Raw genomic sequence first — 44965 nt, 5'->3', positions numbered from 1 at the left:
TGACCCTGACCCTGGGTCTTGGAGCCGATCTTGAGCACTGCCTTGCCGGTCGGGTGGACCCGCAGCTCCGCCGAGTCGAACATCTTGATGCCGATGATGTCGTACTCACGGGAGTTGCCGGCGCCGACGGGCTCGGTGAAGCAGCTCGTCCCGAGTCCCAGAAGGCGTCCCGAGTTGCGGGCGGACTCCTTCTCACGCAGGAACGCGTGGTAACCGATCTGCTCCATTGCGATGTCGAGAGCGGCTTCGTAGTCACCCGAGTCCATGAGGAACCCGAACGCCGTCCGGTAGGGGAACTCGTCCGGTTGCACGAAGTTCAGCCTACGGAACTCGGTCTGGTCCATGCCCATGTCGTACGCCGCATTTTGGATGAACCTCTCCTGGAAGAAGAGGGCCTCCGTGATGCGGAACGAACACCGGTAGGCCACACCTCCGGGTGCCTTGTTGGTGTAGTGCCCCTGGGCGGTCATGTACGCCACCGGGATCTTGTAGGCGCCGGTCACGGAGTGGAACAGGCCGATCTTGAACTTGGTCGGCTGTGCGTCCGAGAAGAACGCCCCGTTGTCGGTGTCTGCGTGGTAGCGGGCCGCCAGGATGGTGCCGTCCGCCTTCAGGGCCAGCTCGCCGTGGATGTACATGTCCCGTGCGTAACCGGTTGAGATCAGGTTCCCGGTGTTGTCCTCGATCCACTTCACCGGGCGGCCGATGACGACGGACGCCAGGACGGCGCAGACGTAACCGGGGTAGACCGGCACCTTGTTACCGAAACCGCCGCCGAGGTCCGGAGAGATGACCCGGATCTTGTGCTCGGGGAGCTCGGCAACGATGGCGACCGCGGTACGGATGATGTGCGGTGCCTGGGTGGTCAGGTAGATCGTGAGCTTCTCGGTCTCGGGCTTGTAGTCCCCGATACAGCCGCAGCACTCGATCGGACAGGGGTTGGAGCGGGGGTAGAACAGGTCGAGTTTGGAGATCTTGTCGGCCTTTTCGAAGGCACGGTCGGTGCCTGCTTTGTCGCCCACGTTCCAGGTGTAGCAGATGTTGTCCTTCTGCCACTCCTTGTCGTCCCGGATCAGAGGTGCGCCCGGGGCAATGGCCTGCATTGGGTTGACGATCGCAGGAAGCGGAGCGTACTCGACGTCAATCAGCTCGCACGCGTCTTTGGCGATGTAGGGGTCGTCGGCGACGACGAAGGCCACTTCTTGGCCCTGGAATCTAACCTTGTCTGTGGCCAGCACTGCCTGGGTGTCGTAGGAGAGTGTCGGCATCCACGCCAGGTTGTGCTGGGCGGCGAAGTCACCGGTGATGACCAGGTGAACGCCGGGAACCATCCATGCTCTCGAGTAGTCGATCGAGATGAGTTTTGCGTGCGCCAGGGGGCTTCTGAGGAGCTCGCCGTGGAGCATTCCGGTCAACTTGAAGTCGTCGACGAAGTTGCCCTTGCCTACCAGCAACCTTCCGTCTTCGACGCGGCGCCGACTGGCGCCTAAACCACCAATTTCAATCTCGTCTACTGCCATACTGTCCCGCCTTTCCGGCCCTAGGTGGCCGATGGCTTGATAGGAATTTTCCTCGGATTCCGATAAGGGGACTTAGGGCTGCTGCGTGCGTCGCAGCCGGGATGAACACGCGAGTTGGTAGTGGGATTTTTAGGCTACGGCCCTGGCACTAATGCACCTCCTTCGTACACGCGAAGGGAACAGGTCCGATAGGGGCGGGGAGCCCCCGTTAGGCCCCTACGCGCAAAGTACGGGCAACCGGGGATTATATACAAAACGGGTTTATATGGTGGCAGCGATACCCGCCGGGGTCAGGGCGGGGTTTCTTCGAGGGGAGGAGCGACCTCGGCCAGCAGGTCGAGTGGCTCTCCAGGCTCCAAAACTCCGTGCTCGCCGGCGGTGAACCTGCGCCCTGCCAGGTTCCCGGCGCGAACCGGCCGGACGCCGGAGGCCTCCTCCAACGCCGAGATCGCCCGCCGGTGGCTGACCACCAGGATTGCCCCGGGATGTGAGCCGTTCTGCAACCGGCCGGCCTCCAGGACCTTCTGAATGGCGCCGGTCACCCGCTCCCGCAGGGCGGTCAGGGTCTCGCCGCCCGGGGTGCACTCCAGCCGGCCCTCGCTCCAGGCGGCCAGCAGCTTGGGCCACCGCTCCTCGATCTCCGGTCTGGTCAGGCCGCTCCACTCGCCGACGTCGACCTCCCGGAGGCCCTGCTCGACGGTTACCGCGGTCACGCCCAGCCTCTCGGCGATGATGCCTGCGGTGCGCCGGGCCCGGCTCAGATCCGATGAGACGACGCGGGAGATGGGAATGCCGGCCAGCGCCTCGGCGGCCTGGACCGCCTGCTCCTCTCCGCGGGGCGAGAGGTCGGGGTCGGCCTGGCCCTGCCATCGGCCCAGCGCGTTCCACTCGGACTCGCCGTGGCGGACGATGAGCAGCGACACGGGCGCGGACGCTTCAGGGTTTTGCTCCATGGAGGTTGATTATGCGGCCTGGCGGCCGGGTTCAGGCTTCCGGTGGTTCGGACTTTCGGGCGAGCTTGGCGGCGAGCTGGGCCCGCGAGGACACGCCCAGCTTCCGGTACACCCGGGTCAGGACCCCCTCGACGGACTTCGGCGCAAGAAACGCCTCGGCGGCAATCGCCCTGGTCGTCAGTCCGGCGGCAGCCAGCTCGGCGACGCGGGACTCGGTTGCAGTAAGGCCGGAGGACGCCCGCGGCCGCAACCCGACCCGCTGAAGCTCCTCCCTGGTGCGGTCGGCCCACGCCATGGCCCCCGCCTCCTCGAAGATCCGCAGCGCCTCCTCGAGGCTCTGCTTCGCAGCCGACTTCTCCCGGCTCCTGCGTTGAAGCCGGCCTTTCACGAGAAGGGTCCGGGCAAGCTCGATAGGCATCGGGACACGTTCGTGCGAGCGCAGCGCCTCGTTCGCCGCCTCCATCGCCTCGTTTGGCCGGCCCTCGGAAGCAAGCTTGAGCGCCCGGCACCGGGCGGCCGCTGCGAGCGCCCACGGGCGGTCGAGCGCCGCGCCGCGCTCGGCCAGCCAGTCGATCAGGGGCTCGGCCTCCTGCGCCCGGTCCAGTCCGATGAGGGCTTCGGCCTCGTCCGCGACGAACGCGAACACCCCGGGCTCCCCGACTCCGGAGCTCTCCAGCAGAGGAAGGTACGGTCCGAGCACCCGGTCGGCTGCGGCGTGGTCGCCCAGCGACAGCTCGAGAGCCCCCAGGCAGGTCATCATCCAGAACGTGCGCACCGGCGAGTGGCTCCCGAGGATGGCCGAAGCCTCCTCGATCTTCAAGCGGGCGTCCTCCGACCGGCCGGCCAGGCAGTCCACCATTGCGCCGCTCACCGCGGCGAAGGCCCGGCCGGCCGGCCACCCCGAATGTTCGGAAGCCACGCGGGAGGCCAGGGCGTAGTTCTCGGCGCTCTGGAGGTCCCCCGCCCACCAGACGGCCTTGGTGATGTAGATGCCCATCAGGCAGATGGAGGCGTGCTGGCCCCGGTCCACCAGCATCTGCAGCATGCGTGCGAACCCGGCACGCGCCTTTTCGACCTGCCCGCTCCACATCCACAACATCGGAGCTACGAACGTGGGCCCGACCCAGATCATCGTCGGGGCGTCGAAGTCCTCCATGGCCAGGGAGCGCTGGATCAGCTCCTCGTCGACGCCCTCTCCCACCAGGCAGTCGTTGAAGATTGCGACCCCCAGGGCCTGCCCGATGCGGGAGTCGACGCCGCAGCGTTCGGCGTGGGCCAGCCCGGCGTGGCTGTGCCGTTGGGAGGCAGCGAAGTCGATCAGCTGGAACCCGGTCATCGCCAGGTCCATCTCGATGTGCGCCAAGACCCAGGGATCTCCTTCGGCCTCGTTGAGGGCGCGCTTGAAGAGGTCGATGGCGTCGGGGGTCCGGCCGAACAGGTAGATGACCTCACCCAACAGGCACATGGCGTTGGCCCGCTGAATGCCGGGCGGCGCGTCGTTGACGACCTCCTCGAAAAGACTTTTGGCCCGGAGCAGGTTGGCACTCCGCAGGTGGTGGTAACCCGCCAGCGACAGCCTGCGGAGCCGGCCTGCTTCCGACCCGAGGCCGGTCAGCTGCGCGGCCTGCTCGGCGAGCTCGGCGGCGGTCCCGGGTGCTCCCCGCCTGGCGGCGGAAGCGGTCGCCGCCTCGAGCGCCGCGGCGACCTCCTCGTCGGGGCCGTCGGCCGCCAGGGCCAGGTGGCGGGCCTTCTGCTCCGGTTCCTCCACGATTTCGGCGAATCGTGCGTGAAGGTCCCTCCGCCTCTCCGGCGAGAGCTCCAGGTAGGCAGTGGCGCCGATCAGCGGGTGGGAGGGCCTCAACCGTCCCCGTTCGACCTCGAGGGTGCCTGCCTGCTGGGCGTCGGAAATGCCCCTGTCGGCGTCGGGCCCCAGAAGCACGCGCACGGTTTCGACGGTGGGGCTGGATGCCGCGGCAACCGCCAGCAGCGCCCGGGTCCCGGCATCCGAAAGGTCGGTCAGCCGGCCCCGAACCAGGTCCCGGAGGTTTTGGGTGAGCGGGAGAGGCGCTCCCGAGATGTAGCCGCCATCAATGGCGCCGGCTGCCCGGCCCACCTCCAGTGCGTAGAACGGGTTGCCGCCGGAGATCTCGTGGATACGGCCGACCAGCGGCCGGGTCAGCTCGATGTCGAGCCGCTCCGAGAGCATCTCCTCGATTGCCGGCGGGACCATGGGCCCGACCGTGATTCGCCGAACGGACTTCCCTTCAAGCGCGGCGTCCAGCGAGAGGGGGTCGTCGGTGGCCTCCTCGGTGCGCAGGGAGAGCAGGAGGCCGGCCCGGTCGCCGCGCAGACGGCGGGCGACGAACTGCAGGACCTGAACCGTGGGCGGGTCGAGCCACTGCAGGTCGTCGATCGCAAGCACCACCGGGCGCTCCTCGGTGAGGAGCCGCACGACGTTGAGCGCCGCCACCGCGACAGTGCGGTGGTCGACCGGGTTACCCCGATCGTCCTCAACGCTGAGAAGTGCAATCTCGAGAGCCCTGCGCTGCGGAGTGGGCAGAGAGGGAAGGAGGGCCGTCGCCGGCTCCAGCAGGTCGGTCAGGCCGGCAAAAGAGAACGTGGCCTCGGACTCCGAGGGCCGGGCGACCAGAACGCGGAACCCGGCGCTTTCGGCTGCAGCGCGCGCGGCCTGCCACAAAGTGGTCTTGCCGATGCCGGCTTCCCCCGCAATTACCAAAGCTGCCGCGCCCCGGCTCACCGCCGATATGAAGGAGTCGATGGTCTCGAGCTCGGCGTTCCTGCCAAATACTGTAGCCATACTCGAATACTAGAGATTTGACCCCAAGTATTTCGACAGATAGCGGGAAAGCCCTCTTATGTCGGGGGTGCTCCCCGGCGCACCCTGAACAGGTTGGAGAAGATCGTTGCAACCGAGAGCGCCGGGAATCCCCCGCGCCCGACTCCAGACGAACGCAGATCGGGCGTGGCCTGGCCTGCGCAATCCCTGAACTGCTCCTACTCGTTCGCCCTTCTCGGGCGGTTCGCCGCCCGATCCGCCGCCGGCGACTGGCCGCAGATGGAGGGCCGACGTCTGCAGCAGATCGTCGCCTACCTTTTGTTGTTCGGCGACAGGCCCCACCACCGGGACGTGCTGTCGGCGACTCTGTGGACCGAGAGCGACCCCAAACAGTCCCGCAAGAACCTTCGCCAGAGCATCTGGCAGCTGCAAAAGCTGCCGGAGAAAGCGGGGCGCTCGACCCCGCTTCTGCTGACTGAGAAGGACTGGATACAGATAGACCCGGCTGTGGTGTGGCTAGACGTCGCCCAGCTGGAAAGGTCGTACGACCGGGTTCGGACGGTGGCGCCGGAACAGATCGGCGAATCCGAGGCGCAGGTGCTGATGAACGCGGCCGACCTGTACCAGGGCGACCTTCTGGCCGGTTGGGACGAGGACTGGTGCGTTCGCGAGCGGGAGCGGCTGAGGGCTCTCTACGTCTCTCTGCTCGAGAAGCTGGTGGGTTGGTGCGAGGCAACCAATCGGTTGGAGGCGGGGCTGGCCTACGGCCACATCCTTCTGGAACACGACCGCGCCCACGAAAGAGCCCACCGGCGGGTGATGCGCCTGCACCACCTGTCCGGGAACCGGACCGGGGCTCTGCGCCAGTTCGAGAAGTGCCGGACCGCGCTCGACGAAGAGCTCGGGGTGGAGCCCGGACGCCTGACCCGCAGCCTCTACGAGGAGATCTGCAGCTCGGGCTGAGGCCCCGCTTTGCCGCCGTCTCCCGGCTTCAAAAAACCCGGCCAATTTGACCGATACTCCGGCGAAATGGGCTATCATTTTTCCACCAGAGAAAGGAGGTGGTCCGTATTAGCGAAAGTCTTTTCGGGACCCTGGAGGTGACCGGCCGCTAGGTCGGAGTGCTGGCTTCCACCAGCGAATTTCTCCCGGGCCACCCCCGAGGTACGGATGCCGGACTGGTCCCGCCGGTGCTGTAATCCAACTCGGGCTCCTATGTCCAGTACGAATCAGAAAGCGAAGGGCGCCTTGACCGGGCGCCCTTCGTTTTTTTCGGTTCGAGACCCTTGTAATCGCTCCGCCTCTTCGCAATGCTTTTGCCACCGATACCGGGGAGGCGCCATGTCGAATCGACGGTTGGGACTGGTAGTCGTCTTGTTGTTTACGGGGGTTCTGGTGGTCGCGCCGGCGCCGGCCGCGCTGGCCGCCTGTCACCGGTTCGACGTCGAGGTCTCCGAGGAGTCGGTCGACGAGGGCGACTCGGTGACCGTGACCGTCTCCCGCGACGGCGCCGTCGAGGACTCCAACGTCCGGGTCACCGCCGTGAACGGCACCGCCAGGGCCGGGTCGGACTTCACTGCCTTCGACCAGCAGGTCAACTTCACCGGCAGCAGCACCGAGCGGTCGTTCCCTCTCAGCATCGTCGGTGACGGCGCGGCCGAGCCCGCCGAGACGTTCTCGTTGAACCTCAGCCAGCCGGGGGGATGTTCGGTCAACACCGACTTTGACCTCGGCGGCCCTGTCACCGTCCGGATCAACGCCAGCGCAGGTTCGGCGGCCCCGCCCGCGCCTGCACCTGCTCCTCCCCCCGCACCGGCCCCCGCCCCGGCTCCGGCCCCCGCCCCGGCGCCGGCTCCCGCGAGCCCCACGCCGTCGGAGGAGCCGGAGCCGGAGGAAACCGAAACCGCGTCGCCCTCTCCGTCGCCGACAACCGACGACGATTCGGACGGCGGCGGAGGTGTTCCTCCCCAGCTCATCGTCGGCCTGCTGGCGCTCCTGGGAGCCGTTGGAGTGGGCGCTTACCTGCTCAACCAGCGGCGGAACCAGCCTCCCTCCATCTAGCCGGAGCCCTTGAACACCAAGTAGAACCTCGCGACACCGCGAAGACTTTCCATAGTTCGTTTACGGCCGCGCGGATTGTGCCGATAAAGAGCTAGGTCCAGCACGAGGGGCGGAACCTAAATTCGGAGGTTCCCCCATGACCACGTGGATGTCTTCCAGACGCGCCTGTCTGGCGCTGATGGGACTGATTCTGGGATCGACGCTGCCCCTGCTCTCACCGGCCGCCGCCCACGCCGACCCCGGACTGATCCCCAGCGTGGAGTCCCAGATCCTCGACCTGGCCAACGTCGAAAGGGCCGCCCGGGGGATCCGGCCGCTGCAGCACGACCCGCGCCTGGGTCAGGTCGCCCGGGAGTGGGCGTTCAAGCTTGCGAACGAGGGCCAGATCTACCACATGGACGTGCTCCCGGCCCGGGGGTTCGGCTACAAGGCGGGCGGCGAGAACATCGTGCTCGGCGTCCCCAAGATCACCCCCCTGTTCGCCCACATCGAGGTTATGAAGAGCGAGCTTCACCGCAAGAACCTGCTCGACCCCGCCTTCTCCCACGCTGCCGTAGGGATGTCGTGCGCCACCGTCAACGGGTTCGACCGCACCATAGCCGTCATCGAGTTCGGCGCCGACTCCCGCCCCGGCGACGCGGTCCCGCCGGCCGACCCCCGGGTAATACAGGGCGACATCAAGGCAGGGCCGGGCGTCACCTGCCAGGGTTTCGCCGCCCCCCCGGCCCCCGGCCCGGCCCCGGCGCCGCCTCCCGCTCCTGCGCCCGCGCCGGCCCCGGCACCGGCACCGGTCGTGAACAAGGTGGTCGCCCCCAAGCCCGACCCCGCGCCGGCCCCCGCTCCCGTTCCGGTGGTGGCGGCCCCGCCGGTCGCCCCGCCCCCGGTGGAGACCCCGCCGCCTGCGCCGGAACCGGTGGTGCGCACCGTCGAGCCGGAGGTGTACGAGACGACCGCCGCGGTCATCGAGACCAGGGCGGTAGCCGCGCCGCCGCCGGCCCCGGTCTTCGAACAGGCGGGAACGATGCTGATCGCCGGCTTTCTTGGGACGATGCTGCTGATCTCGCTGGCCGTCGGCATGGTGGCCGGAGGAAGGTGGCACAAACGCCAGGTTGCCCGAGCCGCCGTTCGGTGACGGGCGACTGGCGGTCCCAAGTGAGCTCGGTCGTGCCTCCGAGCGCCGTGCCGTTGAACCCCGGAACCGACCAGCACCTTCAGGATCAGGCCGTTTTCCGCGATCAGTCGGTTCGCTTCGCTGCCGTGGGGGTCGACCTCGTTCATGCCTTCACCGCAACCGCCGAGGACGGATCGGTCGGTTGGGCCGGGGGGGATTACAAGTACTATGGGCCTGCAGGGCCTGTAGCTCAGCGGTTAGAGCAGGGGACTCATCGAAATGGTGCCGTCACACGGAAACGTGGGACAAGGAACGGGATGAATTCAGGGGAACCTTCAGCGCCGTCAAAGGCGCCGGCAACCCTGAGCCAAGCCGGAAGTACACTTTCGGAAGGTGCAGAGACTACCTGAGGGATGGGTGAACGCCCGAGCTCCCTTAATGACAGGCAAGAGCGTCCCGCGCCCTAACGGACAGCCTCACGGATGAGACGAGGGTGATGAGATAGTCCACTTCCGCCGGTAACGGCGGGTTGAGTGAATCCCTTGGTCGCAGGTTCGAATCCTGCCGGGCCCACGAAATTTACGCCGGCCCCTGGGCCGGCGGCAGGATGCACCACAGCACCCGCGCGGCGGACGAGCCCGGGTTGGACCAGGACGAAACGGGCTCGTCCCGAACCACGATCGCGTCGCCTGCCTGCAGGACCTCCTTGGCTGCTCCGATCTGCAACTCCAGCACGCCCGACATGACAACGACGACCTCCTTTTGTTTGGTGGCAAACGGGGGGCGCCGCCCGGTCGAGCCGGCGGCGAACTCCAGGATGTGCACCGACATCCTGGAGACGTCCTCGAGCACGTCCTCCGCCCGGAGCCCGGTTGCCAGCTTCCGCGACCTGCGGGCCCTTCGGCGGGCCACGGTGTAGGGCAGCGCCGCGGGCCGCTCGTCGGGGCCGAGGACCGAGAATGCCGAGGCCATCGTCTCCTCGGACAGGCCCCTCAGCCCGGCCTCGGCCTGGGACAGGGCGCTCGGTGTGATGCCGACCCGGCGGGCCAGCTCGGCCTGGGAGAGGCCCCGGGCCAGCCGTTTCGCCTTGAGCATCTCGCCGGTGGGGGGCGGCGGTTCGGCGCCCTTGCCGAGGACGGAGATGCCCCGGTCGTTCAGCTCGAACTCCACGCCCCGGCCGACGGCGTCGATTCGCCCCGCCGCCTTTGCGACCTTCAGGTAGTGGTGGCCGTTTGACGGGCTGGTGTCCAGGACCACCTGCGTCGTGCGCTGAAGGCGGGCCAGGAACGACGCGTCGTGCGCCTCCTTCCTCAGGAACCAGTAAGCGACGGTCTGCAGCTCGTAGAGCCGCGGGCAGTGCTCGAGAAAAAGGGCCAGCGCATCCTCCGGCCCCCACAGGTCCTGAATAGCCGTCAGGTTGTCGAACAACCACGCCGTTCCCGGGCCGAACGTGCCCTCGGCGTTCTTCAGCGCCTCGACCACAGACGCCGGCTCCCCGGGGTCCTGGACGGTTACGATCCGGTGCCTGCCCTTGCGCGGCCGGCCGGCGCCGCCCGTGCGAGGAAAGCAGTCGAGAAGCAGCACGTCCCGGTCGAGCCAGGCGGACCGGTACCGCTCGAGCACCGCAGCCGCCGGTTCGGTGAACGTCAGGTAGACCAGTCCGGCGGAGGAGGGAGAGGTCACGAACGACCGAATGATCGCCTGCTCCACCGGTTGGAGGACCTGCCAGACGACGTTGTCGCCGATCTGAAGGCCGCCGATCAGGTCGTCGACCTCTTTGAGGCCCGTTGTGAGTTCCACGTCCGTCACTCCTGCTTAATGCCTTCGAGGGTAGCATTAAGCAGCGGCCGGAGCCGGATTAGGACGGGTGAGCCGGCTCCTCCGACGCAGGTTCCAGGACCCAGCCGTAGAACCCGGCCAGGCACACCACGACCCCGGCGCCAAAGCCGAACCACGACTTGAGTATCACGGCGTACGCCATCAGCGGCATCCCCACAGCCGCCACCAGCGGGAAGATCGAGGGCGACGGCATGTGGATCTTGGGAGTGTTCGCTTCCTCCGGCTCGGCCACCTCTTCGGCCCCGCCCACCGGAACCCGCACCGGCCGGCCCTTGCGGTCCTGTTTGTACTTGCGGTTCCAGAAGTCGTCCAGGCTGGTGACGAAGGGGACCTGCCGGAAGTTGTACTCGGGGGGAGGGGAGGGGATCGTCCACTCCAGGGTACGCCCGTCCCACGGGTCGCCGAGAGCGATCTCGCCGTGGCGCTTGCTCTTGACCCAGTTGACCATAAAAACCAGGGTGGAGGCGGCGATGGTGAAGGCCCCTACCGTCGCCAGCAGGTTCCACATCTCCCAGCCGAGCCCCTCCTGGTAGGTGTAGTACCGCCGGGGCATGCCCTTCAGGCCCAGGATGTGCATCGGGCCGAAGGTGGCGTTGAAGCCCAGCATCATCATCCAGAAGTGGATCTTGCCCAGCCGCTCGTCCAGCATCCGGCCGGTCACCTTCGGGAACCAGTAGTAAAGCCCGCCGAACAGGGCGAAGATCGAACCGCCGAACAGCACGTAGTGGAAGTGAGCGACGATGTAGTAGGTGTCCTGCTGCTGGGCGTCGTGCGGCACCACCGAGTGGGTGACCCCGGAAAGGCCCCCGATGGTGAACATGCCGATGAACCCGATACAAAAGAGCATCGGCGTCGTGAACCTCAGCCTGCCGCCGGCCATGGTGGCCATCCAGTTGAAGATCTTCACGCCGGTCGGGATGGCAATCGACATCGTGGAGACGGCGAAGGCGGCGTTGGCGGCCGGGCCGAGGCCGGTGGTGAACATGTGGTGGGCCCACACCCCCCAGCCCATGAGGCCGATGGCGATTCCCGAGAAGACCATGAAGCTGTATCCGAACAGTGGTTTGCGGGCGAAGACCGGGATGATCTCGGACACGATGCCCATCGCCGGCAGGATCATGATGTACACCTCGGGGTGTCCGAAGAGCCAGAAAAGGTGCTGCCACAGGATGGGGTCCCCTCCGGACGCGGGGTTGAAGAACAGCGCTCCGAAGGTCCGGTCGAAGGTCATCAGGAACAGGGCCACGGCGATGATCGGCATCGCAAACATCAGCAGGAAGTTGGTCACCAGGGTCATCCACACAAACATGGGCATTCGCATCAGCTTCATCCCCGGCGCCCGCATGTTGAGGATGGTGACAATCAGGTTGATCGACCCGACCAGCGACGCAACCCCGAGGATCTGCAGCCCGAGGGCGTAGAAGTCGAGCCTGTTCGGGCCGGGGAGGAACCCGTCGCCGGTTGTGAGCGGGGCATACCCGAACCAGCCGCCATCGGGCGCGCCCCCCAGGACCCAGCTCGAGTAGATAAACAGCCCGCCCGCCAGGTAGACCCAGTAGCTGAGCGCATTCAACCGGGGGAATGCCACATCCCGGGCGCCGATCATGAGCGGGATCAGGTAGTTCATGAAGGCGCTACCGAGGGGCATGACCACCAGGAAGATCATCGTCAGCCCGTGGGTCGTGAACAGCTGGTTGTAGGTGTCCGCATCGACAACCGTGTTCTCCGGCCGGGCGAGCTGGGTCCGGATGAGCAGCGCCTCCAGGCCGCCGAGGATGAAGAACGTAAAAGAGGTGTACCCGTAGAGGAGCCCGATGCGTTTGTGGTCGACCGTGGTGATCCAACTCCATATTCCGGTCTTGGCGGTCGGCCGGCGCAGGAGTCGGGGAGGTGAGGTCACGGTCGTCAAGTTGCGGGCCCCTTTCTTGGTTTTTCACCACAAAACTGGCATCATGGTACCTAAGTCGTTAGAAAAGGCAAACCGGCTTGTAAATCGAGTAGCGTTTTGGAATACCTAATACCGGCGGGAGCCTGAGAATGCGAGTAAAGGAAGGGGCCGAGGCTCACAAGGCTCTTTCCGACCCCGCCCGCCTGCAACTGTTCACTCTGATCCTGGAGTCGGACCACCCGCTCGACATACCGGGAATGTCCGAGGCCGTCGGGCTGCACCAGAACACCGTCCGGTCTCACCTGCGCCGGCTGGAGCTGGTAGGGCTGGTGACGCCTGAGATCGAAGCCCGTACGACCAGGGGCCGCCCCAAGGTGCTGTTCAAGCCCGGCCCCGAGGCGGAGGACATGGGGCACGGCGCCCGCAACTACAAGCTGCTGGCCACCATGCTGGCCGGGTTCGTCAACGCCGGCCTGAATGACCCCGAGGCGGGCGCCGAGCTTGCCGGCCGGAGCTGGGGCGGCTACCTCTCGGCGCAGTTCCGGCCGCATCCCGGCGACCCGGTCGACCTCCAGGCAGCGGCAGAGATGATCATGGCCATGATGGACCGGCTCGGCTTCGAGCCGGAGGTGGCCGAAACGCCCGAGGGTGTCGACGTGCGGCTGCACAACTGCCCGTTCCGGGACATCGCAGCCAGGTACCCGGCCACCGTTTGCTCGCTTCACCTGGGGATCCTGCGGGGGGCGCTGGCCGACGTGAAGTCGGACGCCGAAGCTACCGTGCTGCTTCCGTTCGTCACCCCCACCCTGTGCATCGCCAAGCTCGCTGCGCCCCCGCCCTCGGCGAACTGACCCCAGGGTGAACAGCTGGGCCCTGTTCGGGCACATCGTCTCCGGGTTCGCCCTTTTCGCTGGCATGGTGCTGGCAGCGGCCGGCTGGCATCTGGCCCGGTCCCGGACCGCTCCTTCCGAGGTGGCCCTTCTGCTGAAGCTCTGCCGGATCGGCGCAATGGCGGTGGCGGCGGCCACGGTATCGGTTCTCGGGCTCGGGTTGTGGCTCGTGGACCTGCAGGGGCGCCGGCTCTCCGACACGTGGATCTCCTGGGCGATCGGCCTGCTGCTGGCGGCGATGGTCGCCGGCATCGTGGGTGGGCAGCGGCCGAAGAAGGCCCGCTTACTGGCTCAACGCCTCTCGGAGGAGGGCGGACCGGAGACGGAAGAGCTTCGCCGGCTGCTCGACGACCGGGCCTCGGCCGCCCTGAATTACCTTGCCGCCGGGTGCATCCTCGTCATCCTCTTCCTGATGGTGTTCAAGCCCCATTAGGATCTTTTTTCACGACGAAAAGGGCGTCGAACGTATTAGGCAAGATAAATAACCCATTCGCGGCTACACTCCGGGCCATCGAGACCGGGGCAACGAGGCTCCGGCAGAGTGGAGGTGCGTAAATGAGGACGGCGGCATTGGTGGCAGCCCTGACGGCAGTGTTTCTTATCGGGTGCGGGGGAGGCGGCAGCAGTGAAGAGTCCACCCCGGTAGGCGAGAGCGACAAATCCTCGGATGCTTCGGGCGCCGCTCTTTCGATAGTGGCCGAAAAGGGCGACACGAACGCCTTCGACAGGGACCGCCTGGAGGTTACCGCCGGCGAGCCGTTCTCTTTGGAGCTGCAGAACCCTGACGCCGAACCGCACAACCTGTCGGTGTACGCCTCCAAGGGGGGCGAGAGCCTTTACCAGGGCGCCTTTGTCGACCCGGGCAAGGACGCCACCTACGACGTGCCGGCGCTGCCCGCAGGGGACCTGTACTTCCAGTGCGACATCCACCCCGAGATGTCCGGGACCTTCGAGGTCTCGGCCTAGGCACCAGCCCGGGAGAGCTTCACGGACTCAGCCGCGAGTCGATGACGCCCCATCACCTAACCGCGCGGTTGTGGTTCGCCGGAGCCCTCCTGGGCTGCCTGCTTCCGCCTCAGCTTCGGCTGGGTTGGTGGCTCCCGGTTCACATGCTCCTGCTTGGGTCCGCGAGCCAGTTGATTGCCGGCGGCCAGATCAAGTTTTCGAGCACGCTGGCGATGGCTCCTCCCGCCGCCCGGTATCACCTTCTGGGCTCCTTGGGTCTGCTCAACCTCGGAGCCGCGCTTATCGCAGCGGGCCGGCTGTCGGGTGTCGTACTGCTGGTGGGGGTGGGGGCCGCAGCATTCCTGTCGGGGACGCTCTGGTCCGGCCTGGTTGCCGATGCGCAGTGGCGGAAGGGTTTGGGCACGCGGTTTCGTGAAACCCGGACCTACTACCGCTTGGCGGGAATCAGCATTCTGGTCGGCGGATCGGCGGGCGCCACGCTGGCGCTCGGAGTCCTCTCCGACACCGAAAGCCGGCTCTCCCACCGCCTGGTCCACATGGCGTTCAACCTGCTCGGCTGGGCCGCCATGACGATCGTCGGCACCGCGATCACGCTGCTGCCGGCGGTACTCAGGGTTCGAGCCTTGAGCGTTCGCCCGGCCTGGGCGCCGTGGGCCGGTTTCGCCGGTTTGTTGACCATCGCATCCGGCCTGACGCTGGACCTGCCGTTGCTTGCGGCGGCGGGCGCAGCGGGCTTTGGAGCCGGGCTGGTCCCCTTCGGGCGCATTGCATCTGCAGTTGCCCGCGCACCCAGGCGTTTTCCCGTGCCGGTGTCTGCGCTGCACCTGCTTGCGGCCGTCCTCTGGCTATTCGTCGTGACGGCGCTGCAGTTGGGGGCGCTCGGCTTCGGGCTTGAGGCTGCGACCCGCAATCTGTGGCTGGTCGGGCTGGCCGGGGGGACGGTGGTGCAGGCGATTCTCGGAGCGTGGGCGTTCCTGCTGCCGATGGAGAAGCCGGTTGGTGGGGAGTTGAGGAGGCTTCACCTGGTGGCGTTCGAGAAGGGAGCCCGTACGCAGGTCGCCGCCTACAACATCGGCCTGGTCCTGCTCCTGCTGGGTTTGTCGGCCCCGGTTCCCGCCCGCACCGAGGCCGTGGGGTTGCTGCTGGTCTGGTCCGCCGCCGCGTGGGCGTTGTTCAAGGCGTTCTCGTTCGTTTGGATTGCCCGGTGGCCGTCGGTGGCCGCTGTCTCACAGGTGTGGTGGAAACCGCGGCGCTGACTGCTTAACGAACCTCCGCGCAGTCCAGGTCCCGCATACACCTGTCGTACCGGCGGGCCTGAAGAGCGCCCAGCACCAGGATCACCGTGACGATCGCTATGGCGACGATGGCCACGATGTGGGCTACCCGCCGGCGCCGGGCCAGCAGGGCCGCGTAATCCTGGTCGTTCGGCTCTTCCATATCCGTCACCGGACCAGACTACATGAGCAAAGTGCTTAATGGTATACTCAAAACATTAAGCAAGGAGGATTCCTGTGATTCGAACGCTGACCGTTGGTAGTGATCCACGCGAGGAGTTGAAGGCGCGCCTGGCTCATCTTCAGGATGTAGAGCTTCCGAAGCTGCGCTCGGAGAGGGGTGAGCTGGGCCATCTGGGAACCGCCGCCCTGCGGGACTACGCCCGGCGGGAGGTCCAGGACGTTGCCCGCCTGCTGGCCGAGCTGCAGGGGGAACTGGAACTGGTCCCGGATGGGACGGTCCGCTTGAACGACTGCGTCGTCCTGCAGGAGCAGTCCGAAGGTGAGCCTGAGGAGTTCATAGTGCACGCCCCGGGACTGATCGTGAAGGCGCCCGGCTTTATCTCGGCCGAAACCGCCCTGGGGGCAGCCGTCCTCGGAAAACAGGCCGGGGACCTCGTGCAGGTGCGAACCCCTCGCGGCAGCAGGGATTTTGTCGTCCAGGGTGTCCGCCGGCGGTCCCGGTAGGTTCCGGGACCGCGACGGTCGTGTCCCTGCTTCTGGTAGCCGCCACCCTCATCTGGGCCCTGGTCCTCGTCCTGATTCCGGCCTGGCGCAGGGCACGGGAGAGCCGGAACGGCCGGAGGACGGTTGCCGGCTCCGGCCGGAGCATGCGAACACTTCGTTCCAACCACGAGGTTCGCCGGCATGGCGGGCGCTGGGTTCTGGTTCCCTACAAACCGCTGGGGCAGGGCCGGAGCCGTACCGCGCTGCGCAGGGGCAGCTTCTAGACTGAACAGATGAACAAGCGGCTGGACGCCCTGCTGCCCCTGACCCGGGACCATCACCACGCACTTTCCCAGGCCCGCCGGCTGAAGACCGCATCGGGATCTGAGGATCGGGCGACCCGGATCAGGGCGGCCGACGACTTCGTCAACTTCTACCTCGGACGGGCCTTGCACCACTTTCGGGAGGAGGAGGAGCTGTTCTTTCCTCCCGCAATCGAGCACGACCAGGCCCGTCCGCTGGTAGAACGGGCGGTGCTGGAGCACCTCAACATCCATCGCCTGGTGGGGCTGCTGAAGCGCGATCTGGTGAAGGCGGCCGTGACGCCGGAGTTGATGGCAGAGATCGCCGAAACGCTCCGGCTGCACGTCCGGTTCGAGGAGGACGAGCTGTTCCCGCTCATCGAGAAGCTCGTTCCGCTCGATCGCCTGGAAGAGGTCGCCGGCCACCGGCGTGAGGTCTGACCGCCAGGACCGTACTAAAAGGCTAGAGGTCCAGCTGGTCCGGCGGGCCGCCGGGCTCGGTCCATGCCGCCAGGATGGGGGCGGTGATCTGGACGACCTCCTCGGGCGTGATGCCCATGCCGTCCCCGGCCAGGTCCGCCATCACGTTGACGATCCGGACCAGCGACACCAGCAGGCAGGCCTGGAACTCCGGGTCGTGCAGGGACTCGGTGGCGCACTCGCTGATGACGTCGTTGAAGACCTCCCGTCCCAGCACGTTCTCCGGCTCGTCCGCCTTCAGGCTGGAGGTGACCAGCATCATGGCCAGCTGTGCCGCCCGGGGCATGCGTGGGTTGTCGGCGCTGATGTTGATGTCTATCGATTCCATGCTTCGAGGATAACCCCGCGCTACGACACAGCGGCCTCCGCCATGCTTCTCCGGGAGAATCGCCGTCCGTGTGGTGCGCCCCGAGCGGTATACGAACTTCCTCCCGCCGGGTGACGACTGCGGCTCCGGTCTTGCCCACCATGGGATGCGTCGGAAGTTGTCGAAAAGGAGGTTGAGATGTTGGCAGCAACGTTGGCGTTTGCAGAAGGCGCCGGTCACGCGGGCTGGTGGCCCGTCTTTCCGCTGTTCTGGATCCTGCTCTGGGGCGCAGTGATCTTGATGGTCTTTCGTTTCCGGGAACCGGGCCGCCGGCAGGGTCACTCGGCACAGGGTGTGCTGGCCGACAGGTACGCCAGGGGCGAGATCACCGTCGAGGAGTACCACGAGCGCCTGAAGGTCCTGAAGGAGCGCCGCAGGTAGCGGAGGAATTCTTTTCTCGAAATGTCGAACTCCGCCGGGCTGGTCCGACGTACGGGTGAAGGTTTAATTGACCCGGTTGGAACAGGAGGCTAGTCATGGGAAAGGTAACTGCTCAGCTGTCGATGTCGGTCGACGGGTACATCGCAGGTCCGAACATAACCCCCGAGAACCCGATGGGTGACGGCGGCGAGGAGCTTCACGAGTGGGTCTTCGGTTTGAAGTCCTGGCGGGAGCCCCAGGGCCTGGAGGGTGGTGACGAGGGGCCCGACGACGAGGTTTCGAAGGAAAACTTCGAGAACAAGGGGGCCGTGGTCATGGGCCGAACGATGTTCGACCTGGGGGAGATCCCGTGGGGCGAGAACCCGCCTTACCACAACCCGGTTTTTGTGGTCACCCACCGGCCCAAGGAGACGATTGTGAAGCAGGGCGGAACCAGCTACACCTTCGTCCCCGACTTCGAAACCGCCATGGACCGGGCGCGGGAGGCGGCCGGGGACAAGGACATATCGATCGCGGGCGGCGCCAACGTCGTCCAGCAGGCGATCGAGGCCGGCGTGCTCGACGAGATAGACGTCCACATCGCTCCCCGTTTCCTGGGCGGCGGCACCCGGCTGTTCGACAACCTGGACCCGCGAGGCAAGTTCGAGATCGTCCGGGTGATCGGCTCCCCGGAGATCACCCACGTCAAGTACCGGATCGGAGGCCGCGGGGCCGTGTAACGTCGGGGGATGATTCCAAAAGCGATCGCCACCCGTTACGTCGCCCCCCTGAGAGAGGGGGGCTCCCTGCCCGGCCTGGTGGAGGCCGACGACCTGGGGACCTACGTCATGAAGTTCCGCGGCGCCGGGCAGGGCACGAAGGCGCTGGTGGCCGAGGTCATCGTCGGAGAGCTGGCCCGGTACCTGGATCTGAAGGTTCCCGAGATGAAGGCCCTGGTTCTCAGCGCCGAGATCGGCCGGTACGAGGCCGACCAGGAGGTCCAGGACCTGCTCACCGCAAGCATCGGGCTGAACCTGGGCGTCGACTTTCTGCCCGGGTCGTTCGGGTTCGACGGGAGGGCATTCAAGCCGCCGCCCGAGGAGGCGGCCCGGATCATGTGGCTGGATGCCCTGACCGTCAACATCGACCGCTCCTGGCGCAACCCGAACCTGCTGATCTGGCACCGAAAGATGTGGTGTATCGACCACGGCGCCGCCCTCTACTTCCACCACAACTGGGAGGCGGCTTCGCCGGATCGTTTTGCCGTCCGGCCCTACGACTACGACGACCACATCCTGAAGGACGTCGCCCGCAAGGCGGGCCCGGGCGTGTACGCCGCCATCGCGAAGCAGATCACGGACCGGGTGCTTCGGGACGTGCTGGACCTAGTGCCCGACGAGTGGCTGGAGCCCGCTCCGGGCAGGGAGGAGCCGGCCGCCGTTCGGGAGCTGTACCTGGAGTTCCTGAAGGCTCGCCTGGCCTCGGCGCCCGAGTGGCTGCCCCGGTGAACGGCGGGCATATGACAAGCTTCGAGTACTTCGTGCTGCGCTGCGTCCCCCGGGTCGACCGCCAGGAGTTCCTGAACGTCGGGGTCGTCCTCTACGGCCAGGACTCCCGGTTCCTCCGGGCCGCCTGCGACGTGGACCCCGAACGGCTGAAGGCACTGGGCCCGGATGTCGACCCCGAAGACATCAACGCGCACCTCGAGACGATTGCGGCCATCTGCCGGGGCGACGAAGCCGGGGGGCCGGCCGCCCTGTTGAGCGAGCGCCAGCGATTCGACTGGCTGGCCGCGCCCCGGTCGACCGTCGTGCAGCCGGGCCCCGTTCACTCCGGCCTCACCTCCGACCCCGCCGCCGAGCTCGAGCACCTGCTGGACAGGCTCGTCCACTAACCTGCAGACTCCAGCCGTGCGCGACGAACGGTTCGTATCCGACAGATTTCCGCTCGCCTCCCGCTACCACCCGGATTGGGTTCTGGGCTCGGCCGGCGGGGGAGCTAACTCCCTCTGGCTGACCGAGTGGCTGTCGGGGGCAATGACCTTCACTCCCGGGATGCGGGTGCTCGACCTCGGATGCGGCCGGGCCGCCTCGTCGATATTCCTCCACCGGGAGTTCGGCGTGCAGGTGTGGGCCACCGACCTGTGGGTGAGTGCATCGGAGAACTACAAGCGCATAGCCGACGCCGGAGCGAACCTGGTTCACGCCATCCACGCCGACGCCCGCTCCCTGCCGTTCGCAGGGGAGTTCTTCGACGCCATCGTGTGCATCGACTCGTTTCCCTACTTCGGGACCGACGAGCTGTACCTCAACTACCTGGCGCACTTTGTGAAGCCCGGCGGGCAGATCGGCATCGCCGGAGCCGGCCTGGTGAAGGAGTTCGAGGGCGGAGTGCCGGAGCACCTAAAGGCGTTCTGGACCCAGGACTGCTGGTGCCTGCACTCGGCCGAGTGGTGGAGCACTCACTGGGGCAAGACGGGGATCGTCTCGGTCGAGACGGCGGACACGATGCCCGAGGGCTGGCAGGTGTGGCTCGACTGGCAGTTGACCGGGTCTCCCGAGAACATGCCGGAGATCCAGACGCTCGAAACCGATGCCGGTCGGTACCTGGGCTACGTTCGCTGCGTCGGCCGGCGCAACGGTATGGCGAAGCTGGAGGACTACTGCTGGCCGGACAGCCTGCGGGTGTCACCGGACGACTACAGCCGCCACCCCCTGCTCCGGGAGGACTAGAGCTTCGGCCCGCCGATCACGGCGGGGGTCCCCGGCGTCTCCTTCTTGCCGAAGGGAGCGATGTCGCCGAGAACTATCCCGCTCGGGTCGATAGAGAACTCCCGGATCTCCGGCTCGTGCCGGCTAGCCCGGGTCTTGGTCACCGACATGGCCCGCTTGATCAACCCGCGGTCGATGAAGTAGTTCAGCAGCACTACGTTGTCGGACAGGTGGGAGATCCCGAACTCGGAAAGGCGCTCCACCCCGAACAGGTCCGGGATCTCCATCGTCATCATCAGGCTGATGCCGGCCCGCGAGCACCGCTGGATCAGCGAGTAGAGGAACTCCCGGAACCTGACCTCGTCCGAGGTCGTCATCCGGAGGTCGGCCAGGCTGTCCACCAGTATCCGTTTGGCTCCCGTCCGCTCCGCCGCCGCCAGCAGGTCGTACACCCACTCGTCGATGTAGATGTCGACTGGGGACTTGTACATGACCTCAACCCCCGGCTCCTGCAGGGACCAGCCGAAGCCGTCGACGATCCGCTGAAGCTGGATCGGGTTCTCCTGCAGCGTCGCTACGATCCCCGGTTCCCCGAGGCGGGCTCCGTTGAAGATGAAGTGAAGGCCCATGAGCGTCTTTCCCGAGCCGGACGGGCCGGCGATAAGGGTCGATGCCCCCGGCCAGTAACCGTCGGCCAGCATCGTGTCCAGGGCGTCGATGCCGGAGGAGACCCGGGTTTTGTCCAGCACGTAATGGACTTCGGCGGGGTGGTCGGCCAGACGGGGGAACAGGTTGAGCCCGTTGCTGGATAGCCGGTAGGCGTGCCGGCCGGAGAGGAAGTCGCTCCCCCTGAGCTTGCGGACCTGGAGCAGCCGCATCTCCCGCTCGCCGGAGCGAACTGTGACCAGCCCGAGGATGGCGTCGGCCACCGCAAACTCGGGCCCGCTTGCGATCTCCGACTCCTCGTACTCGCCCACCCACAACGATGCGGTGGGGGAGACGCTCAGCCTCCCGGCGAACTCGTGGAGGAACCGGCGGAACTCGCCCGGGTCGGAGCTGAAGGCGTTCAGGGCCTTGAAGCTGTCGATGACGATCAGGCCGGGGCGACGCTCTCTCAGGACCGCCGAGACCCGCTCGCTCAGTCCCGCCAGCCCATCCTTGTTCAAAGTGTCTCCCAGGTCCTCGTAGAACACCGAGGTCCCGATAGCGCCTGCGTCGAAAAAGTCGAGCGTCTGGCCGAAGCGGAGGAGCTTCTCGAGCGGCTCGGAGACGGTTGAGAAGTAGACCGCCGGGCGGTCCGGCGTTCCGTTGCGGAAGACGTACTGCTGGGCCACTATCGTCTTGCCGCTTCCCGGAAGGCCGATGATCATGCTGATGGCGTTTGCCGGCAGGCCGCCGCCGAGAACCCGGTCGAGGGGTCCGTTGCCGCTGATGAGCCGTTCGGTCATCACATGGCTGCAGACTGGCCGGCCCACGCGGAGCCGGATCCGAGCAGCTCGTTGACCGTCGTCATGTATTTCACCGGGTCGAGCGGCTTGGGGAGAAAGGCATCGGCGCCGGCCGCCAGGGCCTGCTCGGCGGAGTCCAGTGACGACACCGCCAGGATCTTCGGGGCTTCCTTGCGGTCCTTCAGGTAGCCGCAGAGGTCCAGGCCCAGGCCGCCCGAAATCAGCAGTTCCACGACCACCAGCGACGGCAAGAGCTTGTTGAGAGCAGTGACGGCGGTGTCGTAATCGAAGGCGGCTGCGGTCTCGAAACCTTCGGCTTTCAAGAAGTACTCCTGGAACTCAGCAGCGAACGGGTCGTTCTCCGCCAGGAGGACCCGGGTTCGGCCGGTCCCGGCCGGAGCGGGCTGCTCGGAAACCTCCCCGACCTCGGAACGCTCCCGCAACAGGCGGTGGGCATCCGCCGCACTTGCACCCTCGTCCAGCCGGGCCTTTACGAACCTCAGCTGCTCGACCTGCTCACGGGTGAAAAGGCGGTGCCGGCTGGCCGTACGCTCCGGGATCACCAGGGCGTATCGGTCCTCCCAGGTGCGCAGTGTTGCGACCGGGACGCCGAGCATCTTGGCGACTGCGCTGATGCTGTAGATGGGCCCGGTTCCGTTCATAACTACCAGCGTACTTGCTCAGGACCCCTTCAGCCGGTAACTGCAACCTCTTCAATACCCCGCCAGAGGCCGATTAGGGTTTAGAGGCACTTCAAAACCTCTTCACAACCTATTCACAACTATGCTATAGTTCGTAGACGGAGCTGTATTTCGCAGATAGTGAAGAGGAACTGAAATGGCAATGAGCCTTTCCGATATCTCCGAATTCGACAACTCCCGATCGGCCACTCCCCGCCCCGAGTCCGCGCCCCCAACTCTTCACTTCGCACCAATTTGGACAGAGAGTGAGCCCGAGATGATCTTTTCCACCAGCGTGTTCAACGATGGTTCGCGGGCAGTCGTGGTGCTCGAAGGTGAGCTCGACATGGCTACCGTCGGTGAGTTCGAGCAGGCTCTCTCCGAGGTCGAGCAGTCGGCGAAAAGCATCGTGCTGGACCTCAAGAACCTGGCGTTCATCGACTGCAGCGGACTGCACAGCTTCATCGCCGCCCAGAAGCGGATCACCGCAGACGGCGGCCGGCTGGCGTTCACCAGGGGACCGCGCCACATCGAGCGGTTGTTCACCCTGACCCAGGCTTCTTCGTTCTTCGAGTTCCTCGAGGACGGCATCTCCGCCTAACCGCCTCAGACGTACCGCTAACTCCCCAACCACTGGCAAGATCTAAAGGTGGTTCAACGCGGGCAACCCTTCGGCCGGATCCAGCTCTTTGCCGCGTTGGCCTGCATCTCGATTCTCCTTTTCGCCTGCGGCTCGGAAACCCCGCCCGCAGCCGACCCGACCGCCGCTGTGTCTCCCGGCTCGAGCCCCGGAGTGATGCTTCCCCCCCAATTCCCTGAGCTCGCTGATGACTTCTACCGTTTGCCGGAGGGTGTCCCGGCCGCCGAGCCGGGCCGGTTGGTCAGGATGGAGCCGCTCGACGCGCCGGGCGGTGTGCAGGGCTGGCGGGTTCTCTACCACTCGACGTCGGTGGACGGCCGGGACATCGTGGTTTCGGGGCTGGTGTTTGCGCCGGCGGGACCGGCTACGGGACCCCGGCCGGTCGTGGCTTGGGGCCACGGCTCGGTGGGCCTGGGGGACAGCTGTGCGCCCTCCCGCTCACCCGGGGACCTGATCGGGTCGTCGACCCTTTCCGAGCTCCTGCGCCGCGGGTACGTCGTGGCGGCCACCGACTACGAGGGCCTGGGGACCCCGGGCGCCCATCCGTGGCTGGTCGGCCGGAGTGAGGGCAGGGGAGTGCTGGACAGCGTCCGGGCCGCCCGGCAGATCCCCGAGGCATCGGCCGGGAACCGCTTCCTGGCCTTCGGGGCCTCCCAGGGCGGCGGGGCGGTGCTGTTCGCCGGTGAGCTGGCGCCCGAGTACGCCGGGGAGCTGGAGCTGATGGGGGTGGTCGCCGCGGCGCCCGCCGCCGAGCTGGACCTGCTTGCTCTCCTGCCGGAGGGCAACCTGACGGCTGCGACCGGTTTCGTCGTCATGGGGGCCTTCGGATTCAAGGCGGCCTACCCGGAACTCGATCTCGACGCCATCCTCTACCCCGACATCGTCGCCCAGCGGGAGCGGGTCGAGCGGCTCTGCCAGGAGGAGATCGGCAGCCGTTTCCGCAGCGCCCGCCTGGACCGGGTATTGAAGGCCAACCCTGCGGAAGCCGATGGCTGGCGGGAGGCGATCACGGAGAACACGCCCGGGCGGAGCAGGACGCAGGCGCCGATTCTCCTGGTGCACGGCGAAGCGGACCAGGTGGTGCCGGTCGACGTGAGCCGCCTGCTGTTCGACCGCCTCTGCGGACTGGGCGGCGTCGCCGAGCTGCAGACCTACCGAGGCGCCGACCACATCGGCGTCATCCGGTCGGCCGGGTCCGATGTGCTTGCCTGGATCGACGCCCGGAACGCCGGGAGCGAGGTTGCCGGGCGTCCGGGGGCGAATTTGTGCTCCTGAGCCCCGAGGTCCTGCAGGGGATCGTCGAAGGGACCGTTGAGCTGGCCTTTCGCTGCTGGGAACGGCCGAGGGTCAAGGTCGGAACCCGGTTGAGGACCTTTGTGGGTCTGGTCGAGGTGCTGGCGGTCGACGTAGTAACCATCGACCAGATCACAGAGGAACAGGCGCGACTTGCAGGGTCCGGCTCCCGGGCAGAGCTGGTCGATGAGCTGTCCGGCTGGTCGGCGAAGGGCCCGGTACACCGTGTCCGGCTGCGCTTCGCCGGCCCGGACCCCCGGATCGAGCTGCGAAACCGGGGGGACCTGTCCCGGGAGGAGCTGGCCGGCCTCAAGGCTCGGCTGGAGCGGATGGACCGGTCGTCGACCGTAGGGCCGTGGACCCGGCCCGTCCTGGAGCTCATTCAGGACTCACCCGGCACCCGGGCCGCCGACCTCGCCGCACTGCTGACGCGGGAGACCCTGCCGTTCAAGCGGGACGTCCTAAAGCTCAAGGAGCTGGGTCTGACGGAGAGCCTGGAGGTCGGCTACCGGCTGTCGCCCCGCGGTGCGGCGTACCTCGCAGCGACGGAGTAGGTGCTTAATTCTCTGCTCTGCCGCTACCACCGCCGGCTGAAAACCTTCCACGGCCGACCAACCCGAGCCGGCCACCTTCGTCGGCATGAAAGAGTTCGACTCTGATGGGCGAGGGCTAGCTCTTAAACGGAGCGGCGAGCCGGGCGATATCGTCTTGCGGCCGTGGGCCGGCCGTCCAAAGGGTTGGTGGCTGAGGTTAGTACGGGTCCGGCGTGGGAGTGACGCAGGCCGAGGCGTCGCCGTCGGCGCAGTGGATCCGCAACTCCGCTTCGACCAGCCGGTCCCTCAGCTTGCAGGCGTCCTGGTTCCCCTGCTCGCAGGCGGCGGTCATCTTGGAGAAGTGCCCGTCCTCCAGGCGGCCCGGTTCCTGGGCCTTGTCGCAGGCGGCGTTGTCGCCGCCATGGCACGAGTTGAGGAGGGCGACGGTTTCTGCGGTGAGGCCCGGCTGCAGGAATGCGGTGATGTCCGCCGGAGTGGCGGCCGGGGAAGCAGTGGCGCCGGTGGTGGGAGATGCCTTTTCGGAGGCGCTTGCCGACGGCGACCCTTCGATGGCCGGGTCATCGCCGCTGCAGGCGGCCAGCAGCGCGATCGTCAGGACGGCTGGAACAAGCAGGCGGAGCTTGGCGCTGGTCATCGAACCTCCTCGGCGTAGGGTCTTTCGATCCTATGTCAGGCGGGGTAGACCTGGATCTCCGTGGCCTTGATAGAGACCCAAACCGGTCCGGCCGCCACCAGGTTCAACTCCTTCAGGGCCTGCACGGTCACCTCGGCCACCACCCGTACCGGTCCCGTGACGCTCACCCGTGCCCTTTCACCCTCGAGGTCGATGCCGGAAACCGTGCCCTCCCAGACGTTCCGGGGAGAGCCCTCGGGATGCGACCGGTGCAGCGCAACCGCCCGGGGGTGGATGGCGGCGTAGACATCCCCGAGGGGTGTCGACGGGGCCACCAGGCGGCCGCCTTCCTCCACCTCGACGTGATCGCCGAAACCCTTGCCGCGGATCAAGTTGAGGCCGACCAGCTCGGCGACGTAGGCCGAACGGGGGCGCAACGCCACCTCGGTCGACGTGCCGTCCTGGATCACCCGGCCGTTCTCCAGGACTATCAGCCTGTCTGCCAGAGCAGCAGCTTCGAGCGGGTTGTGGGTGACCAGCAACGCGGATCCCTCGAACGAGCCGAGGTGCCTGCTCAGCTCCCGCCGGACCTCCAGCTTGGTTCCGGCATCCAGGGCGGCCAGCGGCTCATCGAGAAGCAAAAGGCGGGGGTTGGGCGCCAGGGCGCGGGCGAGCGCTACGCGCTGCGCCTGCCCGCCCGACAGCGACCCCGGCTTCTCCTTGGTATAAGCGTCAAGCCCCATGGTGCCGAGCCACGTGGATGCCGCAGCACGGGCTGCTCCCTTCGTCACGCCCCGAGATCGCAGGCCGAACGCCACGTTCTCGACGACCGTCAGGTGCGGGAACAGCAGGTAGTCCTGAAAGACGAACCCCACCGAACGTTCAGCCGGCAGCAGCCGGGTGCCGGCGCCGGTGTCCTCCAGCACCTCGCCGTCGAGAACCACCCTGCCGGACCGCACGGGTAGAAGACCGGCCAGAACCCGGAGGAGCGTGGTCTTGCCCGACCCGTTGGGGCCCAGCACCGCCAGCACTTCGCCCGAACCGACCCGCAGGTCGACGTCGAGGTCCAGGCTTCCCAGCTGCAGCTCGAGCTTGGCTTCGAGGCTCACAGGTTCGGCATAAATCGGTCGCGGAGCAGGACGAGCACCGTCAGCGACACGGCCAGGAGCACCACGCTCAGCGTGATCGCCGCCTCCAGACGGGTCTCCAGCGCCAGGTAGACCGCCAGCGGGATGGTCTGGGTTCGCCCCGGAAGGTTCCCGGCGAAGGTGATCGTCGCGCCGAACTCGCCGAGCGCCCGGGCCCACGCCAGGGCGGCCCCGGCCCAAAGGCTCGGCCCTATCAAGGGGAGGGTCACCCGGCGAAACGTGACCCACGGTCCGGCGCCCAGCGTCGAAGCGGCGTCCTCGAACCGCCGGTTCATCGACCGGAGGCCGGCCTCCACGGTGATGACCAGAAACGGCATGGCGACGAATGTCTCGGCCAGGATCGCCCCAGCGGTAGTGAAGGGGAGCGTGATGCCGAAGGCCTGGTCCAGCCACCTCCCTGCGAAACCACGCCGTCCGAAGGCAAGCAGCAGGGCGACGCCTCCCACCACCGGCGGGACGATCATCGGCAGGGTCGTCAGCGCTCGCACCACCGACTTGCCCGGGAACTGCCACCGGGCCAGCGCCCAGGCCAGCGGAACCCCGAACACCACGGAGATCGCAGTGGCGGCCAGTGAGCAGACCAGGGATAGCCACAGGGCGCTCCGCACCGGCGGAGAGGCGAGCTCGGTCCCCAGCTCACTCCAGGGGGTGCGGAGCAACAGGCCGACCAGCGGCAGCAGGAAGAACAACACGGCCACGCCAACTGCCACCTTCGCCACGCCGGTGGACGCCCTCTCCAGCGACCCGGATAGGGTTCCCCGGCGTCGGCCCGGGAAGGGGGTGGGCTGCGGCTCCGGTTCCCTCAAGGCGCCCTAGGGTGCGATGAACCCGTGGTCGGTCAGGACTTTTCGCCCTTCGCCGGACAGGACCAGGTCGATGAACGCTTTGCCCACGGCAGCGTTCCGGGCACCCTTCACGAGGCCGATGGGGTACTCGGCGGTCACGTTGGACTCCTCGGGAATGTCGACGCCTTCGGCCTTGCCGCCGGCAGCCTCCACGTCGGTGGCGTAGACGATGCCCGCGTCGGCTTCCCCGAGCGTGACCGGTCCGACGACACCCTTAACGTCCACCGCCTCCGAGACCGGATTCACGGTGACGCCGGCCTTGGTCAGCGCCTCGCGGGCGTACCTGCCCACCGGCACCCCGGGCGCCGCAAGGACGACCTTGAGGTCCGGCCCGGCCAGGTCTGCAAGGGTCTCGATGCCCTTCGGGTTGCCGGGGCCGACGATGATCTGCAGTCTGTTTCGCACGAAAACTTCGGGCTTCCCGTCGATCAGGTTCCGGTCGGTGACCTTCTTCATGTTGGCCTGGTCCGCCGAGGCGAACACATCGGCGCCCCCCTGCTCTTCGATCTGGGTTGCCAGACCGCTCGAGGGCCCGAAGTTGAAAACGAGGCCGGCGGACGGGTTCTCGTCCCGGAAGAGGTCGCCGATTTCCTGGAACGACTCGGTGAGCGAAGCGGCCGCGAAGACGGTGGCGCTGCCGGAAAGTTGCTTCCCGGCCGCCGGGGAAGTGGGCTCCCGGTACCCCACCTCGGGCCTGCAGCCGGCGAGGATCAGCAGGGCAAGTGCTGCTATGAGACGGCTTTTCACGGTCAGGGCTCCCTCGGGAGTTCGATGACGACGTTCGTGGACTTGACGGCTGCGACCGCCAGCATGCCGGGCTCCAGCTCGAGCTCGTCGGCCGCTTCTCTGGTCATCAGCGAAACGAGCCGGTGCGGGCCTGCCTGGATTTCGACGTGCGCCGCAACGCCGTCCTTGAGGACCTTGGTGATGATGCCGGGAAAGTGGTTGCGGGCCGACTCGGCGTTGATGTTCTTCAACTCGCCCGACTTTGCGATGCTGCTGACGAAGGCGGCCAGGTCCGCTCCTTCGACGATTCTTTTCCCGCTCTCCGAGCGGGTGGTGACGAGGCGTCCGCTATCGGCCCAGCGCCGGACCGTGTCCACGCTCACCCCCAAAAGTTCTGCCACGCGGCCCATACGAAAGCTCGTCATGCGGGAATTATCTTCACCCCTTACGGCAAGTGCAAGTCTGTAGGCCAAAAAGCCTCGCATCTGCAGCGTTTCTACCGACTCGACCTGGCTTATACGGTTTCTCGGCCTTCCGTGTGGCGGGTATTGCCACCGCCGGTTGTCGAGTTCAAAATGGTCCGGTCCAACTTGCCGATCTTTGGTGGCGATATGGGTCTAGACAACCAGCCCGTGCCTTCGGACATGCAACGGATGATGGACGACCTTCGCAAGAAGGGCTGGAACTCGAAGAGGCTGGAAAAACTGGAAGGGCGCTGGGATCGGACGCTCGGATGGGGCGGCTGGGCCGCCCATGAGCAGGAGCGCCGGCACAGCGAGAACGGCGGCAGTCCACGGCCGTCCGTGCCCGACGAGGCCTGGGAGCCGCCGGAATGGGAAGGCGCCCGCTACCGCATAGACCCCCCGAACCCCGCCCCTGAAGCGGTCATCAACTGCGCCGAGCGGGTCCACCTCTGCAAAGCGGTCTGCTGCAAGCTCAACTTTGCCCTCACGCCGGGGGAGGTCCGGTCGGGCAAGGTCAAGTGGGATCGCAAGCTTCCCTACCTGATAGCCCACGGTGAGGACGGCTACTGCGCCCACCTGGACCAGGGGAAGGGCTGCAACATCTTCGAGGACCGCCCGGCTCTTTGCCGGCGGTTCGACTGCCGCACCGACGGCCGGGTGTGGAAGGACTTCGAAGGGATGGTCCCGAACACCGAGTGGATCGACGGCATTGTAGCCAGCTCGCAGCGGGTGGTCGTCAAGCCGAAGGCGCCCCTGCCGGTCGTCCAGGTCACCTCGAAGCGGGAGGAGATCAACTCCTAGGATTCGTGCCGCCGTCCGGGTTGTTTGAGGATCGCCCGGTTATCGGTAAATAGGAGGAGTGGTTAAGCTCTAGATAGATCCTCCGGGACGGGAATTTTCTCTGAACCCCGGATGTTGGAAGGATTAATTACCTCGTAGGCCACAAAACCGGGAGGACAATCTTTTGTTTAAGCGCTTCACGTTTCGCGTCGAACTCGAAGGCATGGAGGACCTGCGGGCTACGGTTGACTCTGCGGAGAGAGCCGGCTTCGTTCTGAGGCCGATCGAAGGCATGCAAGAGCCGATTTCCGCCATCGACGTAGATGGCAACGAGCTCAACATGGGCGACTTCGTCCTCGACTGGTGGAAGCGGGGCGGCGAAGAGGGCGGGCTGGTCATCAACCTGCGGGAGGACGTGCAGAACCACCTTTCCCGTGAAGAACAGCTGGAGCCCGACTACGTCGTGGTGCTAACCGACCACGGCGGCGACGTCATGTTCGACCTCAAGGACATCGCCAAGGACAAGTGCGAGTGGCTCCTCGAGAAGATCACCTGCGGCGACATCGACGCCGCCCAGGAGATCCTGGAGCTGGGCAAAGAGGCCGGAGGCAAGGTCGTCTCCAAGATGGGCCGCGACGGCCGCTACAACAAGGAGATCCTCTGGAAGCCCTTCCGGAGCCGCTACTACAACCCTCCGACCGAAGACGGCCTCTCGGTGAACCCGGCGGACGAGGAGTTCAAGCGGATCAAAAAGACCCGGCAGTCTTTCGAGGACCGGGTGGCCGAGCTGAAGGAGATCTACGGCGACGCCTACGTGAACGCGATTCCCGAGAAGTCCTTCCACACCGGCGGCACGGCCCAGAGGGCCAACCCGTTCTCAGCGAAGAACTACACGGTCTCCAAGCGGGTGGCCGAGCTGAAGGACGCGCTGACGCCCGAGCCTGAGACCGAGGACAAGGACGACATGGAGCCTGCGGGCAAGGAGTAGGCTGAGGGCAACGCTCTCAGGAGGCTCCATGAACCAGACGCTGACCGACGAGGTACGGCAGAAGTACGCCTGGACCGCCCGCGAGGTGATCCAAGCCGAGTTCTCCCAGCTGACCGTCCTCGGCGCATGTTGCGGCGGCGGGGAGGACGGCGCCTGCTGCAGCACCACCGACGCCGGGCACGTCCACGGCGCCGAGCCGGCAGCCGCCTTCGGTTCGTCGCTCTACCCGGCCGCCCAGACGCAAGCACTTCCGAGCCTGGCGGTCTCGGCCGGCTGCGGATGCGGCAACCCTACAGCGCTGACGGCGATTGCCGAGGGCCAGACGGTCCTCGACCTGGGTTCAGGCTCCGGCATCGACGCCTTCCTGGCGGCAGCTCTGGTCGGCCCCGAGGGCAGGGTCTACGGGTTGGATATCACCAACGAGATGATCGCCCTCGCCAACTCGGCGAAGCGTTCGGCCGGCCTGACCAACGTAGAGTTCCTGCCGGGCGATATGGAGAAGGTCCCCCTGGCCGACGGCTCGGTCGACGTCGTGATCTCCAACTGCTCCATCAACCTGTCGCAGGACAAGCAGGCGGTGTTCTCCGAGATCGCCCGCGTGCTCAGGCCCGGCGGACGGATCGGGATCTGCGACGTCCTGGCGTCCGACGCCCTTTCGCCCGGCGACCGGGCGGCCCGGGGCAGCTACGTCGACTGCATCGCCGGAGCCCTGAGCGTCGGGGAGTGCACCGAAGCGCTGGAGCGAGCCGGCTTCGAGGAGGTTCGCATCGACCTCACCCACCCGGTGGCCGACGAGATCTTCGCCGCATCCATCACCGGCCGGAGAGCCTGACCGGCCTGTGACGTCGCTCAAGGAACGGATCCGGGAGGATCTCACCGCGGCCATGCGGGCCAGGGACGAGACGGCCAAGGCGACGCTGCGCAGCGTGATCACCGCCATCAGCAAGGCCGAGGTGTCCGGCAAGCAGCAATCGACCCTCAACGACGACCAGGTGATCGGCGTCATCCGCTCCGAGCTGGGCAAACGCAAGGAGGCCGCCGAGATCTACGACAAAGCCGGCCGGGACGAGCTGGCCGCCCAGGAGCGGTCGGAGGCCGAGATCCTGTCGACTTACATGCCCGAGGAGATCGGCGACGAGGCGCTGGCGGCAATTGTGGCCGAGGAGGTCGCCAACGCCCGCAACGCGGGGATCGAGGGCCCTCGTGCGATGGGCGCAGTCATCAAGGCGGTCCGCGAACGGGTGGGGGCCGCGGCCGAAGGCTCCCGCATCTCGCAGGTGGTCAAGGCGGCTCTCGCCGGGTGAACCTTCGACACGTGCTCCAGGCCGAGCTGATCACCGCGATGAAGAACCAGGACAGGCCGGCGATCCTGGCCATCAGGTCGGTCCTTTCCGCCATTGCCAACAAGGAGGCCGTCCCGGCCCCGAAGACCAGCTCGATCGACGACCCGGTCAAGGGGTACGCAGACGTCCCCCGCCGGGAATTAACCCCGGCGGAGGTACGCCTGGTGGTGATGGACGAGGTCGACGAGCGGCGCAACTCCGCCGACTATCTCACCACTGCCGGCAAGCTCGACGAGGCCGCCGCCCTTCACAACCAGGTTCAGATCCTGGAGCGCTTCCTTTATCTGACCTAAGGCTCTAGGGCAGCAGAAGGCAGCTGTCGCCGAACTCGTGCCACAGGTAGCCTGCGGCGGCTGCGGCGTCGTACGCCCGGGTGACCAGGCCGCTCCCCGCTACCGCCTCCAGCAGCAACAGATGCGTCGCCGACGCGGCGTGCCAGCCGGTGATCAGCCCGTCGACCGTCCGCACCGGCCGTGATGCGTCCAGAACCAGGTCGGTCCAACCTTCGGCGGCGTTAACGAACCCCTGCTCGTCCGCTGCCGACTCGAGGGCTCGCGTGACCGTCGTGCCGACCGCCACCACCCGGCCCCCCTCCCGGTGCGTGTGGTTCGCCAGCGCCGCGGTCGCCGCGGGAACCCGGAACCGCTCCGGCGCGGGCGGCTCTGAGACCTCAGGAGAGGAGACTCCGGTGTGCAGGGTGATCGGAGCCAGCGAAACCCCCCGGGAGACCAGGCCGGCCAGCACGCGCCCGGAGAACGGCCGCCCGGCGCTGGGCATCTCGGCGCCGCCGGGCTCGGTGGCGAAGATGGTCTGGTAGTCGGACAGCGGCGGCCGCTCCTCCAGGTAGCCGTAGGCGATCGGACGGCCGAAGCGCTTCAGGTACCCGGCCACCGGCCGCCCCAGCTGCGGCCGGGCCAGCAGCAGGCGGCTCCGGCCCTCCACCCCCCGGTAGGCCGAGAGGATTGCGATCCGGCCGCCCCCGGGCAGTTCCACCACCTCGCCGGTGCCGCCGTCGAGGAACGGTCCGCTGTTGTCGGGCTTGCGAAGCTCCACTACCCAGCTGCCGTCGTCCATCTCCGCCGAGAAGTGGACGATCGTGGCCCGGCCGTACTCCCGGGTACCGTCGACGGCAGCCGGAAGTGTTGCCGAGTTGTTCACGACCAGCAGGTCGCCCGGCCGGAGAAACGAGCCGAGATCCCGGAAGCTCGCATGGGTGATCCCCTTTCGGCTCGCCACCAGCAGTCGCACGCCGTCCCGGTCGAGCCCTCGGGACTCCGGAGGTCCGGGCGCCGCCCGCCCCTCGGGGTAAGCCGGAGCGGCAGCGCTCACCCCGCCTCCATTCCGGCGCCGACCAGCAGGTCGGCCGACCGGTAGCGGCCGCTGGGCGGGGAGTCGGCCAGGAGCCGGAGCAGGGCGGGCACGACCGTCTCGGGCTCCGGCCGGTCGGAGATGTCCTCGCCGGGGAAGGCCTCCTGGTGCATAGCGGTCCGCATGTCGCCCGGGTCGAATGCGTAGACCCTGAAGCCGGGCTGCTCCGCTGCGAGCACGGCCGAGATCTGGTCGAGGGCAGCCTTTGACGCCCCGTACCCGCCCCAGCCTCCGTAGGCTTCGACCGCCGCGTCCGAGGTGATGTTCACGATCGCCGCACCCGGTGACAGGTGGGGGAGCAGTTCCTGGATCAGCGCCAGAGGCGCCAGGACGTTCGTCTGGAAGACCTGCTCCAGCGCGCCCAGCGGGTAGCGGGCGAGCTCCGGCAGGGGACTGGTGCCGAGGGTGCTGGCGTTGTTGACGAGCAGGTCGAGCCCGCCGGCCCTCGCCACCGCGCTGGCCAGCTCCCTTCGGTGCGCCGGGCCGGCCACGTCGCCTGCGACAGCCGTGACTCCCGGCCCGATCATCTCGGCGGCCGCCTCCAGTGCTCGGCCGTCCCTTGCATCGACGATCAGCTGCCAGCCCCGCCCGGCGAGAGCCTTGGCCAGCGCAAACCCGAAGCCGCGGGATGCGCCGGTAATGAGTGCTAAAGGCATCTTTCTCCTCCTGGTTCCGCTTTTGGTGCAGAATAGAAGTTGAAGTCAACTTTAAGTCAAGCAGGAGGTAAGCCGGTGGACGAGGAATGGCTGTCGGTGGGGCAGGTCGCGGGCCGGAGCGGCTTCGCCGCCTCGGCAATCCGCTACTACGAGGGTGAGGGGCTGGTCTCCGCCGAGCGGAACAGCGGGGGGCAGCGGCGGTTCCACCGCAGCGTCCTGCGCCGCCTGGCGTTCATCAGCGCAGCCCGGCACCTGGGCGTGAGCCTTGAGGAGGTACGGGGAGCCCTGGGCCAGCTGCCCCAGAACCGGACGCCCAATGCAGCCGACTGGAAGCGGATCTCACTGCTCTGGAGGGAGAAGCTCAACGGCGAGATCCGGGCCCTCGAGGCACTGAGGGACGGGCTCGACTCCTGTATCGGCTGCGGCTGCCTGTCGCTGGACCGCTGCAAGATCTCCAACCCGCACGATGCGGCGGCCTCCGGAGGCCCGGGCGCCGTATACCTGCCCAAGCAGTTGAGGGTGCCGGCTACTACTCGACCGTAAATCCCTGATCGTTCGGGAGCAGGTTGATCCAGGTGTTTCCGGCGGCCAGCTCAATCGGCTGGCCGGCGTCGTCCACCAGCGTCGTCTGGTCGCCCAGGGTAGGCCGGTTCCACCTGCCGTGGACCGACTGCCCGTTGCGCAGGACGATCGCCTCACCGGAGCCTGCAACCGCGATCTCGGGGGAGCTGCCGCCCCGGTTGACCGGCACCTTCATGACGACGATGTTGGTCCCGCCGAAGCGTGCGCCGCTGGCGGCGTTGTGCGGAGAGCCGCCCTGCGACCGAAGGTACTTGTTCGTTGCCGGGTCGTAGGTGTAGGTGACGCCGACTGCGCCCGAGTAGGCAAAGGAGACCTTGTTGCCCGGAGGCGGTGCAGGGGCTGCCGGCGCCGGCGGGGCCGCCGATGAGCCGGGGGAGGCCGCCTCGGTCGGGGCCGGCGGGGGAGGCGCCACCGGGGTCGGAACCAGCTTGGGGTTGAAGATCAGGCCGGTCTTCGGCGGGCCCGCCACGCCCTGGGCGGCCGGACGAGCACGGATCTTGTCGGTCGACGTGTACAGGTTGTGGGGCGCCGGGCGGCCGCCCTTGCGGGCGTAGGCCGGGCCGTTGGAGCCGTGCGCCAGGTTGATCACGCCGGCGGTACGGGCGACCTTGGCCAGGTTGTTCGGCGAGGCCCCGGAGTAGGCAAAGAGGACGGGAGCGTACTGGGTCATGATGTCCGGGTCGACGGCCCGGGCGCTGCGCACCGGGCCCAGGTCGGCGGCGTCGCCGCAGTGGTAGATGCCCATGAAGCGGGTCAGGCCGCCTTCGACGAGCTCCTCGTAAACGATGTCGGCAGTTTCGAGGCCGGTCTGGGGCCGGGCCCGCGGGTGGTTGTCGATCTTCACTGCCATAGCCGGTCGGTTGACGTCCACGCCGGCGGGAAGCTCGATGCCGCTGAGCGGGCAGCGAACCGGTTCGGGCGGGGGAGGGGGCGCCTCAGGGGACTCTTCGGCGGCCTCGGTGGCTTCGGGTTCGGGGTCGTCGTTGCTGCACGCGGTCGCAAAAAGGGCGAAGAGCAACAAGAGGGCAAGCAATCGTCTCGGCATAGGGCGGAACTCTACACTGCCTCGGTGCCGGTTGGTCAAAAGGGCGATCCTGCCTGGACGGTTTAGGGGGTGACCCGGTTGAGCTTCCGGACCGTGTAATCGGTCCATATCCCGTTGATCCAGTAGACGTCGGACTCGACGACCGCCCGGACCGCGTCCTCGCCTTCGATGTCGAAAACGATCAGCGAGGCGCTCATGTCCGCAAGCGCTCCGGCGACCAGCACCGCGCCGGCGTCGATCAGCTTGCCGACCCGCTCCAGGTGCTCCTCGCGGAACGGCGCCCGCTTGTCCGCAGCGCCCTCGACGTAGGTCGCCTCGACGACGTGGCTGGTGGTGATGTTCATGGCTGCAGTCTATTGAAGCTCGGGCAGGGTCTGCTTCTGGGTGAGGACCGGGGCGAACAGGTCGCCGTGCTTGTCGACCCGCTCCAGCGCGTCGGCGTAGGAGAACTTGAGGTCGTCCGGGTCTTTCGACTTCTCTGTCTCAACCACCTCGTCCCAGGTGAGCGGCGTGGAGACGGTCGGGGTCTCCTTGGCCCGAAGCGAGTAGACGCACACCGTGGTCTTGAAGTAGTCGTTCTGGCTCCAATCGATGAGCACCTTGCCCTTCCGCAGCTCCTTTTTCATGTCGGAGACCACCAGATTGGGCAGCTGCTGCTCCATGACCCCGGCGACTGCGTGGGCGAACGACTTGGACTCCTCGTACGTGTCCTTCGAGTTCAGGGGCAGGTAGATCTGCATGCCCTTAGAGCCGGAGGTCTTGGGGTACGCCTCCAGTCCCAGGTCGGCGAACATCGTGCGGAGGGCCAGGGCCACCGTGCAGCACTCGACGATGCTGGTCGACGGGCCGGGGTCCAGGTCGAAGGCGACTGCGTTCGGCCGGTCCAGGTTCTTACCCGACGAAAGCGAGGTGTGCAGCTCGAGGTCGGCCAGGTTGGCGATCCACACGAGGCTCGGAAGGTCGTCGATGCTGCAGAAGTCGATGGTCTTCTTCTGCCGTTCGCTGTGGATGGGGATGGTTTTCATCCACTTCGGCCGGAACTTGGGGCACTGCTTCTCGTAGAAGAACTCGCCCTCGACGCCGTTCGGGTAACGCTTGAGCGTCAGCGGCCGGTTCTTCAGGTGGGGGAGCAGGACCGGGGCGACCTTGGTGTAGTAGTCGATGACATCGCCCTTGGTGAACCCGGCCTGCGGGTAGAGCACCTTGTCGAGGTTGGAGAGCTTGAGCTCTTTGTCCTCCACCTGCACCACGGTTGCGGTTGCCATCGAAGCCTCCTGGTCCAGCGAGGTATGCCCTGGCGATGCTGCAACCAAACTACCGTGCCGCGGCGTAGCTCCCGTGGATCAGTGACAAGAACTCCTGCCGGGTCCGAGGGTCCTCCCGCATCTTGCCCAGCAGGGCCGAGGTCACGGTCATCGTCCCAGGTTTCTGGACGCCCCGCAGGGTCATGCACATGTGCTCGGCCTCCAGGACCACACCGACTCCCTTCGGAGCCAGCTGCTCCTGCAGGCAGTTGGCAATCTGGGTCGTGAGCGCCTCCTGGACCTGGAGCCGCCGGGCAAACATCTCGACCACCCGGGCCAGCTTGGACAGCCCGACGATCCGGTCGTCCGGTAGGTAGGCGACGTGGGCGACACCCTTGAACGGCAGCATGTGGTGCATACAGAGCGAGTTGAAGGTGATGTCCCGGGCGACGACCATCTCGTCGTAGCCCTCGTTCGGGAAGGTGGTCATTCGGAAGGGCTTTGGCTCGAGCATCTCGGCGAACGAGGCGGCCACCCGGCGGGGGGTGTCGGCCAGGCCGGGGTCGCCGGTGTCCTGTCCCAGGGCGACCAGCAGGTCCGCTACCGCCCGCTCGGCGGCGGACAGGTCGACTCCGGGCCCCAGGGGGCCCAGGTAACGGTGTCCGGCCTCTACAACCGCGCTGCTGATCAAGCTGACTTCTCCTTCCGTCGTCCGGCGACCCAGATGAGGTCCTCGCCGCGTTCCTCCAACCTTCCAAAGCAGATGACCCCCCGGCGCACCAGCGGAAGTACGTGCGAGTCGCACTCGGGGCACAACACGAGGCTCACGAAAGCCTCGCCCTCCTGCTGCCGCATGTGGTGCCGCGAGATCTGCAGAAACACGTGGTTCGGGCGGTCGCACCAACGACAGCGGATGGGAACCTCGGTTTCAACCAGCGCTACCAATGTCGCCTCCTCCGGCAACAACTGCGGGCACCTTCGCCCTGACTACGGACTGGAATCCGATGCGCTTGTGGGAACCGTCGCAAAACGGCTTGTCCTCGGAGGCCCCGCAGCGGCACAGTGCGATGTTCTTGCCCTTGACCTCAATGCGGTTGCCTTCGGCGTCGATCAGGGTCACCGGTCCCCGCACCAGAAGAGGTCCGTTGTCCGACGGCTGAATCGAGCAACGCTCCGTGCTTCCATTCTGGTGGTCCATTGGTCGTGTCCTTTTCTATTGCCCAGGATGATGGTACTTAGAGACTACCGATCAAGTGGGGGAAACGCAAGTCATTTAACCAAACAATTTGGGTACTAGATTTGATATACCCCACCTTACAGGGTTTAAATCCCGAGTCGTTGGTGATAGATTATAGGTATGAATCGCGCGCTGGAGTCCAACGCCAATCTACTGGCTGTATTGGACGACGACCTGCGCCGCAGAATTTTCCTTTTCGTCCGGGCCCAGGGCCTGCCGGTCAGCCGGGAACGTGTGGCCGGTGAGGTAGGGATCTCGCGCAAGCTGGCGGCGTTTCACCTGGACAAGCTGGTCGAAAAGGGACTGCTCACCCACCACTACGCCCGTCCGGCGGGCAAGGGCGGGCCGGGCGCAGGACGTCCGGCGAAGGTCTACGAGCCGTCCCCCTTGACCATCGAGATCTCCGTTCCCCAACGCCAGTACGAGCTGGCCGGCCGCCTGCTGCTGGACGGGGTGGCGAACCAGACCGAGGGAACCTCGGCCCGCGAGAGCACCAACGACGCCGCTCTGGCCCGTGGGTCTGAGCTCGGCTCCCGTACCGGAACCGGCAGGGGCCTGCGGCATCCGGGGCCCGAGCGCACTCTCGCCGCAGCCGAGGAGATTCTCAGCGAACAGGGCTTCGAGCCCTTCCGGGAGACGTCCAAGATCGTCGCCCTGCGCAACTGCCCGTTCCACCGCCTGGCCGAACAGTCGCCCGAGGTGGTGTGTGGGATGAACCGATCGTTCATCGAGGGAATCGTTCGCGGGCTGGGCAACGACACGGTCCAGGTAGTCCTCGAGCCCGAGGAGGGCCACTGCTGCGTGAAGTTGTGCTCACCGGGGGCCGGGTAGCGCTCCGCGGGGTCGATGGCCCACAATGGGTGAAGCAGTGGTTCAAAGTTTGGTCCGGCAGGGTAGCCTTGAAGAGGCGGCTAACTACAAAGGAGCGTCGATTTGGGCCTATACGACCGCACCAAGAAGGCAGATCCGACCCCTCGGGAGCAGGCGAACTGGGACCGCCTCGCCGAAGCCGAGCGCGAGCGCCAGCGCAAGCTGAGGGAAGCCGAAGCGAAGAACCGCAGGGGCGGCGACCAGATCGACAAGCAGCGGTTCCTGGACCAGTTCAGGCACTAGCCCCCGGCTCTCCTAGGCGGGTTCACCGGGCTTCCGCCGCCGTATCAGGACGAACGCCGCGATTCCCAGCAGCGCCACGACAACTATCCCGATAATCAGCCCCACCGGCGCTCCGTCCGACTCCTCTTCCTCGGGGACCGCGGCTCTCAAGATCGTCTCCGCCAGCGGCTCGGCGCCCTCGGCACGCGGCTCGGGACGACCCCGGTCGACCACCCTGATGGGCAGCGTGGCTTCCGAGGTACCCCCGTCAGCGTCCTCCGCCACCGCTGTGATGACGTGATCTCCCACCGACAGTTTCCGCGTGTTGAGCGTGCGTGCTCCGTCCAGATCGCCGTCCAGGCTGGACGACCACACGATTCCGTCTCCATCGAGCAACCCGTCCTCGGGGTCGTGCGCCTGCGCCACGAGCTCCACCGGGGCGTACCGGGCGAACTCCTGGTTCGGCAGGGCTCCGGTGATGAAGACCCTCGGAGCCGCCTGAGGCACCGCCAGCGTCTCGCTGTCGGCCCGGCCCGTGCGGGCTCCGTCGTTTGCCTCCACCCGGATCTTCACGTCGCCGCCGGGCAGCGCCGGATCGTCGATGGTGGCCGATGTGCCGGTGACGTCCAGCTGGACCACCCGCCATGACTCGCCGTCGTTCGACCAGGACACCGTGTAGGTCAGCGGATCGTTGTCGGCGTCGGTTCCCGTCCAGCCGACGGTGACCGCCCTCCCCGACGCGGTTGCCGACTGGATCTGCACGGTCGGGGCCGTCTGGCTGAGGGTCCGGGTGGCAACCGGCTTTCCGTCGATCGCCAGCTCCACCGAGGTGGCGCCTTCCGGAAACGGCACGGGGAGCAGCCAGGCGCCGGACCGGTCGTTGCTCTCATCCAGCCCGTGGGCGCTCGGCTCGTCGAGGGGTGCCGGGATGGCGGCCAAGAGGTTGGCGTCTTTGTCTAGCACTCTGACCATGGCGTTGGTCGACCGCAGACCGGTCCGCGTGGCCTCGAGGTGCTCCTCGTAGTCACGTTCGATCGAACCGCCGATCGACCCTACGATCTTCGCCTGACCGATGGAGCCGGTCCCCGGGGTGCTCCCGATCTTTCCGGTGAGCAGCAGCCAGCTTTCCGGCTCCTCCTCCGGCAGTGCGAGAGCCGGCAGGTTCGGAGCCCCTTTCTTGACGCCCGCGCCGTTCGCCTGGTCGTTGTTCGGGATATCGGACCCCAGGCACAGGTTCAGCGTGTACGGGCCGTTCTTCTTCGGCGTACAGTCCACCGGTCCGCTCGGAGGCTTCTTGCCGTAGATCCCGATCTGATCGCCGCCGCAGGGGACCCCGTAAGCGTTCAGCAGCCGGCAGTAGTGGTAGGCGTCCGACCAGTCCGGGTTGGAGTAGCTCATGAAGGGGAAGGCGATTGCCGGGTGGGTCGGGTCGTTGCTGAAGACTTGGAACGGGTAGTCGCTGTAGTTGGTCAAGCCGAAGAAGCCCTCCTTGTCGGTCGGGGCGATGGAGCACTTCGGCAGCGCATTCGGGTGAGTGATGTCCAGGCCGCCGCCGAGGATCTCGTCGGCAAGGCCATCTGCAGGCGGGTCTCCGGTCACGTTGTTCACGGTGTCCTTGCAGCCGGTGTGGCCGAGGCCTCCCTGGTGGCCGAACTCGTGGGCCGGAGTGCCCTCGTTGGACTTGGTCCAGGCCGACAGGCTCCTCGCCCAGCCCTGGGTGGATCCCGAGGGGACGGCATTGTCGAAAACCCCGAACACGTTCTCCTCCTCGGGCAGGGCGTTTTGGGCGTGCAGCCAGTTCATGCGGGCGATGGGCTCGTCCTTGGTCTCGGTCGTAAGCAGGGTCCATTGCCCCGCGACCGATGCCTCGGGACCCGGCCCGAGCGGGTTGGTGGCGACGATGAACGGCGGGTTGGACAGGGGCAGGAACGTGAGCAAGTCGATGTAGGCGTAGAGCGCTGCCGCGATGGTCGACGACAGGGTCGGGGTCGGCCCGACGCCGGTGCCGTCGTCGAGCGCCACCATGTTCACAACCGGCTCTTCGGTCTCCTGGAAGGTGCGGGTGAGCGACTTGCGATTGTTGTCCGGGTTGGGCTCTTTGTCTTCGAGCGTCGACGGGGCGAACGCCCAGATCAGCGCCGTGAACTTGACCTGACCGGAGTTCCAGCCCGCCGGAATCAAGAAGTTGAGGGAAGCGTCGACCTTCGTGCGGTCCTGCAGCTTGTTCTCAGCGGTCACCGGGCCGTTCTCGGGGTAGATGACCAGGTCGTCGCCGCCCTTCTCGAGCAGCATCGCCCCGTCGACCGGTCCCCAGTTCCCGCTCTGACTGTGCGCCGGGTACACGCGCACCCAGGTGCGCCGGCCGTCGACCAGCGGCATGCGGTTCTTGAGGTCCTGGATGCCCTGGGTGATCTCCATCGCCCGGAGGAACAGATCGGGGAAGTCCTGTTCGGGTATCGCCAGAGGGGGTGGCGCCGGCGGGGTGGTGGCGGCGCCGACGGGGAGGTCGGTAGCCGGCGGTGGGAGATCTCCGGTGGGCGTGGGGTTGGCCAGCGGCAGGCCGGGTGTGGTCGCACCCGGTCTGGGAGTTCTGCCGGCAGGCGTGGTGGGAGCGGGCGCGAGCGACTCGATGGGCGAGGGCGGAGGCGGTGGCGGGGCCGTCGGACCGGGCGGGGGCGGCGGGGCGAGGATGCTCAGCCGGGCGGTTGCCTCGGCGACGCAGGTGGCGGCGGCGGAGGACCGGATACAGGCGCGGACGCTGTGGGCCCCGGTGGGAGCCGGCGGAACCGGGAACGTGGTGTCGAAGCTTCCGGACACTGGGGTCACCCGCCGCAGCTCCGGTCCGGTGATGGCGGTGTCCAGATAAATGATCACCTCACCGGCGGCCGGCCAATTGGCGCCGGTAGCGCGGATGGAGGCGCCGGGTACGCCTGATGCGGGAGCAAGAACCAGGGTCGGGCTGGGGGGAGTCTGGGCCCGGGCGGCTAGGGGAAGGAGGGCGGACAGCAACAGGCAGGAGATGATGAGACCGGGAGTGAACGACGCCTTCAGCCGGTCCGGCACCGGGGTCCTTTCTGTCGACTGGTTCGAACACTACATGTTCGAACTTTCGCAAGACAGCCTTGAAAACCCGGTTGAATCTGCCGATACATAGGGCATGGTAATTCGACACCACTCCAATGCGAACGATGCGGGTATGACCCGTACTTCTGTGGTGTCCCAGCCGGTCCGGACCAGGATCGAAATCGGCTACGGCAGCTCCTCGAAGGCAGTCCCCTCGGCGAAGTAGTCTCCTCCGTCTCCTCACGGACGGCGCCGCCCGCAACCGCGCAGGTCGAACAAAACGTGTTCTACGCGGACCACTTGTGGAGTCACACCCCGAAAGGAAGTCGAGACCGGGGGTTAACGAATGAGCCAAACCAGCTGGATCGAAAAGGATTTCTACGGTGCTTTGGGCGTGGAGGTAACCGTGGACCCCGCCGGGCTGAAGAGCGCCTATCGAACGATGGCCCGCAAGCACCACCCGGACGTCAACGCGGGAGACTCCGGGTCCGAGGAGCGGTTCAAGCAGATCCTCGAGGCCTACTCGGTGCTTTCCGACCAGACGCAGCGGTCGACCTACGACCGGGTCCGCGCCGGGTCGTTCTCCGGCGGGGGCAGAAGGGAGTCGGGCTTCGCCCGGTACCGAAATACGGCTCCGATGGTGCAGCCGGTAACCGGCCCCCCGAGGCGGGGCAACGACCTGGAGCAGGAGCTGGTGGTGTCGGCGAAGGACGCCCGGAGGGGCCGGCTGGTCCAGATGCAGTTGCACGACCGGGGCAGGCCGACCCGCACCGCCGTGTTGTTCATCCGGAGGGTCGCCGACGGCGAGCGGGTGTTCTTCAAGGGCAAGGGCGGTTTCGGCGAGAACGGGGGCGACGTCGGCGACCTGTACGTGACGGTCCGGGTGCGGCAGCCGCAGACGACGGATCGCAACCAGTCCGGCGCAGCGGGCACCTACGGGGACGAGCCGATGGACCTGCCCGGGGTGACCAAGCTGCTGAAGGAGTGGACCTTCTAGCGGAAGTCCCGGGCCTTCAGCTCCGAAGCCATCGTCAGGCTCAGCGGCTCGATTTTCGACGCCAGCAGGTTCACCACCCCGTCGTAGCGCTCCAGGCGGCCGGTGATCAGCAGCGCCTTCGAGGTCGTCGCCACTTTCTTGTACCGGGCCCACACCTGCTTCTGGCAGATCACGTTGATCAGGCCGGTCTCGTCCTCCAGGCTGACGAAGATGGTCCCCCCGGCGGTCGCCGGCTTCTGCCGGTGGGTCACCACGCCGCCGACCTTCACCGTCCGGTTCGGCGTAGCCGTCTCCAGGTCCAGCGCCGACAGCACCCCCTTCTTCTTCAGCGCCGGCCGTACGAACTCCACCGGTGAGCTGTCGGGCGACAGGCTGGTCGACCAGAAGTCGGCCGACGCCTGCTCGATGGCGGTCATGTCGGGAAGCTGCGGCGGGTCGGCCCCGGTCACGACGTTCGCAAGCTGGTTCTCCTTGCTCCGGGCCACCACCCCAGCAGCCCAGAGCGCCTCCCGGCGAGTGAGGCCGAAGCAGTCGAACGCCCCGGCGGTGGCCAGCGCCTCCATCTGCGGGACCTTGAGGTCGCACCGGCGGGACAGGTCCTCCATGTCGGAGTACGGCCGCCCGAGGGCGATGGTCTCCGCCAGGTCCTCGCCGATCGTCCGCACGTAGCCGATGCCCACCCGGACCGCGACGTCCCCCTCGAAGGTCTCCAGGGTCGCCTTGTCGGAGGAGGCGTTGATGTCCACACCCAGCACCTTCACCCCGTGCCGCCGGGCGTCCATCACCAGCGTCCGGGGCGCCCAAAAGCCCATCGGCTGGGCGTTCAGCAGCGCCGCCAGGAACGCCGCCGGGTAGTAGTGCTTGAGGTACGACGAGGCGTAGACCAGGTAGGCGAAGCTCACCGAGTGGCTCTCGGGGAACCCGAAGCTGGAGAAGGCGACGAGCTTCTCCCAGATCTGGTCGGCGATCGGCCCGGTGATGCCCCGGACCGCCATCCCGTCATAGAGCCGGGCCTTCAGGGCCTCCATCCGCTCGACCGACCGCTTGGAGCCCATCGCCTGGCGCAGCTTGTCGGCCTCGGCGGCGGTGAACCCGGCGACGTCGATGGCCATCTGCATCAGCTGCTCCTGGAACAGCGGGACGCCGAGGGTCTTCTTCAGCGATTTCTCGAGCAGCGGGTGCAGGTAGGTCACCGGCTCCTTGCCGTTGCGCCTCCTTATATAGGGGTGGACGGAGCCGCCCTGGATCGGGCCGGGGCGGATGAGGGCGACCTCCACCACGATGTCGTAGAAGCAGCGGGGTTTCAGGCGGGGCAGCGTCGCCATCTGCGCCCGGGACTCCACCTGAAAGACGCCGACGGTGTCGGCCCGGCAGAGCATCTCGTAAACCGCGTCGTCCTGGGGGAGGGTCGCCAGGTCGATATCCACGCCGTGGTAGTCCCGAATCAGGTCGACGCAGTAGTGGATTGCCGAAAGCATCCCCAGCCCCAGAAGGTCGAACTTGACCAGCCCGGCGGCGGCGCAGTCCTCCTTGTCCCACTGCAGCACCGAGCGGTTCTCCATGCGGGCCCACTCCACCGGGCAGACCTCGATCACCGGGCGGTCGCACATCACCATGCCGCCGGAGTGGATGCCCAGGTGCCGGGGGTAGTTCTGCAGCCGGGAGGCCAGCTCCATGACCGGGGCGGGGACGTCGGTGTCGGTGTTGGTGGACAGCGGTCCCCAGCCGTCGATCTGCTTGGACCAGGCGTCCTGCTGGCCGGGGGAGTGCCCGAGCGCCTTGGCCATGTCCCGTACCGCCGACTTGGATCGGTAGGTGATCACGTTCGCCACCTGCGCCGCGTGCTGGCGGCCGTGTTTCTCGTAGACGTACTGGATGGCCTCCTCGCGGCGGTCGGACTCGATGTCCAGGTCGATGTCCGGCGGGCCGTCCCGCTCCGGGGAGAGGAAGCGTTCGAACAGCAGCTTGAGGGCG

Annotated in this window: 51 protein-coding genes; 27 read left to right on the top strand and 24 right to left on the bottom strand. The window is 67.0% G+C overall.

What is annotated here, in order from left to right:
* The 3 genes from VFV09_02540 to VFV09_02530 form a co-directional block, all read right to left on the bottom strand.
* Positions 1-1454, bottom strand: a 1454-nt coding sequence (locus tag VFV09_02540) for a molybdopterin cofactor-binding domain-containing protein (GenBank protein ID HEU4866583.1), incomplete at its 3' end; no start/stop codon positions are given.
* A gap of 356 nt (positions 1455-1810) precedes the next feature.
* Positions 1811-2473: a histidine phosphatase family protein gene (locus VFV09_02535; GenBank protein HEU4866582.1), complete on the bottom strand. Its 663-nt coding sequence runs from the start codon at positions 2471-2473 to the stop codon at positions 1811-1813.
* Between the two features lie 31 nt (positions 2474-2504).
* A complete protein-coding gene (locus VFV09_02530; GenBank protein ID HEU4866581.1) occupies positions 2505-5291 on the bottom strand; it encodes an AAA family ATPase in 2787 nt (928 codons plus the stop codon).
* 93 nt (positions 5292-5384) lie between these two features.
* Here VFV09_02530 and VFV09_02525 point away from each other — a divergent pair, with 93 nt between their 5' ends.
* From VFV09_02525 to VFV09_02515, 3 genes are all read left to right on the top strand, one after another.
* Entirely contained in the window at positions 5385-6233 is an 849-nt protein-coding gene (locus tag VFV09_02525; protein ID HEU4866580.1) for a bacterial transcriptional activator domain-containing protein, read from the top strand.
* 378 nt (positions 6234-6611) lie between these two features.
* Entirely contained in the window at positions 6612-7331 is a 720-nt protein-coding gene (locus VFV09_02520; GenBank protein HEU4866579.1) for a Calx-beta domain-containing protein, read from the top strand.
* A gap of 136 nt (positions 7332-7467) precedes the next feature.
* Positions 7468-8463: a CAP domain-containing protein gene (locus VFV09_02515; GenBank protein ID HEU4866578.1), complete on the top strand. Its 996-nt coding sequence runs from the start codon at positions 7468-7470 to the stop codon at positions 8461-8463.
* Positions 8464-9021: 558 nt separating this feature from the next.
* Here VFV09_02515 and VFV09_02510 read toward each other — a convergent pair.
* Together VFV09_02510 and ctaD are read right to left on the bottom strand one after the other, a co-directional pair.
* A complete protein-coding gene (locus VFV09_02510; protein HEU4866577.1) occupies positions 9022-10242 on the bottom strand; it encodes an XRE family transcriptional regulator in 1221 nt (406 codons plus the stop codon).
* 58 nt (positions 10243-10300) lie between these two features.
* Complete coding sequence (gene ctaD, locus VFV09_02505) at positions 10301-12181, bottom strand: cytochrome c oxidase subunit I (protein ID HEU4866576.1); 1881 nt, start codon at positions 12179-12181, stop codon at positions 10301-10303.
* A 137-nt stretch (positions 12182-12318) separates the two neighbouring features.
* Here ctaD and VFV09_02500 point away from each other — a divergent pair, with 137 nt between their 5' ends.
* From VFV09_02500 to VFV09_02485, 4 genes are all read left to right on the top strand, one after another.
* Positions 12319-13020 (top strand): ArsR family transcriptional regulator, encoded by a 702-nt coding sequence (locus VFV09_02500; GenBank protein ID HEU4866575.1) that lies wholly within the window; start codon positions 12319-12321, stop codon positions 13018-13020.
* A 7-nt stretch (positions 13021-13027) separates the two neighbouring features.
* Positions 13028-13492 carry a DUF2269 family protein gene (locus VFV09_02495; GenBank protein ID HEU4866574.1) on the top strand — a complete coding sequence of 155 codons (465 nt, stop codon included), beginning with the start codon at positions 13028-13030 and terminating at the stop codon, positions 13490-13492.
* A gap of 122 nt (positions 13493-13614) precedes the next feature.
* On the top strand, positions 13615-14025 hold the full coding sequence (locus VFV09_02490; protein ID HEU4866573.1) for a cupredoxin domain-containing protein: 411 nt from the start codon (positions 13615-13617) through the stop codon (positions 14023-14025).
* Between the two features lie 41 nt (positions 14026-14066).
* Positions 14067-15281, top strand: a complete 1215-nt coding sequence (locus VFV09_02485; protein HEU4866572.1) for a hypothetical protein — start codon at positions 14067-14069, stop codon at positions 15279-15281.
* 4 nt (positions 15282-15285) lie between these two features.
* Here VFV09_02485 and VFV09_02480 read toward each other — a convergent pair whose 3' ends face one another.
* Positions 15286-15471 (bottom strand): hypothetical protein, encoded by a 186-nt coding sequence (locus VFV09_02480; protein ID HEU4866571.1) that lies wholly within the window; start codon positions 15469-15471, stop codon positions 15286-15288.
* Positions 15472-15536: 65 nt separating this feature from the next.
* On the opposite strand from VFV09_02480, the gene VFV09_02475 reads away from it, so the two are divergent.
* The 3 genes from VFV09_02475 to VFV09_02465 are packed head-to-tail and all read left to right on the top strand — an operon-like array spanning position 15537 to position 16708.
* Positions 15537-15986, top strand: coding sequence for a GreA/GreB family elongation factor (locus VFV09_02475; GenBank protein HEU4866570.1), 450 nt, complete (start codon positions 15537-15539; stop codon positions 15984-15986).
* Positions 15987-16006: 20 nt separating this feature from the next.
* A complete protein-coding gene (locus tag VFV09_02470; GenBank protein ID HEU4866569.1) occupies positions 16007-16249 on the top strand; it encodes a hypothetical protein in 243 nt (80 codons plus the stop codon).
* Between the two features lie 9 nt (positions 16250-16258).
* Positions 16259-16708, top strand: coding sequence for a hemerythrin domain-containing protein (locus VFV09_02465; protein ID HEU4866568.1), 450 nt, complete (start codon positions 16259-16261; stop codon positions 16706-16708).
* A 22-nt stretch (positions 16709-16730) separates the two neighbouring features.
* Here the strand turns inward: VFV09_02465 and VFV09_02460 are convergent, their stop codons facing one another.
* Complete coding sequence (locus VFV09_02460) at positions 16731-17075, bottom strand: hypothetical protein (GenBank protein HEU4866567.1); 345 nt, start codon at positions 17073-17075, stop codon at positions 16731-16733.
* A gap of 177 nt (positions 17076-17252) precedes the next feature.
* Here VFV09_02460 and VFV09_02455 point away from each other — a divergent pair, with 177 nt between their 5' ends.
* From VFV09_02455 to VFV09_02435, 5 genes are all read left to right on the top strand, one after another.
* Positions 17253-17495: an SHOCT domain-containing protein gene (locus tag VFV09_02455; protein ID HEU4866566.1), complete on the top strand. Its 243-nt coding sequence runs from the start codon at positions 17253-17255 to the stop codon at positions 17493-17495.
* Positions 17496-17590: 95 nt separating this feature from the next.
* On the top strand, positions 17591-18214 hold the full coding sequence (locus tag VFV09_02450) for a dihydrofolate reductase family protein (GenBank protein HEU4866565.1): 624 nt from the start codon (positions 17591-17593) through the stop codon (positions 18212-18214).
* 9 nt (positions 18215-18223) lie between these two features.
* The gene (locus VFV09_02445) at positions 18224-18982 is read left to right on the top strand and encodes a HipA family kinase (protein HEU4866564.1); all 759 of its coding nucleotides are present in this window, start codon (positions 18224-18226) and stop codon (positions 18980-18982) included.
* 11 nt (positions 18983-18993) lie between these two features.
* Positions 18994-19368 (top strand): DUF3037 domain-containing protein, encoded by a 375-nt coding sequence (locus VFV09_02440; GenBank protein ID HEU4866563.1) that lies wholly within the window; start codon positions 18994-18996, stop codon positions 19366-19368.
* Positions 19369-19384: 16 nt separating this feature from the next.
* The gene (locus VFV09_02435; protein HEU4866562.1) at positions 19385-20206 is read left to right on the top strand and encodes a class I SAM-dependent methyltransferase; all 822 of its coding nucleotides are present in this window, start codon (positions 19385-19387) and stop codon (positions 20204-20206) included.
* Here VFV09_02435 and VFV09_02430 read toward each other — a convergent pair.
* Both VFV09_02430 and VFV09_02425 read right to left on the bottom strand, forming a co-directional pair.
* Positions 20203-21633 (bottom strand): ATPase domain-containing protein, encoded by a 1431-nt coding sequence (locus tag VFV09_02430; protein ID HEU4866561.1) that lies wholly within the window; start codon positions 21631-21633, stop codon positions 20203-20205. The two genes, VFV09_02435 and VFV09_02430, sit on opposite strands and share 4 nt — an antisense overlap.
* Positions 21633-22295 carry a MerR family transcriptional regulator gene (locus tag VFV09_02425; protein HEU4866560.1) on the bottom strand — a complete coding sequence of 221 codons (663 nt, stop codon included), beginning with the start codon at positions 22293-22295 and terminating at the stop codon, positions 21633-21635. The genes VFV09_02430 and VFV09_02425 overlap by 1 nt, the downstream gene beginning before the upstream one ends.
* 295 nt (positions 22296-22590) lie before the next feature.
* Between VFV09_02425 and VFV09_02420 the strand changes: the two genes are divergently transcribed.
* The 3 genes from VFV09_02420 (at position 22591) to VFV09_02410 (ending at position 24800) form a co-directional block, all read left to right on the top strand.
* Positions 22591-22914 (top strand): STAS domain-containing protein, encoded by a 324-nt coding sequence (locus VFV09_02420; protein ID HEU4866559.1) that lies wholly within the window; start codon positions 22591-22593, stop codon positions 22912-22914.
* Between the two features lie 285 nt (positions 22915-23199).
* Positions 23200-24228: a lipase family protein gene (locus VFV09_02415; GenBank protein HEU4866558.1), complete on the top strand. Its 1029-nt coding sequence runs from the start codon at positions 23200-23202 to the stop codon at positions 24226-24228.
* Positions 24219-24800, top strand: a complete 582-nt coding sequence (locus VFV09_02410) for a hypothetical protein (GenBank protein HEU4866557.1) — start codon at positions 24219-24221, stop codon at positions 24798-24800. Before VFV09_02415 ends, VFV09_02410 begins: the two co-directional genes overlap by 10 nt.
* 196 nt (positions 24801-24996) lie before the next feature.
* On the opposite strand, the gene VFV09_02405 is transcribed toward VFV09_02410, so the two are convergent.
* From VFV09_02405 to VFV09_02385, 5 genes are all read right to left on the bottom strand, one after another.
* Entirely contained in the window at positions 24997-25434 is a 438-nt protein-coding gene (locus tag VFV09_02405) for a hypothetical protein (GenBank protein ID HEU4866556.1), read from the bottom strand.
* Positions 25435-25469: 35 nt separating this feature from the next.
* Entirely contained in the window at positions 25470-26522 is a 1053-nt protein-coding gene (locus tag VFV09_02400; GenBank protein ID HEU4866555.1) for an ABC transporter ATP-binding protein, read from the bottom strand.
* Positions 26519-27280, bottom strand: a complete 762-nt coding sequence (locus tag VFV09_02395; GenBank protein ID HEU4866554.1) for an ABC transporter permease — start codon at positions 27278-27280, stop codon at positions 26519-26521. The genes VFV09_02400 and VFV09_02395 overlap by 4 nt, the downstream gene beginning before the upstream one ends.
* 93 nt (positions 27281-27373) lie before the next feature.
* The gene (gene modA, locus VFV09_02390; protein ID HEU4866553.1) at positions 27374-28153 is read right to left on the bottom strand and encodes a molybdate ABC transporter substrate-binding protein; all 780 of its coding nucleotides are present in this window, start codon (positions 28151-28153) and stop codon (positions 27374-27376) included.
* Between the two features lie 2 nt (positions 28154-28155).
* Positions 28156-28557 carry a TOBE domain-containing protein gene (locus VFV09_02385; protein ID HEU4866552.1) on the bottom strand — a complete coding sequence of 134 codons (402 nt, stop codon included), beginning with the start codon at positions 28555-28557 and terminating at the stop codon, positions 28156-28158.
* A 186-nt stretch (positions 28558-28743) separates the two neighbouring features.
* Between VFV09_02385 and VFV09_02380 the strand changes: the two genes are divergently transcribed.
* The 5 genes from VFV09_02380 to VFV09_02360 all read left to right on the top strand — a co-directional run bounded on the left by VFV09_02380 (position 28744) and on the right by VFV09_02360 (position 32000).
* A complete protein-coding gene (locus VFV09_02380) occupies positions 28744-29397 on the top strand; it encodes a YkgJ family cysteine cluster protein (GenBank protein HEU4866551.1) in 654 nt (217 codons plus the stop codon).
* A 163-nt stretch (positions 29398-29560) separates the two neighbouring features.
* Positions 29561-30364, top strand: coding sequence for a hypothetical protein (locus VFV09_02375; GenBank protein HEU4866550.1), 804 nt, complete (start codon positions 29561-29563; stop codon positions 30362-30364).
* 28 nt (positions 30365-30392) lie between these two features.
* Positions 30393-31196, top strand: a complete 804-nt coding sequence (locus tag VFV09_02370; GenBank protein HEU4866549.1) for a methyltransferase domain-containing protein — start codon at positions 30393-30395, stop codon at positions 31194-31196.
* A gap of 7 nt (positions 31197-31203) precedes the next feature.
* On the top strand, positions 31204-31668 hold the full coding sequence (locus VFV09_02365; protein ID HEU4866548.1) for a GatB/YqeY domain-containing protein: 465 nt from the start codon (positions 31204-31206) through the stop codon (positions 31666-31668).
* Positions 31665-32000 carry a GatB/YqeY domain-containing protein gene (locus tag VFV09_02360; protein HEU4866547.1) on the top strand — a complete coding sequence of 112 codons (336 nt, stop codon included), beginning with the start codon at positions 31665-31667 and terminating at the stop codon, positions 31998-32000. Before VFV09_02365 ends, VFV09_02360 begins: the two co-directional genes overlap by 4 nt.
* 4 nt (positions 32001-32004) lie before the next feature.
* On the opposite strand, the gene VFV09_02355 is transcribed toward VFV09_02360, so the two are convergent.
* Together VFV09_02355 and VFV09_02350 are read right to left on the bottom strand one after the other, a co-directional pair.
* The gene (locus VFV09_02355; protein HEU4866546.1) at positions 32005-33036 is read right to left on the bottom strand and encodes an S-adenosylmethionine:tRNA ribosyltransferase-isomerase; all 1032 of its coding nucleotides are present in this window, start codon (positions 33034-33036) and stop codon (positions 32005-32007) included.
* Positions 33033-33731, bottom strand: coding sequence for an SDR family oxidoreductase (locus VFV09_02350; protein ID HEU4866545.1), 699 nt, complete (start codon positions 33729-33731; stop codon positions 33033-33035). The genes VFV09_02355 and VFV09_02350 overlap by 4 nt, the downstream gene beginning before the upstream one ends.
* 75 nt (positions 33732-33806) lie before the next feature.
* On the opposite strand from VFV09_02350, the gene soxR reads away from it, so the two are divergent.
* A complete protein-coding gene (gene soxR, locus VFV09_02345; GenBank protein HEU4866544.1) occupies positions 33807-34274 on the top strand; it encodes a redox-sensitive transcriptional activator SoxR in 468 nt (155 codons plus the stop codon).
* Here soxR and VFV09_02340 read toward each other — a convergent pair.
* The 6 genes from VFV09_02340 to VFV09_02315 all read right to left on the bottom strand — a co-directional run bounded on the left by VFV09_02340 (position 34261) and on the right by VFV09_02315 (position 37800).
* A complete protein-coding gene (locus VFV09_02340) occupies positions 34261-35358 on the bottom strand; it encodes a DUF3048 domain-containing protein (GenBank protein HEU4866543.1) in 1098 nt (365 codons plus the stop codon). The genes soxR and VFV09_02340 overlap by 14 nt on opposite strands.
* A 62-nt stretch (positions 35359-35420) precedes the next feature.
* On the bottom strand, positions 35421-35702 hold the full coding sequence (locus VFV09_02335) for a YciI family protein (GenBank protein HEU4866542.1): 282 nt from the start codon (positions 35700-35702) through the stop codon (positions 35421-35423).
* A gap of 9 nt (positions 35703-35711) precedes the next feature.
* Positions 35712-36623: a non-homologous end-joining DNA ligase gene (ligD, locus tag VFV09_02330; GenBank protein HEU4866541.1), complete on the bottom strand. Its 912-nt coding sequence runs from the start codon at positions 36621-36623 to the stop codon at positions 35712-35714.
* A 49-nt stretch (positions 36624-36672) separates the two neighbouring features.
* Positions 36673-37290, bottom strand: a complete 618-nt coding sequence (gene folE, locus VFV09_02325; GenBank protein HEU4866540.1) for a GTP cyclohydrolase I FolE — start codon at positions 37288-37290, stop codon at positions 36673-36675.
* Positions 37290-37547: a hypothetical protein gene (locus tag VFV09_02320; protein ID HEU4866539.1), complete on the bottom strand. Its 258-nt coding sequence runs from the start codon at positions 37545-37547 to the stop codon at positions 37290-37292. The genes folE and VFV09_02320 overlap by 1 nt, the downstream gene beginning before the upstream one ends.
* Complete coding sequence (locus VFV09_02315; GenBank protein HEU4866538.1) at positions 37531-37800, bottom strand: CDGSH iron-sulfur domain-containing protein; 270 nt, start codon at positions 37798-37800, stop codon at positions 37531-37533. The genes VFV09_02320 and VFV09_02315 overlap by 17 nt, the downstream gene beginning before the upstream one ends.
* Before the next feature lie 159 nt (positions 37801-37959).
* Between VFV09_02315 and VFV09_02310 the strand changes: the two genes are divergently transcribed.
* Positions 37960-38670 (top strand): transcriptional regulator, encoded by a 711-nt coding sequence (locus tag VFV09_02310; protein ID HEU4866537.1) that lies wholly within the window; start codon positions 37960-37962, stop codon positions 38668-38670.
* A gap of 102 nt (positions 38671-38772) precedes the next feature.
* On the top strand, positions 38773-38952 hold the full coding sequence (locus tag VFV09_02305; GenBank protein ID HEU4866536.1) for a hypothetical protein: 180 nt from the start codon (positions 38773-38775) through the stop codon (positions 38950-38952).
* 12 nt (positions 38953-38964) lie between these two features.
* Here the strand turns inward: VFV09_02305 and VFV09_02300 are convergent, their stop codons facing one another.
* Positions 38965-41994, bottom strand: coding sequence for a hypothetical protein (locus tag VFV09_02300; protein ID HEU4866535.1), 3030 nt, complete (start codon positions 41992-41994; stop codon positions 38965-38967).
* A gap of 346 nt (positions 41995-42340) precedes the next feature.
* Between VFV09_02300 and VFV09_02295 the strand changes: the two genes are divergently transcribed.
* On the top strand, positions 42341-42991 hold the full coding sequence (locus tag VFV09_02295; GenBank protein ID HEU4866534.1) for a DnaJ domain-containing protein: 651 nt from the start codon (positions 42341-42343) through the stop codon (positions 42989-42991).
* On the opposite strand, the gene VFV09_02290 is transcribed toward VFV09_02295, so the two are convergent.
* On the bottom strand, positions 42988-44965 hold a 1978-nt coding region (locus VFV09_02290; protein HEU4866533.1), incomplete at its 5' end, for an error-prone DNA polymerase. The genes VFV09_02295 and VFV09_02290 overlap by 4 nt on opposite strands.

The organism is Actinomycetota bacterium, from assembly GCA_035759705.1.
In the GTDB taxonomy this organism is placed as follows: Bacteria; Actinomycetota; CADDZG01; order JAHWKV01; family JAHWKV01; genus JAJCYE01.
The sequence above is the reverse complement of the archived record's forward strand: the minus strand, read 5'-3'. Positions and strand labels throughout refer to the sequence as shown.

Coding starts and splice junctions, on each gene's coding strand:
- VFV09_02445 (HEU4866564.1), top strand. CDS start 18,224: ATGATTCCAAAAGCGATCGCCACCCGTTACGTCGCCCCCCTGAGAGAG.
- VFV09_02485 (HEU4866572.1), top strand. CDS start 14,067: ATGACGCCCCATCACCTAACCGCGCGGTTGTGGTTCGCCGGAGCCCTC.
- VFV09_02460 (HEU4866567.1), bottom strand. CDS start 17,075: ATGGAATCGATAGACATCAACATCAGCGCCGACAACCCACGCATGCCC.
- VFV09_02385 (HEU4866552.1), bottom strand. CDS start 28,557: ATGACGAGCTTTCGTATGGGCCGCGTGGCAGAACTTTTGGGGGTGAGC.
- VFV09_02535 (HEU4866582.1), bottom strand. CDS start 2,473: ATGGAGCAAAACCCTGAAGCGTCCGCGCCCGTGTCGCTGCTCATCGTC.
- VFV09_02295 (HEU4866534.1), top strand. CDS start 42,341: ATGAGCCAAACCAGCTGGATCGAAAAGGATTTCTACGGTGCTTTGGGC.
- VFV09_02455 (HEU4866566.1), top strand. CDS start 17,253: ATGTTGGCAGCAACGTTGGCGTTTGCAGAAGGCGCCGGTCACGCGGGC.
- ligD (HEU4866541.1), bottom strand. CDS start 36,623: ATGGCAACCGCAACCGTGGTGCAGGTGGAGGACAAAGAGCTCAAGCTC.
- VFV09_02425 (HEU4866560.1), bottom strand. CDS start 22,295: ATGAACGGAACCGGGCCCATCTACAGCATCAGCGCAGTCGCCAAGATG.
- VFV09_02350 (HEU4866545.1), bottom strand. CDS start 33,731: ATGCCTTTAGCACTCATTACCGGCGCATCCCGCGGCTTCGGGTTTGCG.
- VFV09_02500 (HEU4866575.1), top strand. CDS start 12,319: ATGCGAGTAAAGGAAGGGGCCGAGGCTCACAAGGCTCTTTCCGACCCC.
- VFV09_02310 (HEU4866537.1), top strand. CDS start 37,960: ATGAATCGCGCGCTGGAGTCCAACGCCAATCTACTGGCTGTATTGGAC.
- VFV09_02335 (HEU4866542.1), bottom strand. CDS start 35,702: ATGAACATCACCACCAGCCACGTCGTCGAGGCGACCTACGTCGAGGGC.
- VFV09_02315 (HEU4866538.1), bottom strand. CDS start 37,800: ATGGACCACCAGAATGGAAGCACGGAGCGTTGCTCGATTCAGCCGTCG.
- VFV09_02370 (HEU4866549.1), top strand. CDS start 30,393: ATGAACCAGACGCTGACCGACGAGGTACGGCAGAAGTACGCCTGGACC.
- VFV09_02530 (HEU4866581.1), bottom strand. CDS start 5,291: ATGGCTACAGTATTTGGCAGGAACGCCGAGCTCGAGACCATCGACTCC.
- VFV09_02450 (HEU4866565.1), top strand. CDS start 17,591: ATGGGAAAGGTAACTGCTCAGCTGTCGATGTCGGTCGACGGGTACATC.
- VFV09_02380 (HEU4866551.1), top strand. CDS start 28,744: ATGGGTCTAGACAACCAGCCCGTGCCTTCGGACATGCAACGGATGATG.
- VFV09_02430 (HEU4866561.1), bottom strand. CDS start 21,633: ATGACCGAACGGCTCATCAGCGGCAACGGACCCCTCGACCGGGTTCTC.
- VFV09_02440 (HEU4866563.1), top strand. CDS start 18,994: ATGACAAGCTTCGAGTACTTCGTGCTGCGCTGCGTCCCCCGGGTCGAC.
- VFV09_02420 (HEU4866559.1), top strand. CDS start 22,591: ATGATCTTTTCCACCAGCGTGTTCAACGATGGTTCGCGGGCAGTCGTG.
- VFV09_02405 (HEU4866556.1), bottom strand. CDS start 25,434: ATGACCAGCGCCAAGCTCCGCCTGCTTGTTCCAGCCGTCCTGACGATC.
- VFV09_02340 (HEU4866543.1), bottom strand. CDS start 35,358: ATGCCGAGACGATTGCTTGCCCTCTTGTTGCTCTTCGCCCTTTTTGCG.
- VFV09_02415 (HEU4866558.1), top strand. CDS start 23,200: ATGGAGCCGCTCGACGCGCCGGGCGGTGTGCAGGGCTGGCGGGTTCTC.
- VFV09_02515 (HEU4866578.1), top strand. CDS start 7,468: ATGACCACGTGGATGTCTTCCAGACGCGCCTGTCTGGCGCTGATGGGA.
- VFV09_02520 (HEU4866579.1), top strand. CDS start 6,612: ATGTCGAATCGACGGTTGGGACTGGTAGTCGTCTTGTTGTTTACGGGG.
- VFV09_02465 (HEU4866568.1), top strand. CDS start 16,259: ATGAACAAGCGGCTGGACGCCCTGCTGCCCCTGACCCGGGACCATCAC.
- VFV09_02490 (HEU4866573.1), top strand. CDS start 13,615: ATGAGGACGGCGGCATTGGTGGCAGCCCTGACGGCAGTGTTTCTTATC.